50 protein-coding genes and 1 tRNA gene (2 of these 51 cut by a window edge) are annotated in these 57671 nt (G+C 64.7%); 37 read left to right on the top strand and 14 right to left on the bottom strand.

The annotated features are described in order from the left end of the window. Both DOM57_RS07120 and DOM57_RS07125 read left to right on the top strand, forming a co-directional pair. Positions 1 to 981: the 3' portion of an FAD-dependent monooxygenase gene (locus DOM57_RS07120; protein ID WP_110648530.1), read on the top strand. It extends 249 nt beyond the left edge of the window; 981 of the gene's 1230 nt are visible here — the last part of the coding sequence; the start codon falls outside the window, past its left edge; it ends in the stop codon at positions 979 to 981. A gap of 134 nt (positions 982 to 1115) precedes the next feature. After that, the gene (locus tag DOM57_RS07125; protein ID WP_110648531.1) at positions 1116 to 1835 is read left to right on the top strand and encodes a TetR/AcrR family transcriptional regulator; all 720 of its coding nucleotides are present in this window, start codon (positions 1116 to 1118) and stop codon (positions 1833 to 1835) included. A gap of 82 nt (positions 1836 to 1917) precedes the next feature. Here DOM57_RS07125 and DOM57_RS07130 read toward each other — a convergent pair whose 3' ends face one another. After that, positions 1918 to 2673, bottom strand: coding sequence for a GntR family transcriptional regulator (locus tag DOM57_RS07130; protein WP_110648532.1), 756 nt, complete (start codon positions 2671 to 2673; stop codon positions 1918 to 1920). A gap of 142 nt (positions 2674 to 2815) precedes the next feature. Next, complete coding sequence (locus DOM57_RS07135; protein ID WP_204352891.1) at positions 2816 to 4234, bottom strand: ammonium transporter family protein; 1419 nt, start codon at positions 4232 to 4234, stop codon at positions 2816 to 2818. A 397-nt stretch (positions 4235 to 4631) separates the two neighbouring features. On the opposite strand from DOM57_RS07135, the gene DOM57_RS07140 reads away from it, so the two are divergent. From DOM57_RS07140 to DOM57_RS07175, 8 genes are all read left to right on the top strand, one after another. Further along, positions 4632 to 6497, top strand: coding sequence for a PEP-utilizing enzyme (locus DOM57_RS07140; protein WP_110648533.1), 1866 nt, complete (start codon positions 4632 to 4634; stop codon positions 6495 to 6497). 2 nt (positions 6498 to 6499) lie between these two features. Next, positions 6500 to 7597, top strand: a complete 1098-nt coding sequence (locus DOM57_RS07145; protein ID WP_110648534.1) for a PEP/pyruvate-binding domain-containing protein — start codon at positions 6500 to 6502, stop codon at positions 7595 to 7597. Then, positions 7594 to 8481 (top strand): FAD binding domain-containing protein, encoded by an 888-nt coding sequence (locus DOM57_RS07150; protein ID WP_110648535.1) that lies wholly within the window; start codon positions 7594 to 7596, stop codon positions 8479 to 8481. Before DOM57_RS07145 ends, DOM57_RS07150 begins: the two co-directional genes overlap by 4 nt. A gap of 15 nt (positions 8482 to 8496) precedes the next feature. After that, positions 8497 to 9132, top strand: coding sequence for an SRPBCC family protein (locus tag DOM57_RS07155; protein ID WP_110648536.1), 636 nt, complete (start codon positions 8497 to 8499; stop codon positions 9130 to 9132). A 10-nt stretch (positions 9133 to 9142) separates the two neighbouring features. Continuing rightward, positions 9143 to 9712, top strand: coding sequence for a (2Fe-2S)-binding protein (locus DOM57_RS07160; RefSeq protein WP_110648537.1), 570 nt, complete (start codon positions 9143 to 9145; stop codon positions 9710 to 9712). Further along, entirely contained in the window at positions 9709 to 12129 is a 2421-nt protein-coding gene (locus DOM57_RS07165) for a xanthine dehydrogenase family protein molybdopterin-binding subunit (protein ID WP_110648538.1), read from the top strand. The genes DOM57_RS07160 and DOM57_RS07165 overlap by 4 nt, the downstream gene beginning before the upstream one ends. Then, complete coding sequence (locus DOM57_RS07170) at positions 12126 to 12812, top strand: hypothetical protein (protein ID WP_110648539.1); 687 nt, start codon at positions 12126 to 12128, stop codon at positions 12810 to 12812. The genes DOM57_RS07165 and DOM57_RS07170 overlap by 4 nt, the downstream gene beginning before the upstream one ends. A gap of 266 nt (positions 12813 to 13078) precedes the next feature. Next, positions 13079 to 15136 carry an OPT family oligopeptide transporter gene (locus tag DOM57_RS07175; RefSeq protein ID WP_110648540.1) on the top strand — a complete coding sequence of 686 codons (2058 nt, stop codon included), beginning with the start codon at positions 13079 to 13081 and terminating at the stop codon, positions 15134 to 15136. A gap of 18 nt (positions 15137 to 15154) precedes the next feature. Here the strand turns inward: DOM57_RS07175 and DOM57_RS07180 are convergent, their stop codons facing one another. After that, on the bottom strand, positions 15155 to 16039 hold the full coding sequence (locus DOM57_RS07180; protein WP_110648541.1) for an SMP-30/gluconolactonase/LRE family protein: 885 nt from the start codon (positions 16037 to 16039) through the stop codon (positions 15155 to 15157). A gap of 126 nt (positions 16040 to 16165) precedes the next feature. Here DOM57_RS07180 and DOM57_RS07185 point away from each other — a divergent pair, with 126 nt between their 5' ends. Together DOM57_RS07185 and DOM57_RS07190 are read left to right on the top strand one after the other, a co-directional pair. After that, positions 16166 to 17068, top strand: coding sequence for a sugar nucleotide-binding protein (locus DOM57_RS07185; protein WP_239496144.1), 903 nt, complete (start codon positions 16166 to 16168; stop codon positions 17066 to 17068). Then, positions 17065 to 17823, top strand: a complete 759-nt coding sequence (locus DOM57_RS07190; protein WP_110648542.1) for a lysophospholipid acyltransferase family protein — start codon at positions 17065 to 17067, stop codon at positions 17821 to 17823. Before DOM57_RS07185 ends, DOM57_RS07190 begins: the two co-directional genes overlap by 4 nt. Positions 17824 to 17902: 79 nt before the next feature. Here the strand turns inward: DOM57_RS07190 and fabB are convergent, their stop codons facing one another. Continuing rightward, positions 17903 to 19120 (bottom strand): beta-ketoacyl-ACP synthase I, encoded by a 1218-nt coding sequence (gene fabB / locus DOM57_RS07195; protein ID WP_110648543.1) that lies wholly within the window; start codon positions 19118 to 19120, stop codon positions 17903 to 17905. A gap of 13 nt (positions 19121 to 19133) precedes the next feature. Beyond that, positions 19134 to 19649 (bottom strand): 3-hydroxyacyl-[acyl-carrier-protein] dehydratase FabA, encoded by a 516-nt coding sequence (gene fabA, locus DOM57_RS07200; RefSeq protein ID WP_110648544.1) that lies wholly within the window; start codon positions 19647 to 19649, stop codon positions 19134 to 19136. Positions 19650 to 19925: 276 nt separating this feature from the next. On the opposite strand from fabA, the gene DOM57_RS07205 reads away from it, so the two are divergent. Next, positions 19926 to 21761, top strand: a complete 1836-nt coding sequence (locus DOM57_RS07205) for a putative bifunctional diguanylate cyclase/phosphodiesterase (protein ID WP_110648545.1) — start codon at positions 19926 to 19928, stop codon at positions 21759 to 21761. Between the two features lie 36 nt (positions 21762 to 21797). On the opposite strand, the gene DOM57_RS07210 is transcribed toward DOM57_RS07205, so the two are convergent. Both DOM57_RS07210 and DOM57_RS07215 read right to left on the bottom strand, forming a co-directional pair. Beyond that, positions 21798 to 22712, bottom strand: coding sequence for a MerR family transcriptional regulator (locus DOM57_RS07210; RefSeq protein WP_110648546.1), 915 nt, complete (start codon positions 22710 to 22712; stop codon positions 21798 to 21800). A 288-nt stretch (positions 22713 to 23000) separates the two neighbouring features. Continuing rightward, positions 23001 to 23372: a sirohydrochlorin chelatase gene (locus DOM57_RS07215; RefSeq protein ID WP_110648547.1), complete on the bottom strand. Its 372-nt coding sequence runs from the start codon at positions 23370 to 23372 to the stop codon at positions 23001 to 23003. Between the two features lie 123 nt (positions 23373 to 23495). Between DOM57_RS07215 and DOM57_RS07220 the strand changes: the two genes are divergently transcribed. Further along, entirely contained in the window at positions 23496 to 24401 is a 906-nt protein-coding gene (locus DOM57_RS07220) for a TIGR01777 family oxidoreductase (RefSeq protein ID WP_110648548.1), read from the top strand. Between the two features lie 222 nt (positions 24402 to 24623). Here DOM57_RS07220 and rapA read toward each other — a convergent pair whose 3' ends face one another. Beyond that, positions 24624 to 27590 (bottom strand): RNA polymerase-associated protein RapA, encoded by a 2967-nt coding sequence (gene rapA / locus DOM57_RS07225; protein WP_110648549.1) that lies wholly within the window; start codon positions 27588 to 27590, stop codon positions 24624 to 24626. A 413-nt stretch (positions 27591 to 28003) separates the two neighbouring features. Here rapA and DOM57_RS07235 point away from each other — a divergent pair, with 413 nt between their 5' ends. Beyond that, on the top strand, positions 28004 to 28237 hold the full coding sequence (locus DOM57_RS07235; RefSeq protein WP_110648551.1) for a hypothetical protein: 234 nt from the start codon (positions 28004 to 28006) through the stop codon (positions 28235 to 28237). Positions 28238 to 28250: 13 nt separating this feature from the next. Here the strand turns inward: DOM57_RS07235 and DOM57_RS07240 are convergent, their stop codons facing one another. From DOM57_RS07240 to ispB, 3 genes are all read right to left on the bottom strand, one after another. Then, complete coding sequence (locus DOM57_RS07240) at positions 28251 to 28622, bottom strand: hypothetical protein (protein WP_110648552.1); 372 nt, start codon at positions 28620 to 28622, stop codon at positions 28251 to 28253. Positions 28623 to 28845: 223 nt separating this feature from the next. Beyond that, positions 28846 to 28922 (bottom strand) — tRNA-Pro (locus DOM57_RS07245). A gap of 82 nt (positions 28923 to 29004) precedes the next feature. Next, positions 29005 to 29979: an octaprenyl diphosphate synthase gene (gene ispB, locus DOM57_RS07250; protein WP_110648593.1), complete on the bottom strand. Its 975-nt coding sequence runs from the start codon at positions 29977 to 29979 to the stop codon at positions 29005 to 29007. Positions 29980 to 30285: 306 nt separating this feature from the next. Between ispB and rplU the strand changes: the two genes are divergently transcribed. From rplU to DOM57_RS07335, 17 genes are all read left to right on the top strand, one after another. Next, positions 30286 to 30597 (top strand): 50S ribosomal protein L21, encoded by a 312-nt coding sequence (gene rplU, locus DOM57_RS07255; protein ID WP_110648553.1) that lies wholly within the window; start codon positions 30286 to 30288, stop codon positions 30595 to 30597. 36 nt (positions 30598 to 30633) lie between these two features. After that, positions 30634 to 30891: a 50S ribosomal protein L27 gene (gene rpmA / locus DOM57_RS07260; protein ID WP_110648554.1), complete on the top strand. Its 258-nt coding sequence runs from the start codon at positions 30634 to 30636 to the stop codon at positions 30889 to 30891. Positions 30892 to 31000: 109 nt separating this feature from the next. Next, positions 31001 to 32194 (top strand): Obg family GTPase CgtA, encoded by a 1194-nt coding sequence (cgtA, locus tag DOM57_RS07265; RefSeq protein ID WP_110648555.1) that lies wholly within the window; start codon positions 31001 to 31003, stop codon positions 32192 to 32194. Between the two features lie 81 nt (positions 32195 to 32275). Next, a complete protein-coding gene (gene proB / locus DOM57_RS07270) occupies positions 32276 to 33412 on the top strand; it encodes a glutamate 5-kinase (protein WP_110648556.1) in 1137 nt (378 codons plus the stop codon). A 292-nt stretch (positions 33413 to 33704) separates the two neighbouring features. After that, on the top strand, positions 33705 to 33971 hold the full coding sequence (gene rpsT, locus DOM57_RS07275) for a 30S ribosomal protein S20 (RefSeq protein WP_110648557.1): 267 nt from the start codon (positions 33705 to 33707) through the stop codon (positions 33969 to 33971). A gap of 439 nt (positions 33972 to 34410) precedes the next feature. Further along, positions 34411 to 35907, top strand: coding sequence for a murein biosynthesis integral membrane protein MurJ (gene murJ / locus DOM57_RS07280; RefSeq protein WP_239496145.1), 1497 nt, complete (start codon positions 34411 to 34413; stop codon positions 35905 to 35907). Positions 35908 to 35993: 86 nt separating this feature from the next. Further along, positions 35994 to 37121, top strand: coding sequence for a bifunctional riboflavin kinase/FAD synthetase (ribF, locus tag DOM57_RS07285; RefSeq protein ID WP_110648559.1), 1128 nt, complete (start codon positions 35994 to 35996; stop codon positions 37119 to 37121). 90 nt (positions 37122 to 37211) lie between these two features. After that, entirely contained in the window at positions 37212 to 40061 is a 2850-nt protein-coding gene (ileS, locus tag DOM57_RS07290) for an isoleucine--tRNA ligase (RefSeq protein WP_110648560.1), read from the top strand. Between the two features lie 28 nt (positions 40062 to 40089). Further along, on the top strand, positions 40090 to 40617 hold the full coding sequence (gene lspA, locus DOM57_RS07295) for a signal peptidase II (protein ID WP_110648561.1): 528 nt from the start codon (positions 40090 to 40092) through the stop codon (positions 40615 to 40617). Further along, entirely contained in the window at positions 40614 to 41081 is a 468-nt protein-coding gene (gene fkpB, locus DOM57_RS07300) for an FKBP-type peptidyl-prolyl cis-trans isomerase (protein ID WP_110648562.1), read from the top strand. The genes lspA and fkpB overlap by 4 nt, the downstream gene beginning before the upstream one ends. 88 nt (positions 41082 to 41169) lie before the next feature. Continuing rightward, positions 41170 to 42141, top strand: coding sequence for a 4-hydroxy-3-methylbut-2-enyl diphosphate reductase (ispH, locus tag DOM57_RS07305; RefSeq protein ID WP_275425959.1), 972 nt, complete (start codon positions 41170 to 41172; stop codon positions 42139 to 42141). A gap of 111 nt (positions 42142 to 42252) precedes the next feature. Continuing rightward, positions 42253 to 42732, top strand: a complete 480-nt coding sequence (pilV, locus tag DOM57_RS07310; protein ID WP_110648563.1) for a type IV pilus modification protein PilV — start codon at positions 42253 to 42255, stop codon at positions 42730 to 42732. A gap of 32 nt (positions 42733 to 42764) precedes the next feature. Further along, positions 42765 to 43664 carry a PilW family protein gene (locus DOM57_RS22010; protein WP_204352892.1) on the top strand — a complete coding sequence of 300 codons (900 nt, stop codon included), beginning with the start codon at positions 42765 to 42767 and terminating at the stop codon, positions 43662 to 43664. Next, positions 43657 to 44151: a hypothetical protein gene (locus DOM57_RS07320; RefSeq protein ID WP_110648564.1), complete on the top strand. Its 495-nt coding sequence runs from the start codon at positions 43657 to 43659 to the stop codon at positions 44149 to 44151. The genes DOM57_RS22010 and DOM57_RS07320 overlap by 8 nt, the downstream gene beginning before the upstream one ends. Then, complete coding sequence (locus DOM57_RS07325) at positions 44132 to 47323, top strand: PilC/PilY family type IV pilus protein (RefSeq protein WP_162619468.1); 3192 nt, start codon at positions 44132 to 44134, stop codon at positions 47321 to 47323. Before DOM57_RS07320 ends, DOM57_RS07325 begins: the two co-directional genes overlap by 20 nt. Before the next feature lie 17 nt (positions 47324 to 47340). Then, positions 47341 to 47754: a type IV pilin protein gene (locus DOM57_RS07330; protein WP_110648566.1), complete on the top strand. Its 414-nt coding sequence runs from the start codon at positions 47341 to 47343 to the stop codon at positions 47752 to 47754. Next, complete coding sequence (locus tag DOM57_RS07335; protein WP_110648567.1) at positions 47748 to 48017, top strand: hypothetical protein; 270 nt, start codon at positions 47748 to 47750, stop codon at positions 48015 to 48017. The genes DOM57_RS07330 and DOM57_RS07335 overlap by 7 nt, the downstream gene beginning before the upstream one ends. Before the next feature lie 54 nt (positions 48018 to 48071). On the opposite strand, the gene DOM57_RS07340 is transcribed toward DOM57_RS07335, so the two are convergent. After that, positions 48072 to 48608: a GspH/FimT family pseudopilin gene (locus DOM57_RS07340; protein WP_110648568.1), complete on the bottom strand. Its 537-nt coding sequence runs from the start codon at positions 48606 to 48608 to the stop codon at positions 48072 to 48074. Between the two features lie 59 nt (positions 48609 to 48667). On the opposite strand from DOM57_RS07340, the gene thiO reads away from it, so the two are divergent. Both thiO and DOM57_RS07350 read left to right on the top strand, forming a co-directional pair. Then, positions 48668 to 49753: a glycine oxidase ThiO gene (gene thiO, locus DOM57_RS07345; RefSeq protein ID WP_110648595.1), complete on the top strand. Its 1086-nt coding sequence runs from the start codon at positions 48668 to 48670 to the stop codon at positions 49751 to 49753. Positions 49754 to 49880: 127 nt separating this feature from the next. Then, positions 49881 to 51500, top strand: a complete 1620-nt coding sequence (locus DOM57_RS07350; protein WP_110648569.1) for an NAD+ synthase — start codon at positions 49881 to 49883, stop codon at positions 51498 to 51500. Between the two features lie 146 nt (positions 51501 to 51646). Here DOM57_RS07350 and DOM57_RS07355 read toward each other — a convergent pair whose 3' ends face one another. After that, complete coding sequence (locus DOM57_RS07355; protein ID WP_110648596.1) at positions 51647 to 52459, bottom strand: outer membrane protein assembly factor BamD; 813 nt, start codon at positions 52457 to 52459, stop codon at positions 51647 to 51649. 156 nt (positions 52460 to 52615) lie between these two features. Here DOM57_RS07355 and rluD point away from each other — a divergent pair, with 156 nt between their 5' ends. The 3 genes from rluD (at position 52616) to clpB (ending at position 57190) form a co-directional block, all read left to right on the top strand. After that, positions 52616 to 53575, top strand: a complete 960-nt coding sequence (gene rluD / locus DOM57_RS07360; protein ID WP_110648570.1) for a 23S rRNA pseudouridine(1911/1915/1917) synthase RluD — start codon at positions 52616 to 52618, stop codon at positions 53573 to 53575. 26 nt (positions 53576 to 53601) lie between these two features. Further along, positions 53602 to 54390: a peptidoglycan editing factor PgeF gene (pgeF, locus tag DOM57_RS07365; RefSeq protein WP_110648571.1), complete on the top strand. Its 789-nt coding sequence runs from the start codon at positions 53602 to 53604 to the stop codon at positions 54388 to 54390. 202 nt (positions 54391 to 54592) lie between these two features. Further along, positions 54593 to 57190: an ATP-dependent chaperone ClpB gene (gene clpB, locus DOM57_RS07370; protein ID WP_110648572.1), complete on the top strand. Its 2598-nt coding sequence runs from the start codon at positions 54593 to 54595 to the stop codon at positions 57188 to 57190. A 115-nt stretch (positions 57191 to 57305) separates the two neighbouring features. Here the strand turns inward: clpB and DOM57_RS07375 are convergent, their stop codons facing one another. Then, on the bottom strand, positions 57306 to 57671 hold the final stretch of the coding sequence (locus DOM57_RS07375) for a sugar porter family MFS transporter (protein ID WP_110648573.1). Its footprint extends 966 nt past the window's final position; the window shows 366 of its 1332 coding nt (coding positions 967-1332); the start codon falls outside the window, past its right edge; the stop codon is at positions 57306 to 57308.

Consider the following 57671-nt stretch of genomic DNA (forward strand, 5'->3'; position numbering starts at 1 on the left):
GAGGAGCTGTTCCGCACGCCGCTCAAGGAGAGTTTTCCGCAGGTCTACGGTGCCGAGTTCTATCATGTCCATCGCGCCGATCTGCACGCCATCCTCAGCGCCGACATCCCGGCGGAGAAGGTCACCTTCAACGCGCGCTGCACCGGTGTGACCCTCGATGACGGCTCGGCCACCGCCATCTTCGCCGACGGTAGGCACTTCCAGGCCGACCTGATCATCGGTGCCGATGGCATTCACTCGCCGGTGCGCGCTGCGCTGTGGGGCAACGACGAGCCGCAGTTCACCGGGCATATGTGCTGGCGCGCGCTGGTGCCGGTGGAGCAGCATCCGTTGCCTTTCGTGGGGCCCTACGCGGCGTTCTGGATGGGGCCCAAGGCCCACGTGGTGACCTACTACGTGAAAGGCGGCAAGGCCGTGAATATCGTCGCCGTCACCGAAACCGCCGACTGGGTGGAGGAGTCCTGGACCGAGCCGAGCTCCACCGAGGAGCTGCTGGGCGCCTACCAGGGATGGCACGAGAACCTGATCCGCCTGTTCGAGCAGACCGATCCCGAACAGACTTTCAAGTGGGGCCTGTTCGACCACGACCCGATGCCGCAGTGGTCCAAGGGGCGTGCCACTCTGCTCGGCGATGCCGCGCATCCGATGCTGCCGTTCCTGTCCCAGGGCGCGGCGATGGCGATCGAGGACGGCTATGTACTGGCCGAGGCCCTGGCCCATGTCGAGGGCGACATCCCGGCGGCGCTGAGTGCCTACGAGAACGAGCGCCGGCCACGTACCTCCGAGGTGCAGTTGCAGGCGCGTGAGCGGGGTCGCAGCTATCATCTCTCCACGCCGGAGGAGCTGCGCAAGCGCGACGAAGCGTTCCGTGAGGCACAGAAGAAGGACCCCAACGCGGTGGGAATCCGTGCCGAGTGGATCTATGCCTACGACGCCACCACCTGCCGCGAGCGTTTCGATACCGTCTCGACACCGGCTTGAGGTTGGCATTCCCCCCTTGTCCTGTCGCCGCGGATGGCGGCAGGGCGCATTTCCCGCCAGTGGGCGGCCGTGCGTTTTACCGCGACATGGTGTCTGGCTAGAATGGCGGCAACCCCTTCGATCGTCGGAGTCCAATGCACAGCGTCACTATCAAAGGCCGGCGCGGCGTTGCCGCGAGCAAGAAAAGCAAGGCCGTCAACAAGAACAAACCGGGCAGACCGGGTGGGGCGACGAGCAACGGACGCGAGCAGATCCTCGATGCCGCCGAACTGCTGTTCGCCGAACGTGGCTACGCGGGGACCACGCTGCGCGAGGTGGCCGATGCGGCACATGTCACCCAGGCCTTGATCAACTACTACTTCGGTTCCAAATACGGCCTATTCGAAGAAGTCTTCCTGCGCCGGGGCCGCCGAATATCCGATCAACGCCTGGCGAACCTGCACGAATTGGAAAGGAATGGCGATTTCCGCGTGGAAACGATCGTTCGCGCCTTCCTGCTGCCCATACTCGAACTGCGCGACGACCCTTCGGGACGCGCTTTCATCCGTCTCCAGGCCCGGCTGCACACGGAGCCACCGGAGATTTCCTACAGCCTGCGCAACGAAGCCTACAACGCCTCCACCCAGGCCTTCGTCGAGGCCTTTCTCAAGGCGCTTCCGCATATCACGGAGCGCGAGGCCAACTGGCGCGTCACGCTGATGATCGGCGCCTACATGTACGCCTTCTCCGATACCCATCGACTGGAACAACTGGCCCCCGACAGTTGCAATCCGAATGATTCTGAAGAGGTCATGGAACAGATGACGGCTTTCGTCGCCGCCGGTATGCAGGCGCCCAGGCCGGGTTCCGGCTGAAGCAAAGGCGGTATCGTCGGCTTGAACGCGGATTCAAACCATAATGAGTCGATACCGGCCGGCGTAATCTGCCTCGCCAGGCTTACGGAACTTGCAATTTCGTCGACGGCAGGTCCGGACGAGAGTGTTGAGAAGCATCATCGTTCAGGCGTGAAATAGCCAATTCACTGGATTGGCTCACATGTTCGGCCATCAGCTCGGCGGCAGCTTCGGCATCGCCCGCTTCGATGGCCTTGAAAACGGCACGGTGGCGACGATAAACCTGCTTCGAGTAGGCGGCGTCATAGGCATAGCGCGAGCGCAGCGTAAAGGTCACCGCCAGTACCTGATGCGCGATGGTGAGCAGCATCTGGCTGCCGGCCGCGGCGGCGATCGCCTCGTGAAAGGCAAGGTCGGCCTGGGCCTGCTCCATTGGCGTGGCGCGGCGGTCGAGCCGGTGGTGGGCGTCCAACGCCCCGGCGATCGCCTCGAGCTGGGCCTGATTGCGGTTGACGGCGGCGCAGCGCGCGGCGTGGGATTCGAGTACGCGTCGCAGCGCATAGATCTGCTCGATGTCGCTGGAAGTGAATGAAGCCACGTAGGCGCCGCGGTTGTGGCTCAGGTTGACCAGTCCTTCGCCCTGGAGGATGAACAATGCCTCACGTACCGGGGTGCGACTGATTTCCAGCTCGGCGGCGAGGTTGCGTTCGCGGATCGGCTCGCCGGGCGGAAGCTCGCCGGTGAGGATGGCCTTGCGGATGACATGCGCGACCGCTTCGCTGCGACGAGAGGAGAGCGTGGCGTTACCCACATCCTGAGCGAATTCGATGTACAGCTTTTTCAACCGACTGTATGGCATCAATATAGCGCTGGCTTAACGTATCAATATGAGGTCGCTCCCGGTCGCGAAGATCTCGATGCAACGATTCTGATACGACGAACCCCGGCAGCGATACGCTGGCGGGGCCCGTCGAGATACGGCAATGCTTGGGAGCATGGGCCTAGCTTACTACACCCGAGCGCACGCCGTCGCCTCCGATGACGGGCTCGGGGGTGGTGCCCGTCTGTGCGCCGTTCGTTGGCAGGTCGTCGCCGCAGTTCGCTACGCCCCAATGGGCGGCATCGAGGCCGATCATCTCCGTCTCGGGCGAGACCCGTAGCTGCCCCAGCTTCTCGAGGATAAGACAGAGCACCAGCGCCGGGATCCCCGATACCGCCATGGTGGTCACGACGCCGACCAACTGCCACCACGGCGTGATCTGGGCATGCCCCAGCGCATACTCGCCTTCGAGACCGGGGTAGCCGCCCGTCGCGGTTCCCCAATGCACGAAACCGACCAGGATCGCGCCGATGGCACCGGGGCCGAGCGCCAACGGCACGACTTTCTGCTCGTCGATACCGAGACGATACATCAGCCTGGCGGTGGCGAGCGCGACCAGCGGGCCGAGCGCACCGAACAGCATCGACTGCAATGGCGTGCCGATGTCGAACAGGGTGCCACTCATTATTGCGCCGGCAATCGGACCGAGAAAGACCCAGCGCGGTTCACGCTGCAGGTAGCCGACGATCGCGCCGACAATGCCGCCGCTGAGCAGCGCGGCGAACAGGTTGATGAGAATCAGGCCGAGTCCGGTCTGGGTGAAGGAGATGCCATAGACTCCTTCGCCGGGGATGATGAAGGTCGAACCGATCGCGATGAACGGCAGCGCGAACAGAATGAACATCACGCCGGCGGCAACGAAGCCGTAATTGCTGGGAACGGGGCCGAGTCCGGCGGGATCCCGGCCGAACGCGCCGCGGCGCGGTCCCAGGCGCCAGGCCAGCACCAGCGACCAGGTACCGGCGAAGATATAGAGCGGGAAGACGCCTTCGAAATCGTGCACGCCGCGATTGGTCAGCGGCGACAGTGGCCCCCAGCACAGATAGCCGACCAGCGGCGAGAGCACGACGCCGACGACGAACGCCATGATATAGAGCGCCTTGGCCTTGATGCGCTCGATCGCACTGCTGTGAATCAGCGCCATGGTCGCCATCGCGAAGGTCACGAAGAAGACGAGAAAGACCTGCAGGACATCCGCCTCGGGCACCACCGCTGGATCGAGAAACATCGCCGGCGTGCTCGCCGCAGGACCGCCGATCCACCACGCCTGGAGCGCCGCGTAGAGCGCGTTGGGCACATCGAAGGCCTGATTGAACTGCCACTCCCACAGCCCGTAGCCGAACAGCATGGTACCGAAGCCACCGACCATCGCCGCCGTCAGCTTCTGCGCCCAGGTATCGAGTACGTTGCGCGCCCGCACCAGCCCCATGTCGATGAAACCGAGCCCCAGCACCACCAGCAGCACGCTGAGCGCACCGACCATGTAGATGAATGTCAGCAGGATATATTCGGTCGAGACTTGTTGTTGGAATATTTCCATCTTCGCTCCTCCTCCAGAGCGCACCGTGCTGCGTCCGCCAGGGATCGAAGCGCGGCAAACCGGGTTGTTGTTGTTGATGCCTTACGCTCTTGCGCTGTCACGCAACCGGCCCGGTAAGCGTGGCCAAGCCAATGAGCGCAATGAATGGTATACCATTCATTGCGGACTATGCGCCACAGAGCTAGTATTGAGCAACCAATAAAATGGTATACCATTAAAACCGAATGGTAGATGCCAAGGGGTCTCTGTAGCGCCGGCTCGAAACCTATCCAGAACGAGTCAGAGAGCGTCCGGATCAGAACCCATCGAGGTCGGTACAACGGCTTCGGAGCAAGATAACCACAACAGCTATCGACAACCTGAGCAGTCAAAATCACAACGAACAAGAGGAAAGACCATGCAACAGACCGCAACGCCGCAGGCGGCCGCGTCGTCTTCGGCCAAGGCCCGCTTCACGAGCCCATTCGACATCACCACGCCCGAAGGCGCCGAAGGCTGGCAGGAGCTCTATCCCTACTACGCGTTGATCAGCCCCGAGCGGCGTGAGATGGAAGACGAGAAACTGTGGTTCTTCGACGGCATGCACAGCCCGGCGCCGCTCTACCCCTTCGACACCATCATGACCGAGAACTGGTGGGTGGCGGCCAGCCAGATGTCCAACCGCGTCTGGCCGATCCCGCTGGCGCTCGGCATCGACCACCGCATCATCAACGGCTATCTCTACATCAGCCCCAACGCCGTCACCGACCCGGACGAGGTGGCCAAGCGCGCCGAGCACTTCAACGCCCGCGCTGGCCACTACTACGAGAACTGGGACACCATCTATGACGAGTGGGTGACCAAGGCGCGGGACTGCATCGAGCGCCTCAAGGTGATCGAGTTCAAGCCGCTGCCGGAGCTGGTGCCCGACGAGCAGGTGTTCGGCCATCGCGGCCTCTACTCCTCCCACGACCTGCTCACCGCCTACAACACCCTGATCCAGAACATGCTGGAGATGGGCTCCTACCACTTCGAGATGCTCAATCTCGGCTACGGCGCCTACCTCACCTTCCGCGAGTTCTGCCAGGAGGCCTTCCCCGGCATCAGCGACCAGACCATCACCCACATGGTCTCCGGCATCGACATCCTGCTGTTCCGCCCCGACGACGAGGTGCGCGGCCTGGCCGAGTTGGCGGTGGAGCTGGGCCTCGACGAGGTGGTGCTCGCCAACGAGTCGCCCGAGGTGATGCTCGCGGCCATCGGGGCCGCGCCCAACGGCGACAAGTGGCTGGCTGCCTATGAAGAGGCCCGCGAGCCCTGGTTCTGGTTCTCCACCGGCGTCGGCTACACCCACGAGGACCCGGTATGGATGAACGACCCGCGGCTGCCGTTCACGGCACTGCGTGGTTATATCAAGGCGTTGAAGAGCGGCGATGACATCCGCCGCCCGCTGGACGAGATTCTCGACAAGCGCACCCAGGTCACGGCGGAATATCGCGAGCTGCTGCCCACCGAGGATGATCGCGAAGCCTTCGACGGCCTGGTCGAACTGGCGCGCAAGGTCTACCCCTTCGTCGAGGATCACAACTTCTACGTCGAGCACTGGCACCACTCGCTGTTCTGGGAGAAGGTCCGCGAGCTGGGCGACCTGTTCGTTGCCCACAACTTCTTCGACGACCGCGAGGATGTCTTCTATCTCCATCGTCACGAGATCTACGACGCTCTCTACGACGTATTGATCGGCTGGGCGGTGGGCACGCCGCCGCGCGGCGAAGTCTACTGGCGGCCGCTGATTGCCCGCCGCAAGCAGATTCGCGACACCCTCTGCCGCTGGTCGCCGCCGCCCGCCCTGGGCGTGCCGCCGGAGACCATCACCGAACCGCTGACCATCATGCTGTGGGGCATCACGCCAGAGACGATCGATGAGTGGCTGGGGGTCGATGCGACGGCGGACGGCGAGTTGCGTGGTGTGGCCGCCTCGCCGGGCAAGGTCACCGGCCGCGCCCGGGTGATCACCGACTTCGCCCAGCTCTACGACATCGAAGACGGCGAGATCCTGGTCTGCCGCATCACCGCACCGAGCTGGGCACCGGTATTCCAGCGCGTGGCCGCGGCGGTCTCCGATGTCGGCGGCATGATGGCCCACACCGCGATCATCTCCCGCGAGTATGGCCTGCCCGCGGTGGTCGGCACCGGCTTCGCCACCACCAGCATCACCAACGGCGACCTGATCGAGGTCGATGGCAACGAAGGTATCGTGCGCGTACTCGACAAGGAGGCATAACAATGACTCAGGCTCCCTACATTCTGTGGCTCGACGACGCCTCGGCTCCCGGCAACGCGCTGCTCGGCGGCAAGTTCGCCAGCCTGGCGCACTCCACCGCCGCCGGCCTGGCGGTGCCGCCGGGCTTCGGCGTCACCACCGCCGCCTATCGTCACTTCATGACCGCCACCGGGCTGGCCGAAGAGGCGGCGCGCATCCGCGCGCGGGCGCCGCACATGGCGCTCAACGAGATCAAGGGCGAGACCGCCAGGCTGGTCGAAGGCATCAAGACGGCCCCGCTGCCGCCCGAACTCGATACGAAGATCCGCGAGAGCTACGCGGTGCTCGAGCGGCGCACCGGCGTCAGCGAGACGCCGGTGGCGGTGCGCTCCAGCGGTGAATCGGAGGATCTGGAAGGCGCCAGCTTCGCCGGCCAGTACGAGACCTACCTGTGGATCTGCGGCGTCGATGCCGTGATTCGCCATATCCGCGCCTGCTGGGCCGGAATGTTCGGCGACGCCGTGCTCTCCTACCGGGTGGATGGCGAGAACGCTGTGGCGGCGGGGGACTTCGGCATGTGCGTCGGCATCCAGCAGATGGTTCAGGCCCGCGCCGCCGGGGTGATGTTCACCCTCAACCCACTCAACGGCGACCGCTCCAAGGTGGTGATGGAAGCCTGCTGGGGGCTCGGCGAGGGCGTGGTCAAGGGCGACATCACCCCCGCCCAGTTCACCGTCGACAAGGTGACCCTGGAGATCCTCGACCGCAAGACGGTGGAGCAGACCGAGACCTACTGCTTCGACCCCGCGGCGGGCGAGGTGACGCTGATGCCGATGGCGGACGAGCGCTGCCGGAAGCCCTGCCTCGACGATGAGCAGGTGCTCGAGCTGGCGAAGCTCGCCAAGCAGATCGAGCGCCAGCGCGGCGCGCCCCAGGACATCGAGTGGGCGATCGGCGAGCGCGGCGAGCTGCGCGTGCTTCAGGTGCGCCCCGAGACGGTGTGGAGCCACCGCGAGACCAAGAGCCTGGTGGAAAAGGGCCAGTCGCCGGTCAACCGCGTGCTGGCCCGCTTCGCCGGGGTGAAGGTCGCGGCGAAAGCGGCCCAGGGAGAGTCACGGTGAAGGCGGCGGACTTTCTCTACCACCGCGCCGGTTCGGTGGCCGAGGCGGTGACGCTGCTCGACGAATACGCCGGCGAGGCGCGCCTGCTCGCCGGCGGCCAGAGCCTGATGCCGATGCTCAACATGCGGCTGTGGCGGCTGGGCGCGCTGATCGACGTCAACCAGGTGCCGGGGCTCGACGGCATCGAGGTCGAAGGCCAGGGCGATCTTGAAGCAACCCGGGTCGGCGCGCTGACCCGCTACGCCAGCCTGGAGCGCTCGCCGCTGGCGGCGAGCCGCCTGCCGCTGCTGGTCGAGATGGTGCGCCATATCGGCGATCGCCAGGTGCGCAATCGCGGCACCCTCGGCGGCAGCCTGGTGCAGGGGGACCCCACCGCCGAGATGCCGCTGGCCTGTCTGGTGCTCGACGCGCGGGTACGGGTGGAGAGCGGCCGGGGTGGCCGCGAGATCGCCATGGGCGAGTTCTATCACGGCTCCTACGCCGCCGCGTTGGAATTCGACGAGATGGTCACCGAGATCCGCTTTCCGCGCCATCCGCAACATTTCGCCTTCAGCGAGCTGACCCGCCGTCACGGCGACTTCTGCGTGCTCTCGGTGGCGGTCACCGGCGAATGCGACAGCGACGGCCGCTGGCACGATGTTCGCATCGGCCTTGGCGGCGTCAACGACATGCCGGTGCTGGCGGAGGCGGCGAGCGCGCGGCTGGCCGGCACTCGGCTGGCGGATGACGACATCCGCGAGGCCGCCGCGCTGACGCAAGAGGCCATCGACCCGCCCAGCGACATGCGCGCCACGGCGGAGTACCGGGCGCACCTCGTCCCCGTCCACGTACGGCGGGCCTTGCAGCAACTGTGCAGCAAAAACCGAGCAGCCGACCGGCGTTGAAGCGAGAGGACACAGATGAAATTCGAACAACACTTCCAGATCGCCGAGCCCATCGGCAAGGTCTGGGCGTTCTTCGAGCAGTTCGAGCAGGTGGCGAAGTGCATTCCCGGCGTCAAGCAGGCCGAACAGCTCGACGACGACAACGTGGCGGTCACCGTCACCCAGAAGCTGGGGCCGATGTCCGCCACCTTTGAGGCGCGGGTACACATCGTCGAGCGCGTGGCCGGCGAGCGCCTTGGCTTCACTTCCACCGGCAAGGCGGTGAAGGGCGCCATCGGCAACTTCCGCGCCTCCAACAGCGTGGAGCTGCACGAAGAGGGCGGCCGCACCCACGTCAGCGTCAGCGGCGAGGTGGCGTTGGCCGGGGCACTCGGCAGCGTGGGCCAGAAGGTGATCACCCGGCAAGCCGAGAAGGTCACCGCGGAGTTCACCCGCAATCTCGAACGGGCGCTCTCCGGCGAGGATATCGAGACGACCACGGCACCTGCCGCGCAGGCCCGCCGCCCGGCGGCCAGGACGCCAGCCACGGCGGCAGGAGGCGTGAGCGCCACGCCAGCGGCGGCGTCCGGCGAATTCTGGCCCAAGCTTTCGGCGGGGCTCAGCGCGGCGGCTTTAGTGGTTAGCCTGCTGGTGCTGTGGCAGGTGAGTTGAGGAGGCGGCAATGAGTTTCGAACGAACCCTGAACGAACAGGAAATCAGCCTGACCCTCAACGGCGAGCGCGTGCGCGCCTGGGCGCCGAGCCGCATGCACGCGGCGGATTTCCTGCGCCAGCGGCTGGGGCGCACCGGCACCCATGTCGGCTGCGAGCAGGGCGTGTGCGGCATGTGTACCGTGATGGTCGACGGCCAGGCGGTGAAATCCTGCCTGATGCTCGCCGCCCAGCTCGACGGTGCCGAGGTATGCACCGTGGAATCGCTGGCCGAGGAGAACGGCAACCTGAACGCTTTGCAGCAGGCGTTCAAGAAACACCACGGCTTGCAGTGCGGTTTCTGCACGCCGGGCTTTCTGATGCTGGCGACCAGCCTGGCGGCGCGGGGCGAGGCGATGAGTCGCGAGCAGATCCGCGACGAGGTCAGCGGGGTGCTGTGCCGCTGCACCGGCTACGAGGGCATCGTCCGCGCCGTCGAGGAGTATCTGAGCGTTCAACAAGCTGAAGGCTCTCGTTTTCGACAAGCTGAAGGCTCTCGACACGCCGAAGGCGCTCAACAGGCGATGGAGGCACAGTCATGAACGAGTTCGTGGAAGCCCCGGCCGCACCGAAGGAGGAGACCTGGCAGGAGGAGGGACTCAAGCGCCGCCTGATCGGCACCAGCGTGCCGCGCACCGAGGATGAGCGACTGCTGCGCGGCGACGGCCGCTTCACCGACGACGTGCAGTTCGCCCATCAGCTCGAAATGGCGGTGGGGCGCTGCCCCTTCCCCCACGCCCGCATCCTCTCCATCGATTTCTCCAAGGCGACGGCACTGGAAGGGGTCAAGCACATCCTCACCGGCGCGCAGGTGCGCGAGCTGAGCGATCCGCTCACCGTGCTGCGTCCGGTGCCCGGTGCGCCGCAGCTACCCTACTACGCGCTGGCCCAGGATAGGGCGACCTACGAGGGCCAGCCGGTGGTGAGCGTCGTCGCCACCAGTCGGGCGCTGGCCGAGGACGCGATCGAGCTGGTCGAGATCGAGTACGAGCCGCTGCCCCACGTCAGCGATGCCATCGAGGCGCTGGAGGAGGGCGCGCCGCTGCTGCATCCGCAGTCGCTGGATTCCAACCTGCTGGCGAGCAACAGCGACCGCGCCGGCGAGCCGGAGGCGCGCATCGAGGAGGCCGACGTGGTGATTCGCAGCCGAATGCGCATTGGCCGGGTCACGCCGCTGCCGATGGAGCCGCGCGGCGTGGTGGCGGTGTGGCGCCCCGGCGCACGGGAGCTCTCGATCCATACCTCCACCCAGGTGCCGCATCTGGTGCGCAAGCAGCTCGCCGAGTCGCTGCGCCTCGGCGAGGAGTGCATCCGCGTCTCGGCCTCGGACGTCGGCGGCGGCTTCGGCATGAAGCTCGGCGTCTATCCCGAGGACGTGCTGGCGAGCCTGCACGCCATGGCGCTGCGTCGCCCGGTGAAGTGGATCGAGGATCGCATGGAGCACTTCCGCGCCAGCACCCACGGGCGCGAGTCGATCCACGACTACTGCCTGGCGGCGGACGCCGAGGGGCGCTTCGTGGCGATGACCAACACCTACACCACCGACATCGGCGGCTGGAACTCGCCGTTCGGCTCGTCGCAGCTCTCCAGCGTGGTCTTCACCGGCCCCTACCGGGTGGCGGACGCCGCCGTGGAGCGCCGCGTGGCGATGACCAACAAGACCCCGGTGGGCGCCTACCGCGGCTACGGCCAGCCGGAGGTCAACTTCGCCCTCGAAGTGCTGGTCGACCGCCTGGCGCGCAGGCTCGGCAAGGACCCGCTGGCGCTGCGCGAGATGAACATGCTGCGCCCGGAGGACCTGCCCTGGACGGTACCCAGCGGCGCGGTCTACGACAGCGGCGACTACGTGAAGACGCTGCACATGGCCGCCGAGGCGGTGGACTACGCCGCGCACCGTGGCCGCCCGCGCACGCCGCGGGCCGACGGGCGCATCCTCGGCATCGGGCTCTCCGCCTTCGTCGAGCGCACCGGCTACGCCAGCGCGCGCTTCCTGGCCAATCGCGGCTCGAAGTTCGGCGCCCACGAGAGCGTCACCCTGCGCGCCAACCGCTCCGGCACCATCGACCTCTACACCGGCGTCTCCTCCATCGGCCAGAGCAGCGAGACCGCCTTCGCGCAGATCTGCGCCGAGGTGCTGGGGGTGGAGTTCGATGCCGTGCGGGTGCATAGCGGCGACACCGCCACTTCGCCGCTCAATACCGGCGCCTTCGCCTCGCGCACCCTGATCGCCGCGGCCGGCGCCCTGCGCGAGGCGGCGCTGCCGTTTCGCGACAAGACCCTGCGCCTCGGCGCCTGGGCGCTGGGCATCGAGCCTGGCGACGCGGTGATCGAGGGGCGCGAGGTGCGCCATCGCAGTGATGCCGACAAGCGCGTGGCGCTCGCCGACGTCTTCAGCCGCGCGATCCTCGGCCAGGGCATTCCCCACGACGAGACGCCGGGGCTGGAGACCTCCGCCCACTTCGAGCCGCCCAGCGCCGCCTTCTCTTTCGGCACCGCCGCCGCCGTGGTAGCGGTGGACCCGGAGACCGGCGAGTTCGAGGTCGAGCGCTTCGTGATGGTCCACGACTGCGGCGTGGCGGTGAATCCGATGATCGTCGAGGGGCAGGTGCGCGGCGCCCTGGTGCAGGGGCTGGGCGCGGCGCTGGGCGAGGAGCTGCGCTACGACGCCGTCACCGGGCAACTGCTCAGCGGCTCGATGCTCGACTACGCCGTGCCCCGCGCCGCCGACGTGCCGCCCATCGAGCTTTTGCACACCGAGGTGCCCTCGCCGGTGACCACCTTCGGCGTGCGCGGCGTCGGCGAGGTCGGCACCATTCCGCCCGGCGCGGCCATCGCCAATGCGATCTGCGATGCGCTGGCCGATCATGGCGTGGAACTGTCCGCATTGCCGGTGACGCCGGAGAGCGTGTGGCGCGCCCTGGAGGCGGCCAAGGCTGCGAAAAAGGGAGAAGCGGCATGAACCCGAGTATTCCCGGTCGTTATGCCGACCCAAGTTTCACCGCGCTGGAAGCGGGCGTTTTGGAGTGGCTCGACGGCTTCTATCAGCTCGAACACCTGCTCAATACCCGCGCCTGGGTGATCGAGCTGTGCCAGGGCAACGCCAGCGAGGCGCTCAGGTTCGCGGCGCTGAGCCACGACGCCGAGCGCTTCTTCCCCGGTGGGCCCTCCGATACTCCGGCCAACGGCTTCGACGATCCCGACTATCTGTTCGCTCACTCTACCCGCTCCGCCGACATCGTCGAGGCGTGGATGGCGGAGCAGGGGGCGGACGCGGCATTTCGCCGCCAGGTGCGGCGGCTGATTCTGCGTCACGAGATCGGCGGCGGCTGGGAGGCCGATATCCTCCAGGCCGCCGATGCGCTCTCCTTCCTGGAGGTGTTCGACTGGCTGGCGGTCGATTGGGTACGGCGCGGTGCCTACACCATCGAAAGCGCCAAGGAGAAGCTGTGCTGGAGCATGCAGCGCATCCGCCCGCCGCTGGCGCTGCACCGGGCGCTGCCGCTGTTCGAGGCGGCCACTCGCACCCTCGACGCCGCCTTCGATATCGAGATCGATCTCAAGGCGCGCCGGCAACAGGCCAGCAGCCGGTGTTTCCTGCTCGGGGAATCCAGCCATGGCATTGAGCAGGGCGGTGCCGCTTAGCAAGCGGTACCGGCGAGTTCCTGTATCGATACGATGCCGGGGGATCAGGTCATGAAGGAGAACGGGAAGAACCGGTGAATCGGCCGACCGGCCGCTGACAACGACTCGACGCTCGGCGCTGCAGATTCTAGAATAGCGTCATCGATAGCCATCTAACGATTCCGAGTGCATCGTCATGTTCGATGTACCGCCATCGCGCCTTCACCGGCAACGGTGAAGGCGCGGTGCTTTTACGCCGCCATCTCTCATCTCAAGAGTGTCCCTGCATGTCCCAACGTATCCCCGACGAGGCTCGACTGCCCGAACTGACGCTGCGTGGCGTCATTCTGGGTGCCGTCATCACGCTGCTGTTCACCGCCTCCAACGTTTATCTGGGCCTCAAGGTCGGGCTGACCTTCGCCTCGGCGATTCCCGCTGCGGTGATCTCGATGGCGGTGCTGCGCCGCGTGGCCGGCGCCAACAAGCTCGAGAACAACATGGTCCAGACCCAGGCGTCCGCCGCCGGTACGCTGTCGGCGATCATCTTCGTGCTGCCGGGGTTGTTGATGATCGGCTACTGGCAGGGCTTCCCGTTCTGGCAGACCACTGCGATCTGTGCCATCGGCGGCATTCTCGGCGTGCTCTATACCATTCCGCTGCGCCGGGTGATGGTGGTGCAGAGCGACCTGCCCTATCCGGAAGGCATCGCGGCGGCGGAAATCCTCGATGTCGGCAGCCGCGCGGCCGACGAGCCGGGGACGAGGGACTCACAACGGGGCAGCGAGCCCGGCGCCAGGGAGATCGCGCTCGGCGGTATCGTCGCCGCGGCCTTCTCGATCGCCAGCGGTGGCCTGCGCGTACTGGCGGACAGCATCAGCGTCTGGTTTTCGGCCGGGCGTGCCGCCTTCCAGCTCGCTACCGGATTCTCGCTGGCACTGGTCGGCGCGGGCTATCTGGTCGGTATCGTCGGCGGCCTGGCGATACTGATCGGTACATTGATCGCCTGGGGCGTGGCGGTGCCCTGGCTGACCAGCATCACGCCGCTGGAGGCGGGCCAGTCGCTGGCCGATGCCGGCATGGCGCTGTGGTCGGAGAAGGTGCGTTTCATCGGCGCCGGCACCATCGGTATCGCCGCCGTGTGGACCTTGGCGACGCTGTTCAAGCCGATGCTGATCGGCATTCGCACGTCGATCGGGGCCATGCGCGGCGAGCAGGGTGCCTTTCGTGACCAGGTGCGTACCGAACGCGACCTGCCGGCCGCCATTATCCTGGCGCTGACCGGCGTGTTGCTGGTACTGCTGACGCTGGTTTTCGCCGTGTTTCTGCACGGTGCGGCGCCGCAGCTGGCGGGAGCGGCGTTCTGGACGCTGACGCTGGGCAGCGTGCTGTTCGCGGGCATATTCGGCTTCTTGATCGCGGCCGCCTGCGGTTACATGGCTGGCCTGGTGGGCTCGTCGAGCAGCCCGATCTCGGGTATCGGCATCGTCGGGGTGATTCTGGTGTCGCTGCTGCTGCTCGGGTTCACCGCGCTCAGCGACGCCTTCGAGGCGTTGGATCCCGAGGTCGCGCGCATGCTGCCCACGGCCCTGGCGCTGTTCGTGACCTCGGTGATCCTGGCGGTGGCGGCGATCTCCAACGACAATCTGCAGGATCTCAAGACCGGCTACCTGGTCGGGGCGACGCCGTGGCGTCAGCAGGTGGCGCTGATCATCGGCTGTCTGGTCGGGGCGATGGTGATTCCGCCGGTGTTGTCGCTGCTCTACAACGCCTACGGTTTTGCCGGGGCGATGCCGCGCGAAGGCATGGACCCGGGGCAGGCGCTGGGGGCACCGCAGGCTTCGTTGATGACCGCCATCGTGCGCGGTGTGTTCGCCCATGATCTCGAGTGGGCCATGATCCTGATCGGCCTGGGCATCGGTGCTGCGCTGATCGTCGTCGACGAGCTGCTGCGCAAGCGCGGCGGCACGGCGCGGCTGCCGGTACTGGCCGTGGGCATCGGGATCTATCTGCCGCCGAGCATCAACATGCCGCTGGTGATCGGCGCGCTGCTCGGCTGGCTGATCGAACGCCGCTTGCGGGCTCGCGCTCGTGCTCGCGGAGAGGCGCTCGAGCGGGTTGCGGAACGTCCGCGTCGGCGCGGCGTGCTGCTCGCCTCCGGATTGATCGTCGGCGAGAGCCTGGTGGGAGTGCTGCTGGCGGGCATTATCGGCCTCAGCGGCGCACCCGCGCCACTGGCACTGGTCGGCGCCGGTTTCGCCGATGTGGCGAAGTGGCTGGGGCTGGTCGTGTTCGTGCTCGTCTGCGTCGGCTTCTACCGCCGGGTGCTGGGCTCTTCCGCGAACTGAGCGTACGACATGAGCGCACTACAACAGCGGTGACGAGTTGGGCAGTGCCGCGGGTGTGGTGGCGAAACCGCCGATGGCGACCTCGACTTCGAACAGGGCGCCGGCCTGGGGTTCGTCTTCACGCCCCACGGCCGCCGAAGTGACGAACAGGCGATCGAGATCGTCGCCGCCGAAGGCGCAGGAGGTGGGGCGCGACACCGGTAACGCCACCTCGCGGTCGAGCGAGCCGTCGGGATGGAAACGGGCGACCCGGGCGCCGTCCCATAGCGCGACCCACAGCCCGCCTTCGCGGTCGCAGGTCATGCCGTCGGGATGGCCGGCGCCGGGGGCGAGACGAATGTGCTCGCGCTTGTTGGAGAGTTCGCCGTCGTCGTCGAGGTCGAAGGCGAACACAGTCTGGCGCGCGCTGTCGTTATGGTAGAGTGTGCGACCGTCGGGAGAGATCGCGGGGCCGTTGGTGACGTGATACTCGCTGTCCATCTCGACCAGGCCGCGGCTGTCCAGGCGATAAAGGTAGCCTCGACCGTGGGACTCGGCGGCGTCCATCGAGCCGAACCAGAGGCGCCCCTGGGCATCGCTCTTGCCGTCGTTGAGCCGGTCGCCGTCGGGTAGCCAGGCGATCGGCGTGAGGCGCTTGCCGGGCCTTGGCCCGTGCTCGTCGAGGGAGAGTTCGACCACGCCCGAGCGCAGGCCGGCGACGAAGCCGCCGCCTTCGCGGGGCAGCAACCAGCAGCACGCTTCGTCGAGATCCCAGCTCCGGCGGTCGTCGTCCTGCGGACGCCAGGCGTGCAGCCTGGCCTGCAGGATATCGACGAACAGCAGTGCCTGGTGCTGCTCCGACCAGATGGGGCCCTCGCCGAGCGTGGCGCGAACCTCCCAGATGGCAACGGCTTCCTTGGACATGGTTATCTCCTGATGACTGGCGACAAGCAAAGCGGGGTCGACATCATCATAGCGTCGCCAGCGATGAGGTGAATGGATTATCCGCAGTAAGGATCAAACAGCGATGAAGCGTATCGAGGTGTCCGCGTGAAGTGTGTCGTGTCGCAGCCGAACCACTGCCTGAGCCTGGCGCTGGCGCAGATCGCGGCGTCGCGCGGCGACATCGTCCATGCGCTTGCCGCGACGCCATTGGATCGGGAAACCCTGGCGGCACAGGCGCCGGATGCGGTGATCGTGCCGCCGCTGTCGGATCCGGCCCGGGTCGAGCCGGCGGTGGTCTACGCCCACTGCGATCAGGTCGAGGCGCTGCTGGAAATCTGTCAGGCGCAGCGGGTTCCGCTGATCTGGTGCGTCTCGGACACGCTGTTCGAGGATGGCGCGGACGGGCCGATCGACGAGGACGTGATGCCGGCGCCACGCGACGAGACGCTGCGGCGCCTGGTCGCCGCCGGCGAACGGGTGCGTCGCCATCCGTCCCATCTGGTGCTGCGGCTCGGTCCGCTGTTCGGGATCGAAGGCGAAGATGCCTGGCTGGGGCCGTTGATCGACGCCCTGATGCGCGGCGAAACGGTGCGCGCGGCACAGGATCTGGTGCTGTGTCCGACCTCGGTGATGGCCGTGGCCCGGGCGCTGACGGGGATGCTGCTGCAACTCGATAGCGGCGCCGAGGCCTGGGGCACCTATCATCTCTCCGGCATCGAGCCGGTCAGCGCCTACACCTTCACCTCGGTCGTGCGTACCCAGCTGGCGACGCGCCTGGAAGGCGCCGGCCAGAGGTGCGAACTGGGCGAGCTGCAGGCGCTCAATCAGCATCACGACACGCCGTTGCGGCGGGTACTCAACTGCCGCCGCTTGCTGGATGTGTTCGGTATCCATCAGAAATCGTGGCGGATAGAGCTGGGGCTGATGCTGGATACCTGGTGTCAGCAGCACTATCCCGGTCATGACGATATGAACAGCGGCAGTAATGAGGAAGCGGCCGACGCATGAAAGTCCTTCGCAGTCTGATCTTCTATGTCGGTTATTTCCTGGCGATTCTGGTTTCCGGTGTGCTGATGCTGCCACTGGGGATGGCGATGCCGTTGCGCTCGCGCTTTCGTCTGTTCAATTGCCATAACCGCTTCATCATGTGCTGGCTGTCGCTGACCTGCGGGATCCGGTACCGCGTGCAGGGACGCGAGCGCGTTCCTCCTGGGCCCTGCGTGGTGCTGGCCAACCACCAGAGCGAGTGGGAGACGATCTACCTGCAACTGCTCAAGACGCCGATCTGCACCGTGCTCAAGAAGGAGCTGCTCAGCATTCCGCTGTTCGGCTGGGGCGTACGCCTGTTGAAGCCGATCCCGCTGGACCGTTCGAGACCCACCAACGCCATGCGTCAGGTATTGTCCCATGGCAAGCAGCGTCTGGACGAGGGACTGTCGGTGCTGATCTTTCCCGAAGGGACGCGGGTGCCGCCCGGTCAGCGCCGCCGTTTCAACAAGAGCGGGGTGGTGATCGCCTGCCGTGCGGGCGTGCCCGTGCTGCCGGTGGCGCACAATGCCGGGGAGCGCTGGGGGCGTCACTGGGTCAAGCAGCCCGGCGTGCTCAACGTGGTGGTCGGCGAGCCGGTCGCGACGCTCGGTCGCAAGCCGGAAGAGGTGCTGGCGGAGATCGAACAGTGGATCGAACATACCCTCGGCGAGATCTCCGAAGTGCCACGGCCGCCCTTGCCGGAGAAGGCGACGCCCGCCGAACTACCGTCCTAGGGAAACTTCCAGGCGATTTTTCAACGCAACAGGCGCCCCGCGGGGCGCCTGTTGCGTTTCGGTGCGACGGCTTCAGCGCTCAGTCATCGAAGCGGTCGAGCACCAGACAGGCGTTGGTACCGCCGAAGCCGAAGCTGTTCGACAGCACGCGCTTGACGTCGACGTCGTCGCGACGCTGGCGGACGATGTCGAAGCCGCTGGCCTGCTCATCGAGATTATCGATGTTGGCCGAAGCACACAGGAAGCGATGCTGAATCATCAGCAGCGAGTAGATCGCCTCCTGCACGCCGGTGGCGCCCAGCGAGTGACCGGTCAGCGACTTGGTCGAACTCATCGCCGGCGTGCTGTCACCGAAGACCTCACGGATCGCCTTGAGCTCGGCGACGTCGCCTACCGGCGTCGAGGTGCCGTGGGTATTGATATAGTCGACATTGCCTTCCAGGCCCTGCAATGCCTGACGCATGCAGCGCGCCGCGCCCTCGCCGGACGGTGCGACCATGTCGTAACCGTCGGAGGTGGCGCCGTAGCCGGTGATCTCGGCGTAGATCTTGGCACCGCGTGCCTTGGCGTGTTCGAGCTCCTCGATCACCAGCATGCCGCCGCCACCGGCGATGATGAAGCCGTCACGATCCACGTCGTAGGGGCGCGAGGCCTTTTCCGGCGTATCGTTGTAGCGGGTGGTCAGGGCGCCCATGGCATCGAACAGGCAGGAGAGCGTCCAGTGCTCTTCCTCGCCGCCGCCGGCAAACACCACATCCTGCTTGCCAAGCTGAATCTGCTCGATGGCGCTGCCGATGCAGTGGGCCGAGGTGGCGCAGGCGGAGGAGATGGAGTAGTTGACGCCCTTTATCTGGAACGGCGTCGCCAGACACGCGGAGACCGTACTGCCCATGGTGCGGGTCACGCGATAGGGGCCGACGCGGCGCAGGCCTTTTTCGCGCATCACATCGGCGGCCTCGACCTGGTTGGCGCTGGAGGCGCCGCCGGAGCCGGCGATCAGGCCGGTGCGCGGATTGGAGATATCGCTGGCCTCGAGCCCGGCATCGTCGATCGCCTGCTGCATGGCGATGTAGGCATAGGCTGCCGCATCGCCCATGAAGCGCAGCTGCTTGCGATCGACCAGGGATTCGATATCGATATCGACAACACCGGCGACCTGGCTGCGGAAACCGAGCTCGGCGTATTCCGGCTTGTAGCGAATGCCAGAGCGTCCCTGGCGCAGAGAGTCGAGCACCTGTTGGGCATCGTTGCCCAGGCACGAAACGATACCCAGGCCGGTGACTACCACTCGTTTCATGGAAGCCTCCCGCTCAGAAGTTCTCAGTATTGGTGAACAGGCCGACACGCAAGTCCTTGGCCTGATAGATGTCATGGCCATCGACCGACAGCGTGCCGTCGGCGATACCCAGGATTAGCCGCCGGGTGATCACGCGCTTGATTTCGATATGGTACGAAACCCGGCCAGCGTCCGGCAGAATCTGGCCGGAGAACTTGACCTCGCCGCAACCCAGCGCGCGACCGCGACCGGGATTTCCCAGCCAGCCGAGATGGAAACCGACCAGTTGCCACATGGCGTCCAGGCCGAGGCAGCCGGGCATCACCGGGTCGCCAGGGAAATGACACTGGAAGAACCACAGGTCCGGATGGATATCCAGCTCGGCGATGATTTCGCCCTTGTTGTATTTGCCGCCGTCCTCGTTGATTTGCGTGATGCGATCGAGCATCAGCATGTTGGGAGCGGGGAGTTGAGCGTTACCGGGGCCGAACAGTTCCCCCCGGCTGCATTTCAGCAGATCGTCGTGGCTGAAAGAGTGCTGTCTGGTCACTAGATCGTTCCGAGAATCGAAAAAGAGTGTGCCTCATGGACTGCAAGGCGCGGCCAGTCTAATGGCTGCGGGCAGCGAATGCACGTGGGCTCAAGCCTAGTCGTGCGTCATCGGGGGTGCAATCACCGCGGCAGGGCGTGCCATCAACGGCTTACCGCACTGCGGGTCGACCCCCCAGGCTTGCCCTGGAGAATGTCGACGGGGCATGATGCGAGATGGGAACGAGGTGAACTCGACCTCCGGTCGAACCAACATAATGACGATAAACGACAATCTATGTGGCCTTCTTTTTCGCTGAATCGACCGCTGATCTGGTTGGGGCTGGCAGCGCTTGCCGCTGCAAGCCTGTTGCCGCTGCTGACTCTGCGGCTGGTGGCACTGGTCATCGTGGCGATCGGTATGATCGACGGCTGGCGCCAGATACGGCTCGAACACCAGCGACGACGGCTGAGCGAACAGGCGCTCGAGCTTTCCCAGGATGGCATGATGATCACCGACGCCGGCAATCGCATCCTCACCGTCAATCCCGCTTTTACCCAGATCACCGGCTATACCCTGGACGAGATCGCGGGGCTCGATCCCTCGGCGTTCTCCGCGGGCCGCCATGACAAGGCATTCTACGATCGCTACTGGCAGACGCTGCAGGCCACCGGCCGCTGGGAAGGCGAGATCTGGAATCAGCGCAAGCACGGCGATCAATATCCCGAATGGCTTCGGGTCCAGGCTTGCCATGACGACAAGGGGCGCGTCTCCCACTATGTCGGCCTGTTCACCGACATCAGCCGCCACAAGGCGCGTGAGCGGGACCTGCGCCGTATCGGCTTCGAGGATCCGCTGACCGGCCTGCCCAATCGCCGCCGTTTGCATGATCTGCTGGCCTCGCGCCTGCGTCATCTGCGCGCGGGAGAAGGGCTCGATCTGGCGCTGATCGATATCGACGGCTTCAAGGCGATCAACGACGGCCTCGGCGTCGACAGCGGCGATCGGCTGCTGGCCCGCTTCGGGCAACGCCTGGCGGCGCAGGTCGCCGGGGGGATCGTCGGTCGCCTGGGCGGCGACGAATTCATGGTGATTCGTACCACCACGTTCGACGATCACGAGAAATGGGTCGCCAGCCTGCGCCAGCACCTGAGCGAGCCGTTCGAGATCGACGGCAACTCGCTGCGCCTGGGACTCACCATCGGCAGTTGCCGCGCCCCCGAGGACGGCAACGATTCCGGCGTGCTGTTCCAGCGCCTGGAGTCCGCGCTCTACAGTGCCAAGCGCCACGGGCGCAATCACGATCGGCGTTTCCGGCCCTCGCTCGAGGTCGAGAATGATCGCCAGCTGGCGGTTATCAACGAGCTGCGACAGGCTCTGGCTCAAGGCTCGCAGCTCGAAGTCTACTATCAGACCCAGCATCGCCTCGACGACGGCGAGTTGATCGGCATGGAAGCGTTGCTGCGCTGGCACCATCCCGAGCAGGGCCTGATTCTACCCAACGAGTTCATTCCCCTGGCGGAGCGCCATGGGTTGATGCCGGCGCTCGGTAACTGGGTGATCGGTCAGGTCGTGGCGCAAATCTCGATCTGGCGGGCTCAGGGGCTGACGGCCGTACCGGTCTGGGTCAATATCTCGGCATTGCAACTGATCCAGGGCGACCTCGAAGCGAGCCTGCTTTCGACATTGAGACAATATCGGGTGCCGGCCCAGTTTCTCGGCCTGGAATTGACCGAGTCGGTGCTGCTCGACGAGCGCGCCGGCGATATCTCGCCACGCCTCGAAGCGCTGCGCCGCGAGGGGCTACAGATCGCGATCGACGACTTCGGCACCGGTTACTCGTCGATGGCCTACTTGAAACGCCTGCCGATCGATAAGCTCAAGCTCGACCGTGAATTCATCCGCGCCTTGCCCCATGACCACGCCGATGCCGCCATCACCTCCGCGGTGCTGGCGATGGCCCAGGGTTTGCATCTGGACGTCATTGCCGAGGGCGTGGAAACCGCCGAGCAGCGTGATTTCCTGTTGGCCAGAGGTTGTCGCCACGTCCAGGGCTATCTCTACGCGAGGCCACAGCCGGCCAGCGCGGTGGAATCCCGCCTGCGCCAGGCGACGGCTACCGTTTACCCCTGATCCGCGGCGTGCTTTCCGCGTCGCCGGGATGCCGTGTCAGCCCCCGTCGACGATCGAACGCAGGCGACCCACCGCCTGCCCCAGGTCCTCTCCCAGCAGGACAACGCTCGTGTTCTCGAAGTCGCCGGCGCGAATCCGCGCAATCGGCCCCGCCAGACAGACCGGTACCTCGGCCTGCTCGGCGAGCCGCGGCAGTTGGCGCCGAACGACCTCGCCCCGCTCGGCCTGACCGCTGGCCAGCAACAGTGCCTTCGCGCCGAGGCAGTCGATGGCCATGGGAAATTCACCCAGTGGCAACTCACCATCGATCAGTTGAACGCGATAACCCGCTGCGGAAGCCGCCAAGCCCATCAATAGCGCCCAGAAACCGCTCGAGTCCTCGGGCAGCCGCGCCACCACAAGTTCGCGGGCGTTGCTCGATTGATTGGCATGGTAAATGCGGGTGCCGATGCGCGTGCGCAGAAAGGTTTCGAGCAGTCGCCGCTGCAGTGTGGCTCCGAACTGGTCGCTCCAACGCTCCTCGAGCTGTTCGATCGCCGGTTGCCACAGTTCTGCAATGCACAGGCTCACCGGATAGAGTGCCAGGCTCTGATTGAACAGCGCTTCGAGACGCCCCATGTCGAGCGAATCGACGGCGTGAACCAGGTGTTGACGTTGACTATCCCAATCGCCTACCTGGGGGGGCGATGTCTCGGCGGCTTGCGGCTGATCGAGCAGCTCGCGCACCTGGCTGACCGGCACGCCCCGATTCAGCCACTGCAGGATGCGCTCGACGCGCTCGATGTCATCGCGGGCATAGAGTCGGTGCCCCTTGGGAGTACGCTGTGGCCTGATCAGCCCATAGCGGCGCTCCCAGGCGCGCAGCGTGACGGAATTGACCCCGGTCAGGCGCGAGACCTCGCGGATCGGGTAGAGCGGCGCGGCACTCGAATCCAACACCTTGTAAGTCATGCATCCTCCTGCAACGCCTTTGCGCCGTCCCGCCGAAGCGGAGAGATAACGACGGCAATCACCCCAGCCGACAATCCATGGCGCTTCGGCATCGCGTGACGGCTCGGCGATGTTGCCTTCGTTTCGTGGCGTCACCGTTTCTGGCATCAATTTCGAGGGGCGCTGTCTCGTGGCCGTGTATGGCCGATCGTCGTGGACGAAACGCCTGTGATCTCATGAGACAAAATGGTTGGACATCTTGTACGTATCAAGCGTTTTGTACAACTTGAATGTAATACGAGAGCGTCGTCAATCATCGTGAACGCGAGATTCGATAATGCCGGCCAAGGCGTCGACAAAGGCCGGGTGCTGGCCTACAGGATCGAGCAAGCGAAGCGTTACCGGCTGCGCCCGCGCGATAGCGTCGAGCTGTCCCGGTACGTCTTCGCGCAGATGGCGTCCGGCGGCGAAGAACAACGGGAGCACCTCGATTTCGCTGATACCCTGGGCGAGCAGTTCAGCGACGCGGGTTTCTAGCGATGGCTCGCTGAGTTCCATGAAGGCGAGGACGACGGGTTTGTCGACGCGCGGTGCCAAGTCACGTTCCAGGGCTTCGAACGGCGCGCGCCAGCGCGCATCGCTGGAGCCGTGAGCCAGCAGAATCATGGCGGACTGTGTCATGCTGCCTCCTGAGGGAGTTGGTGTCAGCGGGTGGCGTCGGAACGGTAAGCTGGCGGAAGATTTGCCTGGTGCCTGCTATATTAGGTCATTGTATAACATCCGTATAATTGAGGGGCAGCGAACATGCGCCTATTGGTCACAGGAGGCACGGGGTTCGTGGGGAGCCGCCTGGTCGAGCGGGCATTGGCAGCCGGGCATCAGGTTATGGTGGTATCACGTGACCCCGAGCGTGCGGAGAGCAGGCTGCCGGCCGGGATAACGATCCGCGATTCGGTGGCCGAGTTCGCCGGCGACAAGCCCCAGGCGATCGTCAATCTGGCCGGCGAGCCGATCGCCGATCGCCGCTGGAGCGATTCGCAGAAGACGCGGCTGATGGAATCCCGCCGCCATACCACCCGCGAGGTGGTCGCGCTGTGCGAGCAACTGGCGCAGGCGAACGCGGCGCCACGGGCGTTGGTGTCGGGCTCCGCGATGGGCTATTACGGCGAACAGGGCGAGCGCGAGGTGACCGAGCAGACGCCGCCGCACGACGAATTCGCCCATCGACTCTGCGAGATGTGGGAGCGCGAGGCCAAGAAGGCCGAGCCTTTTGGCACGCGGGTGGCCTGCCTGCGTACCGGCCTGGTGCTGGACGCCGGCGGTGGCATGCTGGCCAAGATGCTGCCGGCATTCAAGCTGGGGCTGGGCGGCCGTATCGGCGACGGCCGCCAGTGCATGCCCTGGGTTCATCGCGAGGATCTGGTTGGCGCGATCGAGTTCCTGCTCGATAACGACGCCTTGAACGGCCCGTTCAACGCCTGCGCGCCGCAGCCGGTGACCAATGCCGAATTCACCCGCACGTTGGGGCGGCACCTGCATCGTCCCGCCAGGCTCTGCGTGCCGGCGCCACTGTTGAAGTTCGGTCTGGGCGAGATGTCGCGTCTATTGCTGACCGGCGCCTGCATGCGGCCGCGGCGCCTGCTCGAGGCGGGCTTCACCTTCCGCTATGAAACCCTCGACGAAGCCCTGGCGGCCATCCTGTCACGTTAGTTCTTCCACGTTAGCCGGCTCAGAATCTGTTTACGATCTCGCGAGCTAGAGCCAAACGAGGCGAAAACACTTGAGAAAGCAGAGTTTACGTGGGGTTAAATGAGCATTCCGAAAGTGTTTGACTCGCTTCGCTCGCCCTACGGGCCAGCCTTCGGCTGTTGTCTCCGCTGCGCTCCGGCTCAACAAAGTTTGGCCGACGCGCAGCAGATCGTGAGCAGGTTCTCAGCGCTGCTCGTTATCGACGGTCACTATCACCCGCACGGCATCCAGACGCAGCGTCGCCCCCTCGATCGCCGCATCCAGCGCACGGCGCTCCGAGCGCAGTGCCTCCAGCTCGTCGTCGCGGATAGCGCCGTTGTGCTGTGCCAGTGCCTTGAGCCGGGCCAGCTCCACATCCAGGGTATCGCGCATCTGGCACTGGGCCCGTTCCACCAGGGTCGGTAGCTCCCGTTCCGCTTCGCTTTCGCCACGCTTGAGCAGTGATCGCAACTGGTCGTGTCGGGACTTCAGCAATTCCCGGGCCACGCCTTTCTTGACGCGCTGCAGATTGCGCGACAGGCCGCTGAAGGTCACCTTGTCGGAGAGATTGGCGCCGCTTTCGTCGAGCAGTACGCGAATTCCGCTATCCGGCAGGAAGCGGCCCACATGCAGCCGTTTGGGGGCCGGGCAGTGGGTACGGAAGATCAGCTCCAGCATCAGCCGCCCACCGGGAATGCTGGGGTGTTTCAGCAGGGCGAGTGCGGTGTTGCCGAGGCTCGAGTCGAGCACGCGCTCGAGCAGCGCACCCACCAGCGGGTGCTCCCAGGAGAGCCGCTGAATGTCGTCCCGCGCCAGCGCGCGCGAGCGGGAGTAGGTGGCGGTGAAGCCTTCGTCGCCCTGGGCCAGTCCCGGCAGGCTATCGAGCATGTGCGAGCCGGGGGCGAGGTGCATTAGGCCGTTGCCGAGATCGCGGCTGTCGACGCCGAAAATGTCGAGCGCCTGATCGACATAGCGCGGCAGCGCGGGGTCGTTGTCCTGCTCCACCACCGCGCTGACCACGGCATCGGCGCGCTCCGGGCGGCAGGCATTCCATTCCAGCAGGCGATTGCGCCCGGCCTCGCGCTCCGCCAGGCGCGCGTCGTTGAAGGTGCGGGTCTCCTCGATCAGGGTGTCGAGGCCGCCGTTTCTATCAAAACAGTCGTCGTCGAGGCTCTCCAGCAGGGCGTCGCTGAACGCCGTGAGCACGTCGCCGCCGGCGGCATGCGGCGTGGTGAAGGCGTCGAGGCCGTCACGGTACCAGCGCAACAGCGTGGCGCCGGGGCTCCGATCGATCACCGGCACATGGATATCGATAGGGTGCAGTTGGCCAATGCGATCGAGACGGCCGATGCGCTGTTCGAGCAGGTCCGGATGCCACGGCAGGTCGAACATCACCAAGTGATGGCAGAACTGGAAGTTACGTCCCTCGGAGCCGATCTCGGAGCAGATCAGCACCTGGCAGCCGCCCTCGTCATCGGCGAAGGCGGCAGCGGCACGATCGCGCTCGACCAGGCTCATCTCCTCATGGAACACCGGTGCCTGAATGCCGGCCCGCACGCGTAGCGCTTCGGCCAGATCGATGGCGGTCTGGCGCCAGTGAGCGATCACCAGCACCTTGGTCTGGCGGCCGAGCGTCTCGAGCCGTTCGAGCAACCACTCGACGCGAGGATCGATCCGCCACCAGGGCGTCTCGCTCTGCAAGGCGTCGTCGTGAACGGCGCGATAGGCGGCCTCGGGGTAAAGGCGGGCGTCGCGGGTGCCGAGCTCGGCGGCGGTGAGGCGGGCGGCGAAGTGGTCGTTGCCGTCGCGCAGCTCATCGAACTGGCTCCGATAAGTCTCCGGCATCGGCAGGGAGTCGACGTGTAGATGCCGCTCCGGAAAACCGCCGACATGACGCCGGCTGTTGCGGAACATCACGCGTCCGGTGCCGTGGCGATCGAGCAGCTGTTCGCGTAGCTGACGACGAGCGCTCTCCCGCTGCGAGTCGTTGCTTTCCGGGTCGAGCAGGGTCTCCAGCAGCGCGCGGCTGTCGCTGTCGTCGACCACCGTGCCGAGGCGGTCACGATCCGCAGCGTCACCCGGCAGGCGCTCGAGCGCATCGATGGCCTCGGCCACCGCCGCATAGCCGGCCTCTTCTTCGCGAAAGCGCTCGAGGTCCTGGTAGCGGTCCGGGTCGAGCAGACGCAGGCGGGCGAAGTGGCTCTCCAGTCCCATCTGCTCGGGGGTGGCGGTCAGCAGCAGCAGTCCGTCGATGCGCCGGGCCAGTCGCTCGACACAGCTATAACCGGGTCCTTGCGCCTGCGGCGTCCAGTCGAGGTGGTGCGCTTCGTCGACGATCAGCAGGTCCCATTGGCAGGATTCGGCCTGGCGCTGGCGGTGCGGGTTGGCAAACAGCCACTGCTGGCTGGCGAGGATGCACTGGCCACTGTCGAAGGGATTGTCGTCGTCACTGTTTCCACCCCAGGCCTCGCTCTGGGCTTCGTCCAGCAGCGTTACCGACAGCGAGAAGCGGCGCAGCAGCTCGATCAGCCACTGGTGCGTGAGGCTGGCGGGAACCAGGATCAGCGCGCGGCTGGCGCGACCGGTGAGCAGCAGGCGATGGAGGATCAGCCCGGCCTCGATGGTCTTGCCGAGTCCCACTTCGTCGGCGAGCAATACACGAGGCGCATGGCGGCGCGAGACCTCGTCGGCGATATAGAGCTGATGCGGGATGAGGTCGATGCGCGGCCCCGCGAGACCGAGTGCCGGGCTGCGGGCGATACGCTGGTGATGATGCAGTGAGCGGAAACGCAGCTCGAACCAGTCGTTGCGATCGACCTGGCCGGTGAGCAGGCGATCCTGGGCCTGGTGGAAGCGCATGCTGTCGGAGAGCTTGGCCTCGTCGAGAACCACCGGCTCGCCATCGTCGGTTTCACCGTGATAGATCACGCATCCGTCGCGTTCCTCGACCCGCCGCACCGTCAGTTGCTGACCGTCGGCAGCATCGATGCGATCACCCTCGGCGAAGACCACGCGGGTCAGCGGGGCCTGGCGTACGCTATAGATGCGGGTTTCCTGGCTGGCGGTGAAGAGCACGGTAACGCTGCGGGGGTCGACGCTGAGGATGGTGCCAAGTCCCAGCTCGGTTTCGCCGTCGCTGATCCAACGCTGGCCGGGAGTGAAATCGCTCATGATGCCTCGGTGATGTTGTCGCTGCGGGAACGGATGGGCGTGGCATTCTAGCGTAAAGGGAAGATCGCCTTAAGCGTCGAACGGTTCGGTGTCATTAGAGTCTGTTGCCGTTTCAGCGCGAACCGCGTTGCTGCGCCAAATGGCGCCAGGCCAGGCGCGGGATGCCGAGAAGGGTGGTTCCCTTTTCCAATCCCGCAACGCCGCATGGCGCCATTTGCCGCGCAACCCGAAGGGCCGGGCCAGTTTTTGCACGGTGCTGCGTTATTCGTCGTTCATTTGGAACGACCAAATCACGCTCCTCTCGCCTTGCCCCGCACAAAAACTGGCTCCGGCGCGGCCGTGCACGAAACGGCAACATACCCTATGAATCAGCGTTACACTGCCGGCTCGGCGGGGGAACGAGGGAGGCGTGAATGGCAGCACTGGGCAGCAACGGCGACGGCTTGCGGCGGCTGGCGATTGCCAGTCAGGCGACGGGATTCATCTTGATCATCGTCCTGGAAACCTGGCTGGGCGATAGCGCGAGACCCTGGCAGGGCGTGACTCTGGCGTTGATGTTGACGGCAGCCGCCTGGCTGGCGCTGGTACGCCGCTACCGGCGCAACAAGCAGCGCCGGCGAGAGATCGAGTCCGCCGACGATACGTGATCGAGTCCGCCGACTATTGGGACTCGAGGACCGGCGAGCACTGCTCGAGTGTCTTGGCCAGTTTGGGCGGGCGGCTGTCCTCGCTTTCGCCGGGGTCGTGCTCGCGCTGCATCTTGCGTACCTCGGCGGCACTGAATCGCGCCTGGAGCGCCTTGGTGGCGCATTCGCAGTAACGCTCGACCTTGGGGCCTTCGATACCGGTGGCGGTGATATTGGCGCGACACTGTGCCTGGGAGGTCTCGATCTCCTTGGCGGACCATGGGATCGGTTGCTCCTCGGCTTGCTGTTTCTCGGTTTCCTGGGCTTGCGCGGAGAATGCCACGAGAGAAAGCGCCGCGAGAGAGAAGGCGAGGCTGAGCGTGGTCAAGCGGGGTGACAAGAACATGGTGATTCTCCCTGAGGGCCGATCTCCGGTGAGGCGCTCATGGAGAACGCGGGTGCCGGAGGGCGATGCGTGACTCTCTTCTACTCTAGAGGCCCCTCGCTCGGCTGCCCATTGAACCTAAGGTGTCATGGTTCCATGGCCGGGATCGATGGGCTCAATGCAACGCGAATCAGCATGAAAAACGCCCGTTAGGCCGGAGCCTGAACGGGCGTTTCGAATACGGTGGTCGGAGTGACAGGATTCGAACCTACGACCTCTGCCTCCCGAAGGCAGCGCTCTACCAAGCTGAGCTACACTCCGATTTCTCTGCTGCCGAGGGCGACTCGACGGAGCTGCATTATACTCATCCCAAGACGCGGCGCAACCTTGATCGCAAAGCCTTTTAGACGTCACGTTCGACGGCGATGCGTGTCAGTGTCTCCATGCTCTCGCGGTAAGGGCTCGGTGGCAGAAGTTCGAGTTGCTGTCTGGCCTTTTCGGCCATCTCCTCGGCGCGTCGACGGGTATATTCGAGCGCGCCGGTATCGCGCACGATCGCAAGCACGTCGTCGAGTCGCGCGAGGCCGCCATCGGTGATCGCCTGGCGAATCAGTGCAGCCTGCTCCGGGCTGCCATGACGCATGGCGTGGATCAACGGCAGGGTCGGTTTGCCTTCGGCCAGATCATCGCCGACGTTCTTGCCCATGGTCTCGGCGTCGCCCTGGTAGTCGAGCAGGTCGTCGATCAGTTGGAAGGCCAGCCCCAGATAGCGGCCGTAGAGCTTGAGTGCGCGCTCCTGCTCGCTGTCGGCCTCGGCCAGGATCGCACCGCTGTGGGAGGCGGCCTCGAACAGCATCGCGGTCTTGCCCTGGATGGTGTCGAAGTAGTCCGACTCCTCGATGTCGGCGTTGCCGATATTGGTCAGTTGCTGGACTTCGCCCTCGGCGATCACGCAGGTGGCGCTGGAAAGCACCTGCATGATACGCATCGAGCCCACCTCGACCATCATCTGGAACGAGCGTGAATAGAGGAAATCGCCGACCAGCACCGAAGGTGCGTTGCCCCAGGTGTCGTTGGCGGTCGGTTTGCCACGGCGCCGGTTCGACTCGTCGACCACGTCGTCGTGCAACAGCGTCGAGGTGTGCATGAACTCGATCAGCGTGGCCAGCGTGACATGCTTGTCGCCACGATAATCGAGCGCGCGCGCGGCGAGCAGCACGAGTAGCGGACGCAGGCGTTTGCCACCGCTTTCGATGATGTACTGGCCGATGGTCTCGACCAGAGGGATTCGCGACGCCAATTGATTGAGGATCGTGCGATTGACGGCGGCGAAGTCCTCAGCCACCGATGCATGGATGGATGCAGCGTTGGATTGCATGGTCGGCTTGTCAGTGAATCGGATGGGGCTTGAGTAGGGCCGCTCGAAGCCGGCCATGGCTGTAGACCGAGACCGAGAGAGGCGGTGTGAGTCGCTATGCTAGGTGGCGCCCCCGGGTGCGTCAAGCAACGCCAGGCCCGGCATGCCGCGTTTGGCTTGCCTCGCGCAGGCGCAGTCGCTATAATCCGCGACCCAACTCGTCATGCTCCCTGTCAGATGGTTGCCGGAAGGGGCACCACTCGCCGCAGGTCGACAAAGAGCGCCGATCCCCGATGAGTTGGCCCAGATGAGTGCCCGGAGAGTATTATGTACGCTGTAATCAAGAGCGGCGGTAAGCAATACCGCGTGCAGGAAGGTCAGACACTCAAGCTGGAGAAGCTTGAGATCGCGACCGGTGAAACCCTGGAGTTCGACCAGGTTCTGCTGGTTGCCGACGGCGACGACATCAAGGTCGGCGCGCCGTTGGTCGACGGTGCCAAGGTGGCTGCGGAAATCGTCTCCCACGGTCGTGGCGACAAGGTGCAGATCATCAAGTTCCGTCGCCGCAAGCACCACATGAAGCGTCAGGGCCACCGTCAGTGGTTCACTGAAGTCAAGATCACTGGGATTTCCGCCTAAGCGCGGGATATTCCTCCCCAGAGAGAGGTATTAACCATGGCTCACAAGAAGGCCGCCGGTAGTACGCGTAACGGTCGCGATTCCGAATCCAAACGCCTGGGTGTCAAGCTGTTCGGTGGACAGAAGGCTACGGCCGGTAACATCATCGTTCGTCAGCGTGGCACCAAGTTCCATCCGGGAACCGGCGTGGGTATCGGCAAGGACCACACGCTGTTTGCGCTCAACGACGGCGTGATCAAGTTCGAGCAGAAAGGCCCAAAGAACCGCAAGTTCGTGAGCGTGGTCTCCGCCTGAGACTTCACGAACACTGGTTGAAAAAGCCCCGCCCAGGCGGGGCTTTTTCGTTTTTGCGGCATTATCTTGCAGCATCCATGCGCGCGGCGCCCGCCGCCGGGAGAGTGACATGCAGTTCGTCGACGAAACCTCGATTACCGTCGAAGCCGGCAAGGGCGGCAATGGCTGTCTCAGCTTCCGGCGTGAAAAGTTCGTGCCCAGGGGCGGCCCCGATGGCGGTGATGGCGGCCATGGCGGCAGCGTCTACCTGATCGGCGATGAATCGCTGAACACCTTGATCGACTTCAAGTATCAGCGCTTCTACAAGGCGCAGAACGGTCAGCCCGGCCAGGGCCGCCAGATGAGCGGCAAGGCCGGCGACGATCTTCACGTCAAGGTGCCGGTCGGCACCACGGTGATCGACGAGGATACGCTCGAAGTGATCGCCGACGTCACTGCGGAAGGGCAAGTGGTGCTGGTCGCCCAGGGCGGGCGGCGCGGGCTCGGCAACATCCATTTCAAGTCCTCGACCAATCGCGCGCCGCGGCGGACCACGCCGGGCACCGAGGGCGAGCGGCGCAAGCTACGCCTGGAGATGAAGGTGATGGCCGATGTCGGCCTGCTGGGCATGCCCAATGCCGGCAAGTCGACGCTGATCCGTGCGGTCTCGGCGGCCAAGCCCAAGGTCGCCGACTATCCCTTCACCACGCTGGTGCCCAACCTCGGGGTGGTCAAGCTCGGCACCCATGAGCACTTCGTCATGGCCGACGTGCCCGGGTTGATCGAAGGCGCTTCCGATGGCGCCGGTCTCGGCCTGCGCTTTCTCAAGCACCTGACCCGCACGCGACTGTTGCTGCACGTGGTCGATGCCGCGCCGTTCGACGAGTCCGACCCGGTCGAAGCCGTGCGGGCGATCGCCGGCGAGCTGGAACGCTTCTCGCCGACATTGGCCGAGCTGCCGCGCTGGCTGGTGATCAACAAGCTGGACCTGCTGCCGGAAGACGAGCGCGAGGCGCGCGTCGCCGACATCGTTTCACGGCTCGGCTGGGGCGGTCCGGTGTTCCGGATCGCGGCCATCGCCGGCGAGGGTACCGATGAGCTCGTCCAGGCGGCCTATCGGTGGCTCACCGAGCAGCGTCGGCTCGAACACGAGGACGAGGAGGCGGCCGAGCGCGAGCGTGAGATGCGGGCCCGCATGGAGGCCGAATCGGTGGCGCGGGTCGAAGCGCACCAGGCGCGTTTGCGAGTCAAGCGCGGCGAAGTGAACGACGATGACGACTTCGATGATGACGACTATGACGTCGAGGTCGAATACACCCGCTGAAGGCAACGTGAACGGCAGAGCCGCCCGAACCCGGTCGGGGTCCAGGAGTGGTCAGGTGGCGGTGAGCGAGGGAGAGTGGAAATGACGGCGGATCGGCAATCGGGGCGTCAGGTGCTGAAAGACGCGCGGCGGGTCGTGGTCAAGATCGGCAGTGCGCTCTTGACCAACGACGGTCGCGGGCTCGACGAGGCGGCGATCGGTGGCTGGGTCGACCAGATGGCCGAGCTGCACCGCCGTGGCATCGAAGTGGTGCTGGTCTCCTCGGGCTCGATTGCCGAAGGCATGGTGCGACTCGGCTGGCACACCCGCCCGAGCGCCGTGCATGAACTGCAGGCCGCCGCCGCGGTAGGGCAGAGCGGGCTTTCGCAGTGTTACGAAACCCATTTTGCCCGCCATGGCCTGCGCAGCGCCCAGGTGCTGCTGACTCACGATGACCTCTCCAACCGCAAGCGCTATCTCAACGCGCGTTCGGCGCTGCGCACGCTGGTCCAGCTCGGTGTGGTCCCGGTGATCAACGAGAACGATACCGTGGTCACCGACGAGATCCGCTTCGGCGACAACGACACCCTGGGCGCGCTGGTCGCCAACCTGCTCGAGGCCGATGCGCTGTTGATCCTGACCGATCAGGAGGGGCTTTTCGATGCCGATCCACGCCAGCATCCCGCAGCCAAACTGATCGGCGAGGGCAAAGCCGACGACCCGGCCCTGGATGCGGTGGCCGGTGGTGGTGGCGTGTTGGGGCGCGGCGGCATGGCGACCAAGCTGCGGGCGGCGCGGCTGGCCGCGCGTTCGGGAGCCGTGACGGCGATCGCCAGTGGGCGCCAGCCGCAGGTGCTGATCCGGTTGCTCGAGGGCGAGTCGCTGGGAACATTGCTGCGTCCCGATCACGCGCCGTTGGCGGCGCGCAAGCGCTGGCTTGCCGGCCAGTTGCAAGTCCGTGGCACGCTGACGCTGGACCCCGGCGCGGTGAGGGTGTTGCGCTCGCAGGGGTCGAGCCTGCTGCCGGTCGGCGTCAAGCAGGTGCAGGGCGCGTTCAAGCGTGGCGACATGGTGGTCTGCGTCGACGAGCAGGGCGCGCGCGTGGCCAAGGGGCTGATCAACTATTCGAGTGTCGATGCCGCCCGGCTCGTGGGGCAGCCGAGCCAGCGGATCGCCGAAATCCTGGGTTACATGGAAGCGCCGGAACTGATTCATCGCGACAACCTCGTGGTGCTGTGAGAATGCATTGGCCCGAGGCCCGCGCATGGCGGTTTGTGTCGTCTTTCCGGGGAGAAATGGATCAACCGGTCGCTAGTATCGGCTGCAAAGGCTGTGATAGAATCCCGCATCCTCTCAGACATGGCCCGTGAAGACTGTCCTTGAACGGCAGTCGTTGCGACCCGAGGCGCGTGCGGTTCGGGCGTGACTTGAACATTTGGCCGAATCATTCAGGGCTGGCCTGAAGCGGTTTCGAGTGGCCCTGGTGATTTAACTTACAGAATTGACTGTCAACATCTCCAAGGAGTCGACGGTGGCGAATACCAAGCAGGCGCGCAAGCGCGCACGTCAGGCGGAAGACCGCCGCAAGCACAACGCAAGTCAGCGTTCCATGGTGCGTACCTACATCAAGCGCGTGATCAAGGCCATTCAGGCTGGCGATCAGACTCAGGCGAACGCCGAGTTCAAGGCGGCTCAGCCGGTCATCGACCGCATCGCCGACAAGGACACCCTCTCCAAGAAGAAGGCGGCGCGTATCAAGAGTCGCTTGAACAAGCGAATTAAGGCGCTGGCTGCCTAAGCCGGACGCGCTTGACGAAAAACCGGCTTCGGCCGGTTTTTTTGTGGCCGCCTTCCCTGGCGGCCATCCTGCGGACCATCACTGGCGTGATGTCCAAAATCCCTCCTGGGGATTTAGTGTGGCCGCCTTCCCTGGCGGCCATCCTGCGGACCATCACTGCGTGATGTCCAAAATCCCTCCTGGGGATTTAGTGTGGTCGCCTTCCCTGGCGGCCATCCTGCGGACCGCAGTCGGCACGATGACCAAAATCCCTACCGGGTTTGGTTGCAGCCGGCATTTCGATAGAAGAGCCTGACGGATCAGCAGCGTGAGCGACGGAAGCATGAGCGACCAACCAACCTCATCGGCGAACGAGCCGGGCGCGCAAGCGACTGCGGCCGAGCCGGCGACGCTGCCATCGCGTGGCGGACTGTTGCGCTCGGGGCTGGTGGTCAGCACGATGACCTTGCTGTCGCGTGTCCTGGGCCTGCTGCGGGACGTGGTGATCGCCGCACTGCTCGGCGCCGGTAGCGGTGCGGACGCCTTCTTCGTCGCCTTCAAGATTCCCAACTTCATGCGCCGGCTGTTCGCCGAGGGGGCGTTCAACCAGGCCTTCGTGCCGGTGTTGTCGGAATACGCCACCCAGCGCACCCGCGCCGAAGTGCGCGAGCTGCTCGATGCGGTCTCCGGCGGCCTGAGTGTCGTGCTGGCGCTGATCACGGCACTGGCGATCGTCGCCGCACCCTGGCTGGCATGGCTGTTCGCGCCCGGTTTCAAGGCCGATCCCGGTAAGCTGGCGCTGACTGCCGAGATGCTGCGGCTGACGTTCCCCTACCTGCTGCTGATCTCGTTGACGGCGTTCGCTGGCAGCGTGCTCAATACCTGGGAGCGCTTCGCGATTCCGGCATTCACGCCGGTACTGCTCAATCTCTGCCTGATCGGCTCGGCACTGTGGCTGACCCCGCTGATGAGCGATCCGGCGTTGGGCCTCGCCTGGGGTGTACTGATTGCCGGCGCCGCCCAGTTGCTGTTCCAGTTGCCGTTTCTGGCCCGGCTGGGGCTGACGCCACGGCCGTGGCCGCGCTTCCGGCATCCCGGTGTGAGACGCATCCTGCGCCTGATGGTGCCGGCGCTGTTCGGCGTCTCGGTGTCGCAGATCAATCTGCTGCTGGATACCGTGCTGGCGTCGTTCCTGGTCTCCGGCAGCGTCTCCTGGCTCTACTATTCCGACCGCCTGGTGGAGTTGCCGCTGGGCGTGTTCGGGATCGCCATCGCCACGGTGATCTTGCCGGCGCTCTCCAAGCGCCACGCGGAACAGTCGAGCGAGCATTTCGCACGCATGCTCGACTGGGCGTTGCGCATGGTGCTGCTGATCGGCCTGCCGGCGGCACTGGCGTTGATCCTGCTGGCCGAGCCGCTGCTGGTCAGCCTGTTTCACTACGGCGCGATGACCGACCACGACGTGGTGATGGCCGCGCGAAGCCTGCGTGCCTATGCTTTGGGCCTTTTGGCCTTCATGCTGATCAAGGTGCTGGCGCCGGGCTATTTCGCCCGCCAGGACACCAAGACGCCGGTCAAGATCGGCATCGTGGCGATGTTCGCCAACATGGCGCTGAATCTGGCGCTGATCGTGCCCTTGGCCCACGCCGGCCTGGCGCTGGCCACGGCACTGTCGGCGTTCCTCAACGCCGGCCTGCTTGGCTTCGGTCTGCGCAGGCAGGGCGTGCTGCGGTTTCAGCCGGGCTGGGGACGCTATGCGGTCCAGGTGGTGGGCGGTTGTCTGCTGATGGGGGCGGGACTATGGTGGCTCACCCCCGATTGGCATCTCTGGGTCGCCTGGGGAGCGCCGCGGCGAGTCGCTATATTGCTGGCGCTGGTGATCGGCGGAGCGGCAGCTTATTTCATTTGGCTGGCCTTGAGTGGCGTGCGCTTGAGACACTTCCGCTTGCGTGGCTGAGCACGGCTGATAGGGGAAAGTCCCTTGGTTATAATGAGACCCTTTGCCATGGCAGCGTGGCTTGCGCTGAAACGGGAACAGACCCTATGGAACTGATCCGAGGCCTGCACAATCTGCCCCCCCAGGGTGCTTCGCGTGGGTGCGTGGCCACCATCGGCAACTTCGACGGCGTGCACCTCGGCCATCAGGCGATTCTGGAGCAGCTGAAGGCGCTCTCGCAGGCGCTGGCGTTGCCGCTGACGGTGGTGATCTTCGAGCCTCAGCCGCGGGAATACTTCGCCGGCGATCAAGCGCCGCCGAGATTGACGCGTCTGCGCGACAAGGTCGCGTTGCTGGCTGCCTACGGCGCCGATCGGATCCTCTGCCTGCCGTTCAACGACGCCTTGCGCAGCTTGACCGCCCGGCAGTTCATCGAGCGCGTGCTGATCGATGGGCTGCGGGTACGCCATCTGGTGGTCGGCGACGATTTCCGCTTCGGCTGCGACCGTGCCGGTGACTTCACGCTGCTGCAGGCGGTCGGTCGCGAGCGGGGTTTCGCCGTCGAGCACACGCGCACGTTCACCCTCGACGACGAGCGGGTCTCGAGCACTCGCGTACGCACGCTGCTGGCCAGCGGCAACTTCTTCCAGGCCGCGCGGATGCTCGGGCGGCCCTACGCCTACAAGGGTCGCGTGGTGCGTGATCGTCAGTTGGGCCGTACCATCGGCGTGCCCACTGCCAACATTCCGTTGACGCGGCGGCCGCTGGCGTTGCGCGGTGTGTTCGCCTGTGCCGTGCGATTGCCCGATAGTAAGCGGGATAAGGGCGAGTGGAACCCGGGCGAGTGGGCCCGTGGCGTGGCCAACATCGGTTGGCGGCCCACCGTCGGCGCCGAGCGGCCGATGCTTGAAGTGCACCTGCTCGATCGCGAGCTCGATCTCTACGGCCAGTCGTTGACGGTGGTGCCCTGCGCGCGGCTGCGCGGCGAGATCAAGTTCGACGATTTCAACGCCCTGGTGGCCCAGATTCATCGCGATCTCGACAATGCCCGGCGCTATTTCCCCCGGGCGGCGGAGACCGCGGCCAGCGGCCGTGTCGCTTGCGAGGCCATCGGTCTCGATGCCGTGACGCTGCCGCAGGCGGAGTTTCCCCTGGCATCGGCGCCGCTGCCGCCCGAAACCTCGAATGCCGGCGCCCACGCGGGCCCGGCGTCCAGCGATACCCAAGATGACTGAAACAGCCTTGAGCGCCCTGAATACAGCCCTGAGCGATCTGATAATAGCCCTGAGCGCCCTGAATACAGCCCTGAGCGGACCGAAAAAGCCATGAGCGACTACAAGCACACTCTGAACCTGCCATCGACCGACTTCCCCATGCGCGGCAACCTGCCGTCGCGGGAGCCGGCGCGAATTGCGCAGTGGAATGACATGAACCTCTACGCCAAGTTGCGCGAGGCGCGTCGTGGCCGTGAGCGGTTCGTGCTGCATGACGGCCCGCCATACGCCAATGGCAGCATTCATATCGGGCATGCGGTCAACAAGCTGCTCAAGGACTTCATCGTCAAGTCGAAGAGCCTGGCCGGCTTCGACGCGCCCTACGTGCCGGGCTGGGACTGCCATGGCCTGCCGATCGAGCACAAGGTCGAGACCACCCACGGCAAGCATCTGCTGGCCGACGAAGCCCGCGCGCTGTGTCGTGAATATGCAGCGGCCCAGGTCGAGGTGCAGAAGGAAGGTTTCGTACGCCTCGGTGTCCAGGGCGATTGGGACAATCCCTACCTGACCATGAACTTCGTCAACGAGGCGGGCGAGATTCGCGCGCTGGCCGAAATGGTCAAGGGCGGCTATGTGTTCAAGGGCCTGAAGCCGGTCAACTGGTGCTTCGATTGTGGCTCGGCCCTGGCCGAGGCGGAAGTCGAATATCAGGACAAGCAATCCGACGCCATCGATGTCGCTTTCCCCAGCGTCGACGAGGCCAGGCTGGCCGCGGCCTTCGGCCTCGATGCGCTACCCAAGCCGGCGGCGGCGGTGATCTGGACCACCACGCCCTGGACCATTCCCGCCAACCAGGCGCTGAACGTCCATCCCGACTTTACCTATGCGCTGGTCGATACCGGCGAACGTTTGCTGCTGCTGGCCGAGGAGCTGGTCGAATCGAGCCTCGCGCGCTTCGGCCTGGAAGGCGAGATCATCGCCACCGCGCCCGGCGCGGCGCTGGAGCTTCTCGAATTCCGCCATCCGCTGGCCGAGCTCGATGCCGGTTACGACCGGCGCGCTCCGCTGTACATCGCCGATTACGTCGAGCTGGGGGCAGGCACGGGGATTGTTCATTCGGCGCCGGCCTATGGCGAGGACGACTTCGTCTCCTGTCGTCGCTATGGCATGAGCTTCGACGAGATTCTCAACCCGGTGCAGAGCAACGGCGTCTACGCCGACGACCTGCCGCTGTTTGGTGGCCAGATGATCTGGAAGGCCAACCCTCGGATCGTCGCCAGGCTGGAAGAGGCCGGGGCGCTGATGGCGCACGAGAAGATCAGCCACAGTTATATGCACTGCTGGCGCCACAAGACGCCGGTGATCTACCGCGCCACGGCGCAGTGGTTCGTCGGCATGGATATCGAAGGTGCCGACGGCAGGACGCTGCGCGACAAGGCGCTGGCCGGTGTCGAGGCCACCGACTTCATTCCCGCCTGGGGCAAGGCGCGGCTGCATTCGATGATCGCCAACCGTCCCGACTGGTGCATCTCGCGCCAGCGCAACTGGGGCGTGCCGATTCCGTTCTTCCTGCACAAGGCCAGCGGCGAGCTGCATCCGCGTACCGTCGAGTTGATGGAGGATGTGGCCAAGCGCGTCGAGCAGGAAGGTATCGAGGCCTGGTTCCGGCTCGACCCGAGCGAACTGCTGGGCGACGAGGCGGCGGATTACGAAAAAGTCACCGATACCCTCGATGTCTGGTTCGACTCCGGCACCACCCACTGGCACGTGCTGCGCGGCTCGCATCCGCTCGGCCACGACCAGGGCCCGCGTGCGGACATCTACCTCGAAGGCTCCGATCAGCATCGCGGCTGGTTCCACTCGTCGCTGCTGACCGGCTGCGCGATCGACGGCCACGCGCCCTACAAGGCGCTGCTGACCCACGGTTTCACCGTCGACGAGAAGGGCCGCAAGATGTCCAAGTCGCTGGGCAACGTGGTCGCGCCGCAGCAGGTGATGGACAAGCTCGGCGCCGACATCCTGCGCCTGTGGGTGGCCTCCACCGACTACTCCGGCGAGATGGCGGTCTCCGACGAGATCCTCAAGCGCACCGCCGACGTCTACCGGCGCATCCGTAACACCTCGCGTTTTCTGCTCGCCAACCTGAGCGGCTTCGATCCGGCCAGCCATGCCGTCGCGTTCGACGACATGCTGGCGCTGGACCGCTGGGCGGTGGATCGCGCCGCGTTGCTGCAGGAGCGTATCCGGCAAGCCTATGCCGACTACCGCTTCCGCGATGTCTATCAGCAGGTCCACGACTTCTGCGCGCGGGACATGGGCGGCTTCTACCTCGACATCATCAAGGATCGCCAGTACACCACCCAGGCCGACTCGCTGGCGCGGCGCAGCTGCCAGACCGCGCTCTATCACATCGTCGAGGCGCTTGCGCGCTGGGTGGCGCCGATCCTGTCGTTCACCGGCGAGGAAATCTACGAGAACATCCCCGGTCAACGAGCCGAGAGCGTGCTGCTCGAGACCTATTACCAAGGGCTCGCCACGCTGCCGGAAGATGCGCCGATGGGGCGCCAGTTCTGGGAGCGGGTGATGGCGGTCAAGCAGGCGGTCAACAAGCAGCTGGAAGACGCACGCAACGCCGGCGTCATCAAGGGTTCGCTGGACAGCGAAATCATGCTCTACGTCGACGGGGAACTGCACGCGCTGTTGGCGCAGCTCGAAGATGAGCTGCGCTTCGTGCTGATCACCTCGGAAGCGACATTGGCGCCGCTCAGCGAAGGTATCGACGCCAACGCCACCGAACTCGACGGCCTCATGGTCACCGTGCGCATGAGCCCTCACGAGAAAGACGAACGCAGTTGGGAACGCCGCCCCGACGTGGGAACGCATCCCGATCATCCGACGTTGTCGGCGCGCTCGATCGCTAATCTGCCGGATGGCCCGGGAGAGGTACGCCGCTTTGCCTGATGCTCCTTCGTCCCGAGCGGCGGTGCGCATGCATCGCCCGTTGCGCTGGCTGTGGCTGTCGCTGGCGGTGGTTGTGCTCGATCTCGGCGTCAAGGCGCTGGCTTCGGCGCATCTCGAATACGGGCGTCCGCTCGAAGTGCTGCCGGTCTTCAATCTGACGCTGCTGCACAATACCGGCGCGGCGTTCAGCTTCCTGGCCGAGCACGCCGGCTGGCAGCGCTGGCTGTTCGCGCTCATCGCGATCGGCGCCAGCATCGGCCTGACGCTGTGGCTGTCGCGATTGAAGCGCGGCGAAACGTTGACCGCGATCTCGCTGACGCTGGTGATCGGCGGCGCCATCGGCAATCTCTACGACCGTCTGGCACACGGCTATGTGGTCGACTACCTGTCGTTCCATTGGGGACCCTACTATTATCCAGCATTCAATCTGGCCGATACCGCGATCACGCTGGGAGCCATCGGGCTGATCCTGTCGTCGCTGTTCGATTCGCGCCGGACCAGGGCGTCCCGCGCTTCCAGCGAGAACAAATCTTCTTCAACCAGGGGTGACTCATGAACGAGAGCGACCATCGCGGCGGGAACGACTACCGTATCGACGACGGCATGGAAGTCACGCTGCACTTCACGGTGAAGCTGGAAGACGGCGAAGTGGTCGATTCCACCCGCGACAAGCAACCGGCCACCTTTCAGCTCGGTGACGGCAACCTGCCGCCGGGCTTCGAGGCACCGCTGAAAGGGCTGGGTGCGGGAGAGCAGGCCAGCTATACCATCTCGCCCGAGCACGCTTTCGGCCAGCACAATCCGCAGAACGTGCAGCGGCTCTCCCGCGATGCGTTCGACGAGGAGGTCGAGCCCGGCACGGTGATGTCGTTCGCCGACCCCGCCGGCGGGGAACTGCCGGGCGTCATCGCCAGCGTCGACGAGCGCCATGTCGAGGTCGACTTCAATCACCCGCTGGCAGGGCGTACCCTGACGTTCGAGGTCGAGATCATCGACGTGCATCCGGCAACCACACACTAGGCTTTGTACGAAAACTGCCTGCGCTCGCCGACTTTTCATACGAAGCCCAAGCATTACCAAGCGCGAGGTTTCCATGACCGAGGCATCCATGACCAAGGCTCCCATGCAGATCAGGCTGGCCAATCCCCGCGGTTTCTGCGCCGGTGTCGATCGCGCCATCGATATCGTCAATCGCGCGCTGGATGTCTTCGGGCCGCCCATCTATGTCCGCCACGAGGTCGTGCACAACCGCTTCGTGGTGGACAGTCTGCGCGAACGCGGAGCGATCTTCGTCGAGGAGCTCGACGAGGTGCCCGACGACGTCATCGTGATCTTCTCCGCCCATGGCGTTTCCCGTGCCGTGCAGCTGGAAGCCGAGCGGCGCGGGCTCAAGATCTTCGATGCCACCTGCCCGCTGGTGACCAAGGTGCACATGGAAGTGCTGCGCTACGCCAAGCGCGGTCAGGAGTGCATTCTGATCGGCCATGCCGGCCACCCGGAGGTCGAGGGCACCATGGGGCGCTACGACGACAGCCATGGCGGATCGATCTATCTCGTCGAAGACGAGGAAGACGTCGCCGGACTGCCGGTGCGCGATCCCTCGCGACTGGCCTTCGTCACCCAGACGACGCTGTCGATGGACGATACCTCCAGGGTGATCGACGCCCTGCGCGAGCGTTTTCCCGAGATTCAGGGGCCGCGCAAGGACGATATCTGCTATGCCACCCAGAACCGTCAGGACGCGGTACGTGAACTCGCCGCCGGCTCCGATCTGGTGCTGGTGGTCGGCAGCGTCAACAGCTCCAACTCCAATCGCCTGCGCGAACTGTCCGAGCGTGTCGGTACCCCCGCCTATCTGATCGACGATGCCGGGCAGATCGAGCCGAGCTGGCTCGAAGGCATCGGGACCATCGGCATTACCGCCGGTGCCAGTGCGCCGGAAGTGCTGGTCAAGGGCGTGATCGACAAGCTCCAATCGCTGGGTGCCGATGCGCCGCAGGAACTGGACGGCCGCGCCGAAACCGTCACCTTCTCCATGCCCCGCGAACTACGCGAGCGAGTGATTACCAGCGCCAGCTGAGCCGCGCTCTCCGGAGCGGCCTAAATTCCCTTCACGGTTGGTCGATAACGAAGGTTAACTAATGTAACAGACGGCGAGGCCGTCGGTTCTCTTTAGCCTGGAGGGTCGTCCTTGCCGCTCCGCCAAAACGGCTTGTCGCTCATTGAGGTGCTGGTCGCCCTCGTCGTGTTCAGTGTAGGGCTGCTGGGCACCGCGCGGCTCCTGGTACAGCAGAATCAGCTGGGGCAGGAATCCGGCTATCGCGCCATGGCATCGATCATGGCGGAAGATCTGCTTGAGCGGATCAAGCTCGACGCCAGTCGAGCCGGACGCTATCTGGGGGCCTATGAAGCGCAGTCGGAGGCTTCGACGACTGAAGAGGAAGTCCCCGCCGACCTTCAAGACTGGGCAGAGGCATGGTTTGGGCGCCACGCGCTTCCCAGCCCACGTGTCTGTGCCGAGAGACATGAAGAAGTCGTCGTCGTCACTATCGCCTGGCGTGCTCGCTCCGCCCTGACTCCACCTGGCGACCTACCTTCCTGTATCACTGCGCGGACCACGTTGCCGAATCAGCGCTGGGTATCGCTGCACGCCTGGATCGGGAGCGAGTGATATTGCTTTATTGCTGCCACTTCCGAAAACCCATGGCTCGATCCCAGGCCGGCATGTCGCTGATCGAACTGATGATCGCGATGGCCATCGGTCTGATCATGATCTTGGCGCTCTCGCGGGTTTATCTCTCCAGCGCGGAGGGAGCGCAGGAGGCCGAGGCGCGTGCGATGCTGGTCGACAAGCTGCGCTTCCTCCACGAGCGCTTCAATTACGAGTTTCGGCGGGCCGACTTCTGGGGGCGGGTACCTGCTGACGCGGAACGGCTCGGCACCTTGAGCCTGTCCGGTGACTGCGACGGCGAGTTCGCGTTTGGTCGTTCGGCCGAGGCGGACGCCAGCAGGCCTCTGGGTTTATGGGCGTCGCGCGATCCTCCGACGGGGTGCTCCCTTCAGAATCCTCTGACGGAGCAGTCGTACCTGGCCGTTCGCTACGCGGCGGAACCCTGCGCCGGCCAGTGCGATACGCCTTCGCTCAGTAGTTTTTATCCCTACATCGGCTTCTTTGTCGGTAGTGCGCCGGCGCTGCCCGAGCGGGGTGACGAAAACGACCTGTGGCGCTACGGCGGGAGTCTCTATTACCTCAGCAGCGACGAAACCGCACTGCGCAGGCTATGGATATCTGGCGGCAAGCTTGTCAATCAGGAAGTGCTGCGAGGCGTCGAGGCGTTGGCTTATCGATGGTGTGTCAACGATGGTGACGGCGAGAATGCATGGCTCGCGACCGATCAGTTGACGCCAACCGACATGAACCGGGTCGTTGCCGTGGAGATCGAGGCGGTGGTCTCCACCACAACCCGTGCCACGTATCGGGAAACCCGCAGCTATACCCTGAGCGACGGCACGCGGGTAGCGAGTTCTCCGGGGAAGATGTATCGCGACCTTGCCTTTGTCGTGTCGCTTGAAATGCATCGCTTGGGAGGCGGCGATGAATAACTGCAAGCATGGGAATAGCCAACGTGGCGCCGTGTTGATCATGAGCCTGCTTTTCCTCCTGCTGCTTTCGATCGTCGCCGCTGCGCTGTTCGATACCGTGGCTTCTCAGGCACGTCTGGGCGTGGTTCAGCAGCAGGCCCGCGCCCTGTTTCAGGCGCTCGGTGGGGCTTTGGCGTCAGCCAGTCGGCAGGAAGCTGAAATTCGCGAGATTACATTGACTGCTCAGCCGGGAACGCCAGTGACGTGGCCCGGCGGTGGGGTCGGGGCGGAGCCGCCTGATGGCAGTAGTCTCACCATCGAGCTTCTGAGAGCCAGTTACGACTGTCAGGTCACGGGGTACTCCAGTGGGAGCTGTCTGCCCGTTGAGTTGCGCGGCTCTGCCGAGCAGAGCAAGACCCACGCTGGTTCATATCAGGTGCAGGGATTGCTGGTCGAGACGATCAACGTCTCTTCCGGAGGGGACAGCCGTGCCGGGATATTCAATTGAACATGGGCTCCATCTGACACTCATGAAGTCGACTCCGTTCCTCCATTTGCTGTTGGTTACGACACTCTGTACCGCGCTTGTCGCGCGTGCCGATGATACCGACATCTACCGTAGTCTCTACGCCATCGAGGAGCAGGGCGGCAAGCCGCAAGTCATGATCATCTTCGATACCTCCGGCAGTATGGGAGATTACGTCGGCGATACCAACGGAGGTTCGAACCAAAAAATCAATATTGCCAAGCGTGTCATAACCGATTTGATAGAGCAGAATCCGCAGGTCGATTTTGGCTTGGCCATTTTTAACTACAACTTCCCCACGCCGCATGGCGGCAGAGTCGTGGTTGATCTGCCGGGAAAGGGGCGTATCAAAAGCGATGAGGAAAGATCCGCGCTAGTCGAGACGATCGGTGGGCTGGGCGCGTACACGTCGACTCCGTTATGCGAGGCCTATTACGAGATCTACCGCTATTTCAGTGGCGACAAGGCCTGGCATGGGCGGGACGATCGCTATCGACAGCGGGCAGGAGGGAGATGGGAGGAACTGGTTGATGCCAATCCACCTTATACCGAGGACGCTTTCGATGGAGGCGGATATCGCTCGCCATTGAGGCCGTGCGAGCCGATCTACGTTATTTACATGACGGATGGATTGCCCCAGAACGATACGGACGCGAACGGGAGTATCGAAGACGACGTGCTGACGGGCAAGTTTAGCCATTTGAACTGCGGGTATTATTCGGATGCCGATGGCGGCGAAAAAAAGAATTGCATGCCGGAACTCGCTTACGTCATGCATCAACCCGAAACCTTTACCGCACCCGACGAGGATGGGCGGGAGGCAGAGAAGGGGCCGGTCACGACATACACAATCGGCTTCGATACCGATCAGCAGTTGCTTGTAGATACTGCCTCGCCACTGAATATTAGCGGCGACGACTGTCCTGTCGCGCGTCACGACACACGCTATAACGGTGGCAACGCCTGCGTGGGTTATTTCACCGCAAGTGACGCCGAGCAGTTGCAGAGCGCCTTTCAGGTGGCGATCGACGATATCCTGTCGCGCAGCACGACCTTCTCCGCACCGGCCGTCTCCGCCGCGTTCACCAACAATACCCAAAGCTTCGACCGGCTATATCTGCCGCGCTTTTTCCCCCGCAACACACCGCGTTGGAGCGGTAACGTCAAACGATTGCGCTTCGTTTCGCAGCAGAGCTGGGAAGATGAAAAGGGTAACGAGGCCTTCAACACGTCGACCGGAGATATCCTCGATACCGCATATACCTGGTGGTCTGGAGGGCTGGGTCTCGACGAGCCCGACGGGAACGATGTCGAATCGGGTGGTATCGGCGGACGCTTGCAACAGGCGGTGGACCGGTCCCTGCGAGCTTCCCGAGGCGATGATGGTCGATCCGTCTACACCGACGATGCCGATCGGTTGGTCGAGTTCGGCCTGGATGCCAGTTGGGCTGGCACGCCGGCGAACTGGGGATTGCCCGAGACGGCTTCCTCGGAGGAGATCGCTCGGCTGATCGCATGGGCCAGAGGGCAAGACATCGATGATGAGGATGGTGATGGAGAGACATCGGAAGCCCGACCCTGGGTCATGGGAGATATCCTGCACTCCGATCCGATTGCGCTCAATTACGGCGGCGAGACCCGGGACGAAGAGAAGCTCTATCTCGCCTTCGGCTCCAATGCGGGTTTCCTGCACTTCGTCGATGGCGACAGCGGGCAGGAGCAATGGGCTTTCACGCCGCAAGTGCTCGCGCCGCTCCACACCGTGCTGCGCGACAACGTCGCTGTCACTTCCGCCGACGACACGCTGCAGCATCCCTACGGCATCGACGGTCCCGCCGCGTATGTACGCGTGGATACCAATGGCGATAGCCGTATTCGCGCCGCCGATGGCGACCGGATGCTGTTGGCGTTCGGCCTGCGGCGTGGTGGTCGGGACTACTACGGGCTCGACGTGAGCGATCCCTTGGCGCCTACGCTGGCCTGGGAGATCGCCCCCACTGGCTTGTTCTCGGAAATGGGTCAGAGCTGGGCGGCGCCGATCCCGACCAAAGTGCCGGGCCACGACAACCCGGTATTCGTAATCAGCGGTGGTTACGACATCGGCCGCGACGATCCGGACCGGGATGCCAGCGAGGTCGATGCCATGGGAAGGGCGGTCTATATCGTCGACGCGGTAGATGGGTCGCTGGTGTACCGGGCCGATCCCGAAACGGCCGAGCGGTTCGTCGATGGCGGCGTCTTCAGCCATGCCATTCCCGCAGCCCCCGAGGTCGTCGATATCAACAGCGACGGCGTTGCCGATCGTATCTATCTGGGAGACATGGGGGGGCATCTCTGGAGACTGGATCTGGATTCCGATATGCCGGAAAACTGGCGCGTGCGTGAAATTGCCAGCCTTGGCGGAAGCGGCATATCGAACCGACGCTTCTTCAACAGTATCGATTTCGTTAGCCTGGACGTCGGCGGGCAGTACCAGGACTTGCTGCTGGTCGGCAGTGGCGACCGGGCCAATCCCAAGTCGGGAGGAGAAGGTAGCGATGGCGTTGCCGTGAAAGATGCCTTCTTTGCCATTCGTGACCCCGTAACTTCCGCGGCCATCAACGGGGGCAAGGTGACGCAGGTCACCATCGACAGGCTTACCGATGTGACCGACAGGAAAATGTGCGACCGGGGAGTTTCCTCCGATGCCGAAAATGGCTGCCTCCCTGCCTGGCGGCAAGGCGCTGGATGGGTCCTGTACGCGGATGGCGGCTACAGCTTGCCGCTTCCCGGTGCCAAGGTGCTGTCGGAGAGCGTCACGCTCGACGGTGTCGTCTACTTCTCTGTCTATGTACCCGACGAACCGGAATCTGTCTGTATCCCGGTCGTTGGCAGAAGTTATCTGTTCGGACTAGATCTATTGACGGCGACGGGTGCGGTGAACGTCGTTGACGGCAAGCTGGAAAAAGGTGAGCGGGCAGTGGGCGCTGGAGAGTATCTCCTCAGTCGTCCTTCGCTCGTGGTGCGAGGCAATGAGCTTTTCCTTCAAGGTATTGGGGCAGCCGCGTTGGGACAGCTGGTTGGCGAGGCCTCTCGGGGCGAGAACGGGGGGATGGCGCTCCCCTATCGCGTGAAAAGGACTTACTGGTATGAATCGACGGAGGAAGCGCAGTGAGTCGAGGCCAGCGCGGCATGACATTGATCGAGCTGATGATTGTCATCGCTATCATCGGCATTCTCTCGGCGATCGCGATACCTAGCTATCAGCAGTACCTCGATCGTTCACGGCGCAGCGCGGGTCAGGCTCTGCTGGAGAGTGCGATGGCGCGTCAGGAGTCGTACTACGGGCAATATTTGGAATATGCCCCCGATATCGAAACGCTGGCCGGTAGTGCAAATGGTACTCTCGAAAATGACGATTACCATGTCGCCGTCTGTGGGACGCAACAGGGGTGCGACGGTAAGGCGGATTCAGCGGGACAGTACGTCAGGATGACCGCAACGCCGGTCTCCGGTGGAGTCCAGCAGAACGATGGCGTGCTGTGGCTGGATTCCGAGGGCAATAGCGGCCTGGTCCGCAACGGCATGGAATGGGGGCCATGGTGAAAAGCCTGCTGTTCGTGCTGTTGATATTGGCGGGCTCGAACGTGTTCGCCGGGGAGAGGAAGTGCATCGTTCGCCAGCCGGACGGCTCACTGGAAATTCGCCATATCGCCATCGTTGAAGCGCACAAGGCGAAAGATAGTCTGCAGCGGCTTCTCGACCGGGAGAAGGGCGGCAGGCATCAAGAAGTCGAACGTTGTATCGAGGCCTGGCGCGACTTCGCCTCGCCCGATGCTCGTGAGGTGGAGGCTGCCATGCCCCGTTAGGCCTTCCGAAAAGAGGACAAGGTCGTCACGGGGGCAAGCAATAGCCACGCGGGCCTAATTCTGACAGCCCTCGGCATCGCCGTAATCGACTGCGATTCGTCCAGCGTTGTTGACGGAAATTTTATTGCCGCCATGATCGTTGCAGATCGAGAAGCTGCCGAGCGAGGTGTGAAACTGCCAAGGCGTGCTATTGAACGTCAAGCTGTCGCCATTATTCCAGAATAGATCGACCCCCACGGGAACATGATGCCCCGCCAGCCGACCAGCGTCGTCGGTCTGCAGGTTCCAGCTGTATCCCTTGCGCCAGTCGGTGCCACATCCGTCGCCGTCCGCCACCGGACACAGCCGCCACGTCCGGCGGGAAGAGATTGCCAGCTGTCGCAGGGCTTCCAGACGTTGTTGCAGCGCCTGAGTCTCGGTCGCTAGGTGTCGCCTCTCGATCCAGTGACTGGCGGAAAAGCCGATACCTGCGACGATTCCCATCACGGCTAGCGTTACCATCAACTCGATCAGCGTGAAGCCGCGCTGATGCCGTCGTCTTGGGCGGCAGGGAGCAGTGCGCTGCAGCAGGGATGACGCGCGAGAAACCATCGAGGAGCCCGGATTCTGGACGAATGGTAGAATCGCCCTTTTGTCAGGATATCGACGGCATGCAGGATTTCTTGATCGTGGGCGGCGGCGTCATCGGCATGATGACGGCGCTGCAACTGGCCGACGCCGGGCATTCCGTTGCCATCGTCGAGCGCGGGCAGTGTGGCCGTGAAGCCTCGTGGGCGGGCGGCGGTATCGTCTCGCCGCTCTATCCGTGGCGCTATTCGAGGCCGATCTCGGCGCTTTCGAGCTGGTCGGAGGGGCGTTACCCGGAACTGGCCGGGCGTCTGTTCGAAGAGACCGGCATCGATCCCGAATACCGCCAGAAGGGGTTGCTCTATCTGCGTGTCGACGATGTCGAGCGGGCACTCGCCTGGGCGCGAGAGGTCGCCAAGCCGTTGACGCGCATCGACGCCGAAATGCTCTATGCCAAAGAGCCCCGGGCCGCTGCCGGTTTCGACGGTGCGCTGTGGATGCCGACGCTCGGCAGTATCCGCAATCCCCGCCTGGGCAAGGCGCTGCGTGCACGTCTGTTGCAAATGCCGGGCGTCAGTCTGCATGAGCAATGCGAAGTGAGCGAGCTGATCCGTGAGAGGCACGCCATTCGCGGCGTTGCCACGTCTCAGGGTCAACTTCGGGCGGGCCAGACGATCGTCTGCGCCGGGGCCTGGTCGCGGGCGCTGCTGGGCGATATCGGTATCGATCTGCCGGTGCGTCCGGTGCGCGGGCAGATGATTCTGTTTCGGGCGCCGAAAGGCCTAGTGGAGCGTGTGGTTCTCAAGGACGGACGTTATGTCATTCCCCGCGGCGACGGTCAGATACTGGCGGGATCGACGCTGGAGGAAGTCGGCTTCGACAAGCGGACCACCCGGCAAGCGTATGAGTCGCTGTATGCCAGCGCGATCTCGATCGTGCCGGCGCTGGCGGACTGCCCAGTGGAGCACCACTGGGCCGGGCTGCGTCCCGGTTCACCCGATGGGGTACCGATGATCGGCGCCGTGCCCGGATTCGATGGCCTGCACGTCAATGCCGGCCATTATCGCAATGGGCTGGTGCTGGCGCCGGCATCGACCCGGCTGCTCGTCGATCAGTTGATCGGCTGCGAGCCGATCGTCGATCCGACGCCTTATCGGTTACAGACCTGAACACCGGTCATGCCTCGCCATTTTTGCTTCACCCCAAGGCATGCGCGAAAATGGTTTACAGTTCCTGTATGGAAATCTCGACGCAGTTGTAGGTATCGCCACGCCCTGTCTGGAGAAGAGCAAACCGATGCAAGACCTGATCCTGGTAATGGCGCAGTTGGATCCGTTGGTCGGCGATATCGCCGGTAACACCGCGGCCGCCATCGAGGCCGTACGCGAAGCGCGCATCGAGCACGGCGCCGACGTGGTCGTGTTCAGCGAGCTGTTCCTGACCGGTTACCCGCCGGAGGATCTGCTGCTGCGCGAGGCAATGGAGCCGCGCCTGCAGGCGGCACTCGAGGAGATGGCCGCCAAGGTTGCCCGCGATGTCATGGTCATCGTCGGCTATCCGGGCATGCGCGACGGTCAGCGCTACAATCTCGCCGGCGTCCTGTTCGACGGACAGTGGCGGGGCGAGTACGCCAAGCAGGCACTGCCCAACTATCTGGTGTTCGACGAGGACCGCTATTTCGAGCCGGGCTGCGAGCCGCTGGTGGTCGAGCACAAGGGGACCCGGCTCGGCATCCTGATCTGCGAGGATCTGTGGGATGGCGCGCCGGTACGCCAGGCCGCCGAGGCCGGCGCCGATATCCTGGTGACCCTGAACGCCTCGCCGTTCCATCTCGACAAGCCCGCCGAGCGCGAGCGCCTGTTCGCCGAACGCGCGCGCGAGGTGGCCAGGCCGCTGGTCTACGTCAACGCCATCGGCGGGCAGGATGAACTGGTCTTCGACGGCGGTTCGCTGGTGCTCGATGCCGCGGGTCGGGTCAGCGTGCGCGCGCCGTTCTGGCAGGCCGGGCTGATGCCGGTGCGCTTCGTCGATGGTGTGCCCCAGCCGGGCGAGCACGAACCTCTGCCGGGCGCCGAGGAGAATCTCTACTGCGCGCTGGTCACCGGCCTGCGTGACTACGTCAACAAGAGCGGCTTCAAGGGCGTGGTGATGGGGCTTTCCGGTGGCATCGACTCGGCGCTGTCGCTGGCCATCGCCGTCGACGCGCTGGGGCCGGACCGCGTGCATGCGGTGATGATGCCGTATCACTACACCGCCGAGATCTCCCAGGCCGATGCCGCCGAGCAGGCCCGCATGCTCGGCGTCGGCTACGAAGTGATGCCGATCGCGGCGATGGTGGAGGCCTTCACCGAGACGCTGGCCGAGAGCTTCAGCGGGCTCGCTGAGGATACCACCGAGGAGAACCTGCAGTCCCGCGTGCGCGGCGTGCTGCTGATGGCGATCTCCAACAAGAAAGGGTTGATGGTTCAGACCACCGGCAACAAGAGCGAGATGGCGGTGGGATATGCCACGCTCTACGGCGACATGGTCGGGGGTTACAACGCGCTCAAGGATGTCTACAAGACCTGGGTGTACCGCCTGGCCAAATGGCGCAATACCCAAGGGCCGGCGATCCCCGAACGCGTGATCACGCGGCCGCCCTCCGCCGAACTGGCACCGGGGCAGCAGGACAGCGATTCGTTGCCGGGCTACGACGTGCTCGATGCGATTCTCGAGCGCTACATCGAAGGCGACATGAGCGCCGAGGCGATCATCGAGGCCGGGTTCGAGCGCGAGGACGTCTACAAGGTGGTCAAGCTGGTCGATCGCAACGAGTACAAGCGGCGCCAGGCGCCGGTGGGCGTGCGGGTGACGCTCAGGGGCTTCGGGCGCGACCGGCGCTACCCGATCGTCAACGGCTGGAAGCCGGGGGAATAACCCGGCTTCGCCGGAGGATTTAAGAGGGAAGAAGGAAGAGGAAAGAGGTAAGGAAGATATAAGAAGGAAGAAATTTTCTTATATCTTCAAGGTGCGAAGCACCGTTCTTCTCTCTTCTAGCCGCGCAGCGGCGCTTGTTTTCTTCTTCAGCCTTGCGCCGTCAGCGGCGGGTCGACATCGACATGCTTGGGCACGAAGGTGTCGCCGTCGAGCTGGCTGTTGTCGGGATCGTTCTCGATCAGCGTCTGCAGCACGCTCTGGGCGCGGTCGCGCATGTTGAGACCGAGATAGCCTTCCACCATCACCGCCAAGGCATCGCGCGTGGCCTCGGCCTTGGGATAATGCTCGATGACCCAGCGACCGCGTTCGACGGCGGCGACGTAGGCGCCCTTGCGCAGGTAGAAATCGGCGACCTGCAGTTCGTGGCGGGCCATGACGTTGCGCAGGTAGATGATGCGCTGGCGGGCGTCCGGTGCATAGGCGCTGTCGGGGAAGCGGCGCACCAGTTCGCCGAAGTCGACGTAGGCGTCGCGGGACGCGCCCAGGTCACGCTTGGAGATGTCGATCAACTCCAGCCCCTCGAGGCTGAAGCGCCCCGCCTGGTAAGCGGCCAGTCCGCGCATGTAGTAGGCGTAATCGACCTGGGGATGATCGGGATGCAGTCGAATGAACCGGCTCGCCGCGGCGCGGGTCTGTTCCCAGTTTTCCGTCTGGTAGTAGGCATAGATCAGCTCGAGCTGCGCCTGCTCGGCGTAGCGGCCGAACGGGAAACGAGTATCGAGGGCTTCCAGCTGGGTGACCGCGGTGCTGTAACGGCCGGCGTCGAGTGAACTCTGGGCTTGCTGGTAAAGGTCCTGCTCCTGCAGATCGGGAGCGGGTTCATTGCTGGCGCAACCGGCGAGCAGGGCGCCCACCATCAGCAGGGCACCCAGTGCGGGAAATCGCGCTGAAAATCGCATCGTCATCCTCGTATCAACCAATCCTTGGCGGGCGTGCTAGAATCCGCCGAATCCGACCCACTATAAAGGAAACACTGCTCGCATGCCTACGCGTGTGCATCACGGCAGCCTTTCCCAAGCCAACCTCAACCGGCGAAACGGAACCGATCCCCACGTATGGCCGACATCCTCAAGCGTGACGAGCGCATACCCGAGCATTTGGCCGGACGACGTCTCGACCAGGCGGCGGCCGAAATGTTCCCCGAATTTTCCCGCGAGCGTCTCAAAAGCTGGATCCAGCTGGGTGAATTGACCCTCGACGGGCGTCAGGTCCGGCCCAAGGATAAGGTGATCGGTGGCGAGCGGCTAGCGCTCGACACTCGGCTGGCCGAAGAGACCCGCTGGGAACCGCAGGCGATCCCGCTGTCGATCGTCCATGAAGACGCTGCCGTGCTGGTGATCGACAAACCGGCCGGGCTGGTGGTGCACCCCGCCGCCGGCAATCCCGACGGCACGCTGCTCAACGCCTTGCTGCATCATTTCCCCGCGTTGGCCGGCGTGCCTCGGGCCGGCATCGTTCACCGGCTTGACAAGGACACCACCGGTCTGATGATGGTGGCCAAGACGCTGGAGGCACAGACGGCGTTGGTCGAGCAGTTGCAGGCGCGCAGCGTGTCGCGGGAGTACGACGCGATCGTGGTCGGGGCGATGACCGCCGGTGGCACTGTGGATGCGCCGATCGGCCGTCATCCCAAGGATCGCCAGCGTCAGGCGGTTACCGCCTCCGGCAAGCCGGCGGTGACCCATTATCGGGTCAAGGAACGCTTCCGCGCGCATACTCATGTGCGCTGCCGCCTGGAGACCGGTCGCACGCATCAGATCCGGGTCCACCTGGCCCACGTACGCCATCCGCTGGTCGGCGATCCGGTCTATGGCGGGCGGTTGAAATTGCCCGCCGGCGCCGGCGAAGAACTCAAGACACTGCTGCGTGAATTCCCGCGTCAGGCACTGCATGCCCACAAGCTACGCTTCGCGCACCCCGTCAGCGGCGAGTCGATCGAGTGCCAGGCACCGCTGCCCGATGACATGTTCCTGTTGCTGGACATGCTGCGCGAGGATCGGGAGTCCCATTCATGACAACAGACGGCATGAAAACAGAACTCATGAATCCAGCCTCAAGCTCGCGCGTGCTCGCCAGCGATGCACCGACGCTGCTGCTGCCCGACTGGCCGGCGCCGCGCAGCGTCGGCGCCTTCGTCACCACCCGCAAGACCGGGCCGAGTCGGGGCGAGTTCGCGGCATTCAATCCGGGAGCGCATGTCGGCGACGACCCGGAAAGCGTGGCGCGCTGCCGTGAGCTGTTGGCGGCCGAGGTCGGCGACGCACGCCCCCTGTTCTGGCTCGACCAGGTGCACGGCGCGCGGGTCATGCAGCACTATCAGGACGACTACCGCGCGCAACCGCCGCGGGCCGACGCTTCGGTGGCCTCGACTCGCGACTACGCTTGCGTGATTCTGACCGCCGATTGCCTGCCGGTATTCTTCTGCGATCGTCAGGGGACTCGCGTCGGGCTGGCGCATGCCGGTTGGCGCAGCCTCGCCGGCGGTGTGCTGGAGGCCAGCGTGGCGGCGTTGGGCGTCGAGCCGGCCGATATCATGGTGTGGCTGGGGCCGGCCATCTCCAACGCCCAATTCGAAGTCGGGCCGGAAGTGTTCGAAGCCTTCGTCGCCGTTCAGCCCGAGGCCGAGAGCGCCTTCGAGCGCAGCCCTTATCGTCTCGGCCATCACATGGCCGATCTTTACCGCCTGGCGCGGCTGCGTCTCGAGCGCCTGGGTATCCACTCGATCAGCGGCGGCCACTTCTGCACCGCCTGCGACGAGTCGCGTTTCTACTCCCATCGGCGTGACGATGGCCGCACCGGACGGATGGCCAGCGTGATCTGGCTGCGCTGACGCAAACTCCGCCAACGCCCAACATGCCGCCCACCCATCCTGTTCGGCCTATCCTGTTCACACAGGAGGGTTGCGACCGGCTGCCGCATGCCGTTGTGTTACGTGGCGGTTGAAAAGCGCAAACATACCTCCATTTAAGTGTCAACTAATGAACTGACGAGTCGCCACGACCCTGCGTGACGCGACTCCTGGAGGCGAATGTATGCGTATGGATCGCATGACGACCAAGCTGCAGAATGCGCTGGCCGAAGCCCAATCGCTGGCGGTGGGGCGCGGCCACAACCAACTCGATCCCGGCCATCTGTTGATGGCGCTGCTCGAGATGCGCGACAGCGGCATCAAGGGGCTGGTGCAAAAGGCGGGCGGCGATGTCGGCCGCCTGCGCGAGGGACTGGTGAGCTATCTCGACGGCCTGCCCGAGGTCGGCCAGTTCGATGGCAACGTCAGCATGAGCCAGGATCTGGCCCGGCTGTTCAATCTGGCCGACCGCGAGGCCCAAAGCCGTGGCGACCAATACATCGCCATCGAGCTGATTCTGCTGGCGGCGCTCGATCTCAAGAGCGGTGTCGGCAAGGTGTTGACCCAGGCCGGGCTGGACCGCAAGCGGCTCTCGAGCGCGATCGGCGAATTGCGCGGCGGTGCCAACGTCGACGATGCCAATGCCGAGGAGAAGCGCGAGGCGCTGGAGAAGTACACGCTCGATCTCACTGCCCGCGCCAGCGACGGCAAACTCGATCCGGTGATCGGCCGTGACGACGAGATCCGCCGCACGATCCAGGTGCTGCAGCGGCGGACCAAGAACAACCCGGTATTGATCGGCGAGCCCGGCGTCGGCAAGACCGCCATCGTCGAGGGGCTGGCCCAGCGTATCGTCAACGGCGAGGTGCCGGAGGGGCTCAAGGACAAGCGCGTGCTGGCACTGGACATGGGCTCGCTGCTGGCCGGCGCCAAGTTCCGCGGTGAGTTCGAGGAGCGGCTGAAGTCCGTACTCAACGAACTGGCCAAGGAAGAGGGCCGGGTGATCCTGTTCATCGATGAGCTGCACACCATGGTCGGCGCCGGCAAGGCCGAGGGCGCGATGGACGCCGGCAACATGCTCAAGCCGGCGCTGGCGCGCGGCGAGCTGCACTGCGTCGGCGCCACCACGCTCGATGAGTACCGCCAGTACATCGAGAAGGATGCCGCGCTCGAGCGTCGCTTCCAGAAGGTGCTGGTGGACGAGCCGAGCGAGGAGGACACCATTGCCATCCTGCGTGGCCTCAAGGAGCGCTACGAGGTGCATCACGGTGTCGACATCACCGACTCGGCGATCATCGCCGCAGCCAAGCTGTCGACCCGCTACATCACCGACCGCCAGTTGCCCGACAAGGCGATCGACCTGATCGATGAAGCGGCATCACGCATCCGCATGGAGCTGGACTCCAAGCCGGAAGAGATGGACCGTCTCGACCGGCGCCTGATCCAGCTCAAGATGGAGCGCGAGGCGCTGAAGAAGGAGACCGATGAGGCGTCCAGGAAGCGGCTCGAGAATCTCGAAACCCAGATCGGCGAACTCGAGCGCGAATACGCCGATCTCGAAGAGGTGTGGAAGGCCGAGAAGGCCAGCATCCAGGGCGCGGCGCAGTACAAGGCCGAACTCGAACAGGCGCGTATCGATCTCGAGGCGGCGCGTCGCCAGGGCGACCTGGGGCGGATGTCCGAATTGCAATACGGGGTGATTCCCAAACTGGAGCGCCAGATCGCGGAAAGTAGCGACGTCGCCAGCGACAGCGAAAAAGCCGGCCCGGCCGAGCACCAGCTGTTGCGCTCCAACGTGACCGAGGAGGAGATCGCCGAGGTGGTCTCGCGCTGGACCGGCATTCCGGTGGCCAAGATGCTCGAGGGCGAGCGCGACAAATTGCTGCGCATGGAAGAGGCGCTGCACGAGCGGGTGATCGGCCAGGACGAGGCGGTCAATGCGGTGGCCAATGCCGTGCGCCGTTCCCGTGCCGGGCTGGCCGACCCCAATCGACCCAACGGCTCTTTCCTGTTCCTCGGCCCGACCGGGGTGGGCAAGACCGAGCTGTGCAAGTCGCTGGCCAGCTTCCTGTTCGATACCGAGGAAGCGATGGTACGCATCGACATGTCCGAGTTCATGGAAAAGCACTCCGTGGCGCGGCTGATCGGCGCGCCTCCGGGCTACGTCGGTTACGAGGAGGGCGGCTATCTGACCGAGGCGGTACGCCGCAAGCCCTATTCGGTGCTGCTGCTCGACGAGGTCGAGAAGGCGCATCCGGACGTCTTCAACATCCTGTTGCAGGTACTGGAGGATGGCCGCCTGACCGATGGCCAGGGACGCACGGTGGATTTTCGCAACACCGTGATCGTGATGACCTCCAACCTGGGTTCCGATGTGATCCAGCGCATGGGCGGCGAGGATGCCGACTACTCGGCGATGCGCGATGCGGTGATGACGGTGGTGGGCAACCACTTCCGCCCCGAGTTGATCAACCGTATCGACGAAGTGGTGGTGTTCCACGCCCTTGGTCAGGAACAGATCCAGGCGATCGCCTCGATCCAGATCGACCGTCTGCGCGAGCGTCTGGCCGAGCGCGATCTCCAGCTCGAGGTCAGCGACGACGCCATGGCCCAGCTGGCGGTGGTCGGTTTCGACCCGGTATTCGGCGCGCGTCCGCTCAAGCGGGCGATCCAGAACCGGATCGAGAACCCGCTGGCTCAGGATCTGCTCGCGGGCCGCTTCGCGCCGGGCGACACCATCCGGGTCAAGGCGGAAGACGACCATCTCGTCTTCGGCAAGTGAACCCCCATGGCCGCGGCGGATGTCGCGGCCGACAGTCAACACACGGTCGCGTCCTGACCGTCTTCCCGCCCGCGGCGTTCTGCGTCGCGGGCTTTTTCATGGTTCGCTTGCGCTGTCACGCGCTCGGCGAGAGTTTGCGCTGCAGCTTCTCCAGCGGCACGCCCTTGGTTTCCGGCATCACGAAAGCCACGAACGCTATCTGCAACACCATCATGAAGGCAAAGAAGGCAAATACCGGCCCGCCATTGAAGACGCCGAGTACCCAGGGCGTGACCAGGGTGATCGCGGCGGCGAAAAACCAGTGGGTGAAGCTGCCCAGCGACTGCCCGCGGGCGCGCTCGCGGTTGGGGAAGACTTCCGAGATATAGACCCAGATCACCGTGCCCTGGCTGATGCCATGGGCGGCGACGAACAGGCACAACTGGAGAGGGATCAGCGCGCCGCCCAGATTGTCGGTGAAAAAGGCGTGAGAGATGATCGC

This window comes from Salinicola peritrichatus (assembly GCF_003206715.1).
GTDB lineage: Bacteria > Pseudomonadota > Gammaproteobacteria > Pseudomonadales > Halomonadaceae > Salinicola > Salinicola peritrichatus.

Coding starts and splice junctions, on each gene's coding strand:
- DOM57_RS07125 (WP_110648531.1), top strand. CDS start 1,116: ATGCACAGCGTCACTATCAAAGGCCGGCGCGGCGTTGCCGCGAGCAAG.
- DOM57_RS07130 (WP_110648532.1), bottom strand. CDS start 2,673: ATGCCATACAGTCGGTTGAAAAAGCTGTACATCGAATTCGCTCAGGAT.
- DOM57_RS07135 (WP_204352891.1), bottom strand. CDS start 4,234: ATGGAAATATTCCAACAACAAGTCTCGACCGAATATATCCTGCTGACA.
- DOM57_RS07140 (WP_110648533.1), top strand. CDS start 4,632: ATGCAACAGACCGCAACGCCGCAGGCGGCCGCGTCGTCTTCGGCCAAG.
- DOM57_RS07145 (WP_110648534.1), top strand. CDS start 6,500: ATGACTCAGGCTCCCTACATTCTGTGGCTCGACGACGCCTCGGCTCCC.
- DOM57_RS07155 (WP_110648536.1), top strand. CDS start 8,497: ATGAAATTCGAACAACACTTCCAGATCGCCGAGCCCATCGGCAAGGTC.
- DOM57_RS07160 (WP_110648537.1), top strand. CDS start 9,143: ATGAGTTTCGAACGAACCCTGAACGAACAGGAAATCAGCCTGACCCTC.
- DOM57_RS07165 (WP_110648538.1), top strand. CDS start 9,709: ATGAACGAGTTCGTGGAAGCCCCGGCCGCACCGAAGGAGGAGACCTGG.
- DOM57_RS07170 (WP_110648539.1), top strand. CDS start 12,126: ATGAACCCGAGTATTCCCGGTCGTTATGCCGACCCAAGTTTCACCGCG.
- DOM57_RS07175 (WP_110648540.1), top strand. CDS start 13,079: ATGTCCCAACGTATCCCCGACGAGGCTCGACTGCCCGAACTGACGCTG.
- DOM57_RS07180 (WP_110648541.1), bottom strand. CDS start 16,039: ATGTCCAAGGAAGCCGTTGCCATCTGGGAGGTTCGCGCCACGCTCGGC.
- DOM57_RS07190 (WP_110648542.1), top strand. CDS start 17,065: ATGAAAGTCCTTCGCAGTCTGATCTTCTATGTCGGTTATTTCCTGGCG.
- fabB (WP_110648543.1), bottom strand. CDS start 19,120: ATGAAACGAGTGGTAGTCACCGGCCTGGGTATCGTTTCGTGCCTGGGC.
- DOM57_RS07205 (WP_110648545.1), top strand. CDS start 19,926: ATGTGGCCTTCTTTTTCGCTGAATCGACCGCTGATCTGGTTGGGGCTG.
- DOM57_RS07210 (WP_110648546.1), bottom strand. CDS start 22,712: ATGACTTACAAGGTGTTGGATTCGAGTGCCGCGCCGCTCTACCCGATC.
- DOM57_RS07215 (WP_110648547.1), bottom strand. CDS start 23,372: ATGACACAGTCCGCCATGATTCTGCTGGCTCACGGCTCCAGCGATGCG.
- DOM57_RS07220 (WP_110648548.1), top strand. CDS start 23,496: ATGCGCCTATTGGTCACAGGAGGCACGGGGTTCGTGGGGAGCCGCCTG.
- rapA (WP_110648549.1), bottom strand. CDS start 27,590: ATGAGCGATTTCACTCCCGGCCAGCGTTGGATCAGCGACGGCGAAACC.
- DOM57_RS07235 (WP_110648551.1), top strand. CDS start 28,004: ATGGCAGCACTGGGCAGCAACGGCGACGGCTTGCGGCGGCTGGCGATT.
- DOM57_RS07240 (WP_110648552.1), bottom strand. CDS start 28,622: ATGTTCTTGTCACCCCGCTTGACCACGCTCAGCCTCGCCTTCTCTCTC.
- ispB (WP_110648593.1), bottom strand. CDS start 29,979: ATGCAATCCAACGCTGCATCCATCCATGCATCGGTGGCTGAGGACTTC.
- rplU (WP_110648553.1), top strand. CDS start 30,286: ATGTACGCTGTAATCAAGAGCGGCGGTAAGCAATACCGCGTGCAGGAA.
- rpmA (WP_110648554.1), top strand. CDS start 30,634: ATGGCTCACAAGAAGGCCGCCGGTAGTACGCGTAACGGTCGCGATTCC.
- cgtA (WP_110648555.1), top strand. CDS start 31,001: ATGCAGTTCGTCGACGAAACCTCGATTACCGTCGAAGCCGGCAAGGGC.
- proB (WP_110648556.1), top strand. CDS start 32,276: ATGACGGCGGATCGGCAATCGGGGCGTCAGGTGCTGAAAGACGCGCGG.
- murJ (WP_239496145.1), top strand. CDS start 34,411: ATGACCTTGCTGTCGCGTGTCCTGGGCCTGCTGCGGGACGTGGTGATC.
- ribF (WP_110648559.1), top strand. CDS start 35,994: ATGGAACTGATCCGAGGCCTGCACAATCTGCCCCCCCAGGGTGCTTCG.
- ileS (WP_110648560.1), top strand. CDS start 37,212: ATGAGCGACTACAAGCACACTCTGAACCTGCCATCGACCGACTTCCCC.
- lspA (WP_110648561.1), top strand. CDS start 40,090: ATGCATCGCCCGTTGCGCTGGCTGTGGCTGTCGCTGGCGGTGGTTGTG.
- fkpB (WP_110648562.1), top strand. CDS start 40,614: ATGAACGAGAGCGACCATCGCGGCGGGAACGACTACCGTATCGACGAC.
- ispH (WP_275425959.1), top strand. CDS start 41,170: ATGACCAAGGCTCCCATGCAGATCAGGCTGGCCAATCCCCGCGGTTTC.
- DOM57_RS22010 (WP_204352892.1), top strand. CDS start 42,765: ATGGCTCGATCCCAGGCCGGCATGTCGCTGATCGAACTGATGATCGCG.
- DOM57_RS07320 (WP_110648564.1), top strand. CDS start 43,657: ATGAATAACTGCAAGCATGGGAATAGCCAACGTGGCGCCGTGTTGATC.
- DOM57_RS07330 (WP_110648566.1), top strand. CDS start 47,341: ATGACATTGATCGAGCTGATGATTGTCATCGCTATCATCGGCATTCTC.
- DOM57_RS07335 (WP_110648567.1), top strand. CDS start 47,748: ATGGTGAAAAGCCTGCTGTTCGTGCTGTTGATATTGGCGGGCTCGAAC.
- DOM57_RS07340 (WP_110648568.1), bottom strand. CDS start 48,608: ATGGTTTCTCGCGCGTCATCCCTGCTGCAGCGCACTGCTCCCTGCCGC.
- thiO (WP_110648595.1), top strand. CDS start 48,668: ATGCAGGATTTCTTGATCGTGGGCGGCGGCGTCATCGGCATGATGACG.
- DOM57_RS07350 (WP_110648569.1), top strand. CDS start 49,881: ATGCAAGACCTGATCCTGGTAATGGCGCAGTTGGATCCGTTGGTCGGC.
- DOM57_RS07355 (WP_110648596.1), bottom strand. CDS start 52,459: ATGCGATTTTCAGCGCGATTTCCCGCACTGGGTGCCCTGCTGATGGTG.
- rluD (WP_110648570.1), top strand. CDS start 52,616: ATGGCCGACATCCTCAAGCGTGACGAGCGCATACCCGAGCATTTGGCC.
- pgeF (WP_110648571.1), top strand. CDS start 53,602: ATGAATCCAGCCTCAAGCTCGCGCGTGCTCGCCAGCGATGCACCGACG.
- clpB (WP_110648572.1), top strand. CDS start 54,593: ATGCGTATGGATCGCATGACGACCAAGCTGCAGAATGCGCTGGCCGAA.